At 64.3% G+C, this 57,671-nt stretch carries 48 protein-coding genes and 1 pseudogene (1 of these 49 running past the window's edge); 24 read left to right on the top strand and 25 right to left on the bottom strand.

Annotation, left to right across the window (positions count from 1 at the left end):
• Nucleotides 1–6, top strand: the final stretch of a protein-coding gene (locus AB6724_RS13780) for a LysR substrate-binding domain-containing protein (RefSeq protein WP_369339101.1). The gene continues 978 nt to the left of window position 1, outside the view; only the last 6 of its 984 coding nucleotides appear in the window; the start codon falls outside the window, past its left edge; the stop codon is at nt 4–6.
• 51 nt (nt 7–57) lie between these two features.
• Here AB6724_RS13780 and AB6724_RS13775 read toward each other — a convergent pair whose 3' ends face one another.
• The gene (locus AB6724_RS13775; RefSeq protein WP_369339100.1) at nt 58–888 is read right to left on the bottom strand and encodes an IclR family transcriptional regulator domain-containing protein; all 831 of its coding nucleotides are present in this window, start codon (nt 886–888) and stop codon (nt 58–60) included.
• 89 nt (nt 889–977) lie between these two features.
• On the opposite strand from AB6724_RS13775, the gene AB6724_RS13770 reads away from it, so the two are divergent.
• The 4 genes from AB6724_RS13770 (at nt 978) to AB6724_RS13755 (ending at nt 4,742) form a co-directional block, all read left to right on the top strand.
• The gene (locus AB6724_RS13770) at nt 978–1,679 is read left to right on the top strand and encodes a 3-oxoacid CoA-transferase subunit A (RefSeq protein ID WP_369339099.1); all 702 of its coding nucleotides are present in this window, start codon (nt 978–980) and stop codon (nt 1,677–1,679) included.
• A 19-nt stretch (nt 1,680–1,698) separates the two neighbouring features.
• Nucleotides 1,699–2,355 carry a 3-oxoacid CoA-transferase subunit B gene (locus tag AB6724_RS13765; protein WP_369339098.1) on the top strand — a complete coding sequence of 219 codons (657 nt, stop codon included), beginning with the start codon at nt 1,699–1,701 and terminating at the stop codon, nt 2,353–2,355.
• Between the two features lie 74 nt (nt 2,356–2,429).
• A complete protein-coding gene (pcaF, locus tag AB6724_RS13760; protein ID WP_369339097.1) occupies nt 2,430–3,632 on the top strand; it encodes a 3-oxoadipyl-CoA thiolase in 1,203 nt (400 codons plus the stop codon).
• 93 nt (nt 3,633–3,725) lie between these two features.
• Nucleotides 3,726–4,742: a Bug family tripartite tricarboxylate transporter substrate binding protein gene (locus tag AB6724_RS13755; protein WP_369339096.1), complete on the top strand. Its 1,017-nt coding sequence runs from the start codon at nt 3,726–3,728 to the stop codon at nt 4,740–4,742.
• Between the two features lie 92 nt (nt 4,743–4,834).
• Here the strand turns inward: AB6724_RS13755 and AB6724_RS13750 are convergent, their stop codons facing one another.
• The 4 genes and pseudogenes from AB6724_RS13750 to AB6724_RS13735 form a co-directional block, all read right to left on the bottom strand.
• The gene (locus AB6724_RS13750; RefSeq protein ID WP_439329869.1) at nt 4,835–5,020 is read right to left on the bottom strand and encodes a YciI family protein; all 186 of its coding nucleotides are present in this window, start codon (nt 5,018–5,020) and stop codon (nt 4,835–4,837) included.
• Nucleotides 5,021–5,144: 124 nt separating this feature from the next.
• Nucleotides 5,145–5,389, bottom strand: a pseudogene (locus tag AB6724_RS13745) (transposase); the annotation flags it as partial.
• Nucleotides 5,390–5,452: 63 nt separating this feature from the next.
• Nucleotides 5,453–5,743, bottom strand: a complete 291-nt coding sequence (locus AB6724_RS13740; RefSeq protein ID WP_369339095.1) for an SDR family oxidoreductase — start codon at nt 5,741–5,743, stop codon at nt 5,453–5,455.
• Complete coding sequence (locus tag AB6724_RS13735; protein ID WP_369339094.1) at nt 5,731–6,216, bottom strand: SDR family NAD(P)-dependent oxidoreductase; 486 nt, start codon at nt 6,214–6,216, stop codon at nt 5,731–5,733. The genes AB6724_RS13740 and AB6724_RS13735 overlap by 13 nt, the downstream gene beginning before the upstream one ends.
• Nucleotides 6,217–6,460: 244 nt before the next feature.
• Here AB6724_RS13735 and AB6724_RS13730 point away from each other — a divergent pair, with 244 nt between their 5' ends.
• Entirely contained in the window at nt 6,461–7,231 is a 771-nt protein-coding gene (locus AB6724_RS13730) for an SDR family NAD(P)-dependent oxidoreductase (protein WP_369339093.1), read from the top strand.
• A gap of 210 nt (nt 7,232–7,441) precedes the next feature.
• Here the strand turns inward: AB6724_RS13730 and AB6724_RS13725 are convergent, their stop codons facing one another.
• Complete coding sequence (locus AB6724_RS13725; protein WP_369339092.1) at nt 7,442–9,703, bottom strand: xanthine dehydrogenase family protein molybdopterin-binding subunit; 2,262 nt, start codon at nt 9,701–9,703, stop codon at nt 7,442–7,444.
• A 17-nt stretch (nt 9,704–9,720) separates the two neighbouring features.
• Nucleotides 9,721–10,185, bottom strand: a complete 465-nt coding sequence (locus AB6724_RS13720) for a (2Fe-2S)-binding protein (protein WP_369339091.1) — start codon at nt 10,183–10,185, stop codon at nt 9,721–9,723.
• 51 nt (nt 10,186–10,236) lie between these two features.
• Here AB6724_RS13720 and AB6724_RS13715 point away from each other — a divergent pair, with 51 nt between their 5' ends.
• On the top strand, nt 10,237–11,274 hold the full coding sequence (locus AB6724_RS13715; protein ID WP_369339090.1) for a LysR family transcriptional regulator: 1,038 nt from the start codon (nt 10,237–10,239) through the stop codon (nt 11,272–11,274).
• Nucleotides 11,275–11,495: 221 nt separating this feature from the next.
• Here AB6724_RS13715 and AB6724_RS13710 read toward each other — a convergent pair whose 3' ends face one another.
• Nucleotides 11,496–12,299: an anti-sigma factor gene (locus tag AB6724_RS13710; protein WP_369339089.1), complete on the bottom strand. Its 804-nt coding sequence runs from the start codon at nt 12,297–12,299 to the stop codon at nt 11,496–11,498.
• Nucleotides 12,300–12,317: 18 nt separating this feature from the next.
• Nucleotides 12,318–12,893: an RNA polymerase sigma factor gene (locus tag AB6724_RS13705; protein ID WP_369339088.1), complete on the bottom strand. Its 576-nt coding sequence runs from the start codon at nt 12,891–12,893 to the stop codon at nt 12,318–12,320.
• A gap of 239 nt (nt 12,894–13,132) precedes the next feature.
• On the opposite strand from AB6724_RS13705, the gene AB6724_RS13700 reads away from it, so the two are divergent.
• Nucleotides 13,133–13,726, top strand: coding sequence for a ferritin-like domain-containing protein (locus AB6724_RS13700; RefSeq protein ID WP_369339087.1), 594 nt, complete (start codon nt 13,133–13,135; stop codon nt 13,724–13,726).
• 528 nt (nt 13,727–14,254) lie between these two features.
• Here AB6724_RS13700 and AB6724_RS13695 read toward each other — a convergent pair.
• The 4 genes from AB6724_RS13695 to nosR are packed head-to-tail and all read right to left on the bottom strand — an operon-like array spanning nt 14,255 to nt 19,424.
• The gene (locus AB6724_RS13695) at nt 14,255–16,138 is read right to left on the bottom strand and encodes a DAHL domain-containing sensor histidine kinase (RefSeq protein WP_369339086.1); all 1,884 of its coding nucleotides are present in this window, start codon (nt 16,136–16,138) and stop codon (nt 14,255–14,257) included.
• Entirely contained in the window at nt 16,135–17,544 is a 1,410-nt protein-coding gene (locus AB6724_RS13690) for an ATP-binding protein (protein ID WP_369339085.1), read from the bottom strand. Before AB6724_RS13690 ends, AB6724_RS13695 begins: the two co-directional genes overlap by 4 nt.
• Before the next feature lie 25 nt (nt 17,545–17,569).
• Nucleotides 17,570–18,109: a response regulator gene (locus AB6724_RS13685; RefSeq protein ID WP_369339084.1), complete on the bottom strand. Its 540-nt coding sequence runs from the start codon at nt 18,107–18,109 to the stop codon at nt 17,570–17,572.
• Between the two features lie 7 nt (nt 18,110–18,116).
• Nucleotides 18,117–19,424: a response regulator c-di-GMP phosphodiesterase, NosR family gene (gene nosR / locus AB6724_RS13680; RefSeq protein WP_369339083.1), complete on the bottom strand. Its 1,308-nt coding sequence runs from the start codon at nt 19,422–19,424 to the stop codon at nt 18,117–18,119.
• A 414-nt stretch (nt 19,425–19,838) separates the two neighbouring features.
• Between nosR and AB6724_RS13675 the strand changes: the two genes are divergently transcribed.
• Nucleotides 19,839–20,240, top strand: coding sequence for a DUF2750 domain-containing protein (locus AB6724_RS13675; protein WP_369339082.1), 402 nt, complete (start codon nt 19,839–19,841; stop codon nt 20,238–20,240).
• Between the two features lie 349 nt (nt 20,241–20,589).
• On the opposite strand, the gene AB6724_RS13670 is transcribed toward AB6724_RS13675, so the two are convergent.
• Nucleotides 20,590–21,420, bottom strand: coding sequence for a DNA-binding transcriptional regulator (locus tag AB6724_RS13670; RefSeq protein ID WP_369339081.1), 831 nt, complete (start codon nt 21,418–21,420; stop codon nt 20,590–20,592).
• Nucleotides 21,421–21,626: 206 nt separating this feature from the next.
• On the opposite strand from AB6724_RS13670, the gene AB6724_RS13665 reads away from it, so the two are divergent.
• Genes AB6724_RS13665 through AB6724_RS13635 form a run of 7 tightly spaced genes read left to right on the top strand, consistent with a single transcriptional unit; the run spans nt 21,627 to nt 29,157 of the window.
• Nucleotides 21,627–23,438 (top strand): bifunctional 3-(3-hydroxy-phenyl)propionate/3-hydroxycinnamic acid hydroxylase, encoded by a 1,812-nt coding sequence (locus tag AB6724_RS13665; RefSeq protein WP_369339080.1) that lies wholly within the window; start codon nt 21,627–21,629, stop codon nt 23,436–23,438.
• Nucleotides 23,435–24,406 (top strand): 3-carboxyethylcatechol 2,3-dioxygenase, encoded by a 972-nt coding sequence (locus AB6724_RS13660; RefSeq protein WP_369339079.1) that lies wholly within the window; start codon nt 23,435–23,437, stop codon nt 24,404–24,406. The genes AB6724_RS13665 and AB6724_RS13660 overlap by 4 nt, the downstream gene beginning before the upstream one ends.
• A 16-nt stretch (nt 24,407–24,422) precedes the next feature.
• Nucleotides 24,423–25,208 (top strand): 2-keto-4-pentenoate hydratase, encoded by a 786-nt coding sequence (gene mhpD / locus AB6724_RS13655; RefSeq protein ID WP_369339078.1) that lies wholly within the window; start codon nt 24,423–24,425, stop codon nt 25,206–25,208.
• Nucleotides 25,209–25,252: 44 nt separating this feature from the next.
• The gene (locus AB6724_RS13650; RefSeq protein WP_369339077.1) at nt 25,253–26,230 is read left to right on the top strand and encodes a Bug family tripartite tricarboxylate transporter substrate binding protein; all 978 of its coding nucleotides are present in this window, start codon (nt 25,253–25,255) and stop codon (nt 26,228–26,230) included.
• 20 nt (nt 26,231–26,250) lie between these two features.
• Entirely contained in the window at nt 26,251–27,201 is a 951-nt protein-coding gene (locus AB6724_RS13645; RefSeq protein ID WP_369339076.1) for an acetaldehyde dehydrogenase (acetylating), read from the top strand.
• Between the two features lie 12 nt (nt 27,202–27,213).
• Nucleotides 27,214–28,245 (top strand): 4-hydroxy-2-oxovalerate aldolase, encoded by a 1,032-nt coding sequence (dmpG, locus tag AB6724_RS13640; protein ID WP_369339075.1) that lies wholly within the window; start codon nt 27,214–27,216, stop codon nt 28,243–28,245.
• A gap of 51 nt (nt 28,246–28,296) precedes the next feature.
• A complete protein-coding gene (locus AB6724_RS13635; protein WP_369339074.1) occupies nt 28,297–29,157 on the top strand; it encodes an alpha/beta fold hydrolase in 861 nt (286 codons plus the stop codon).
• An 81-nt stretch (nt 29,158–29,238) separates the two neighbouring features.
• Here the strand turns inward: AB6724_RS13635 and AB6724_RS13630 are convergent, their stop codons facing one another.
• The 5 genes from AB6724_RS13630 to AB6724_RS13610 form a co-directional block, all read right to left on the bottom strand.
• Nucleotides 29,239–30,642, bottom strand: coding sequence for an MBL fold metallo-hydrolase RNA specificity domain-containing protein (locus tag AB6724_RS13630; protein WP_369339073.1), 1,404 nt, complete (start codon nt 30,640–30,642; stop codon nt 29,239–29,241).
• Nucleotides 30,643–30,782: 140 nt separating this feature from the next.
• Nucleotides 30,783–32,249 (bottom strand): efflux transporter outer membrane subunit, encoded by a 1,467-nt coding sequence (locus AB6724_RS13625; protein ID WP_369339072.1) that lies wholly within the window; start codon nt 32,247–32,249, stop codon nt 30,783–30,785.
• A gap of 13 nt (nt 32,250–32,262) precedes the next feature.
• The gene (locus AB6724_RS13620; protein ID WP_369339071.1) at nt 32,263–35,493 is read right to left on the bottom strand and encodes an efflux RND transporter permease subunit; all 3,231 of its coding nucleotides are present in this window, start codon (nt 35,491–35,493) and stop codon (nt 32,263–32,265) included.
• 22 nt (nt 35,494–35,515) lie between these two features.
• On the bottom strand, nt 35,516–36,757 hold the full coding sequence (locus AB6724_RS13615; protein WP_369339070.1) for an efflux RND transporter periplasmic adaptor subunit: 1,242 nt from the start codon (nt 36,755–36,757) through the stop codon (nt 35,516–35,518).
• Between the two features lie 181 nt (nt 36,758–36,938).
• Nucleotides 36,939–37,775: an alpha/beta hydrolase gene (locus AB6724_RS13610; protein WP_369339069.1), complete on the bottom strand. Its 837-nt coding sequence runs from the start codon at nt 37,773–37,775 to the stop codon at nt 36,939–36,941.
• Between the two features lie 176 nt (nt 37,776–37,951).
• Here AB6724_RS13610 and AB6724_RS13605 point away from each other — a divergent pair, with 176 nt between their 5' ends.
• The gene (locus tag AB6724_RS13605; RefSeq protein ID WP_369339068.1) at nt 37,952–38,893 is read left to right on the top strand and encodes a LysR family transcriptional regulator; all 942 of its coding nucleotides are present in this window, start codon (nt 37,952–37,954) and stop codon (nt 38,891–38,893) included.
• A gap of 19 nt (nt 38,894–38,912) precedes the next feature.
• On the opposite strand, the gene hrpA is transcribed toward AB6724_RS13605, so the two are convergent.
• Together hrpA and AB6724_RS13595 are read right to left on the bottom strand one after the other, a co-directional pair.
• Nucleotides 38,913–42,974 (bottom strand): ATP-dependent RNA helicase HrpA, encoded by a 4,062-nt coding sequence (gene hrpA, locus AB6724_RS13600; RefSeq protein ID WP_369339067.1) that lies wholly within the window; start codon nt 42,972–42,974, stop codon nt 38,913–38,915.
• A gap of 66 nt (nt 42,975–43,040) precedes the next feature.
• The gene (locus tag AB6724_RS13595) at nt 43,041–43,424 is read right to left on the bottom strand and encodes a hypothetical protein (protein WP_369339066.1); all 384 of its coding nucleotides are present in this window, start codon (nt 43,422–43,424) and stop codon (nt 43,041–43,043) included.
• A 505-nt stretch (nt 43,425–43,929) separates the two neighbouring features.
• On the opposite strand from AB6724_RS13595, the gene AB6724_RS13590 reads away from it, so the two are divergent.
• From AB6724_RS13590 to AB6724_RS13575, 4 genes are all read left to right on the top strand, one after another.
• Complete coding sequence (locus AB6724_RS13590; protein ID WP_369339065.1) at nt 43,930–44,673, top strand: zinc ribbon domain-containing protein; 744 nt, start codon at nt 43,930–43,932, stop codon at nt 44,671–44,673.
• 5 nt (nt 44,674–44,678) lie between these two features.
• Nucleotides 44,679–45,320 (top strand): hypothetical protein, encoded by a 642-nt coding sequence (locus AB6724_RS13585; RefSeq protein ID WP_369339064.1) that lies wholly within the window; start codon nt 44,679–44,681, stop codon nt 45,318–45,320.
• Between the two features lie 80 nt (nt 45,321–45,400).
• Entirely contained in the window at nt 45,401–46,558 is a 1,158-nt protein-coding gene (locus tag AB6724_RS13580) for a hypothetical protein (protein WP_369339063.1), read from the top strand.
• 197 nt (nt 46,559–46,755) lie between these two features.
• Entirely contained in the window at nt 46,756–47,952 is a 1,197-nt protein-coding gene (locus tag AB6724_RS13575) for an MFS transporter (RefSeq protein ID WP_369339062.1), read from the top strand.
• 52 nt (nt 47,953–48,004) lie between these two features.
• On the opposite strand, the gene AB6724_RS13570 is transcribed toward AB6724_RS13575, so the two are convergent.
• The 4 genes from AB6724_RS13570 to AB6724_RS13555 form a co-directional block, all read right to left on the bottom strand.
• On the bottom strand, nt 48,005–49,093 hold the full coding sequence (locus AB6724_RS13570) for an ABC transporter permease (RefSeq protein ID WP_439329870.1): 1,089 nt from the start codon (nt 49,091–49,093) through the stop codon (nt 48,005–48,007).
• 66 nt (nt 49,094–49,159) lie between these two features.
• Nucleotides 49,160–50,344, bottom strand: a complete 1,185-nt coding sequence (locus AB6724_RS13565; protein ID WP_369339060.1) for an ABC transporter permease — start codon at nt 50,342–50,344, stop codon at nt 49,160–49,162.
• Nucleotides 50,341–51,396, bottom strand: coding sequence for an HlyD family secretion protein (locus AB6724_RS13560; protein ID WP_369339059.1), 1,056 nt, complete (start codon nt 51,394–51,396; stop codon nt 50,341–50,343). Before AB6724_RS13560 ends, AB6724_RS13565 begins: the two co-directional genes overlap by 4 nt.
• Nucleotides 51,393–52,823, bottom strand: a complete 1,431-nt coding sequence (locus AB6724_RS13555) for a TolC family protein (RefSeq protein WP_369339058.1) — start codon at nt 52,821–52,823, stop codon at nt 51,393–51,395. The genes AB6724_RS13560 and AB6724_RS13555 overlap by 4 nt, the downstream gene beginning before the upstream one ends.
• Nucleotides 52,824–53,135: 312 nt before the next feature.
• On the opposite strand from AB6724_RS13555, the gene argA reads away from it, so the two are divergent.
• From argA to AB6724_RS13540, 3 genes are all read left to right on the top strand, one after another.
• Nucleotides 53,136–54,482: an amino-acid N-acetyltransferase gene (argA, locus tag AB6724_RS13550; protein WP_369339057.1), complete on the top strand. Its 1,347-nt coding sequence runs from the start codon at nt 53,136–53,138 to the stop codon at nt 54,480–54,482.
• A gap of 196 nt (nt 54,483–54,678) precedes the next feature.
• Nucleotides 54,679–57,033 (top strand): adenosylcobalamin-dependent ribonucleoside-diphosphate reductase, encoded by a 2,355-nt coding sequence (locus tag AB6724_RS13545; RefSeq protein WP_369339056.1) that lies wholly within the window; start codon nt 54,679–54,681, stop codon nt 57,031–57,033.
• Nucleotides 57,034–57,150: 117 nt separating this feature from the next.
• Nucleotides 57,151–57,570, top strand: coding sequence for a hypothetical protein (locus tag AB6724_RS13540; protein ID WP_369339055.1), 420 nt, complete (start codon nt 57,151–57,153; stop codon nt 57,568–57,570).
• The last annotated feature ends 101 nt before the right edge of the window (nt 57,571–57,671 follow it).

Genomic DNA, 57,671 nt, shown 5'->3' with positions numbered 1-57,671 from the left:
CGATAGCCGTCATAGGGCAATATGCACACTACCGCGCCGGCAGCCATCCACCGCGGATTACAGGTGCAGCCGCCCGGAAGCGCGCAGCAACTGGCTGATCCGCTGCGCAGCCTCGACAAGTTGAGGCAGCAGTTGCTCCTGCATCATCTGCTTGCTGGTACGGTTGGCTTGGCCGCTGATATTGAGTGCTGCCACAACCCGACCGGCCGCATTCTTCACGGGCGCGGCAATCGAGATCAGGCCCTCTTCCAATTCTTGGTCCACGAGCGCCCAGCCCTGAGTGCGTACCTCCAGAATACGCCGCAGCAGTCTCTCGTCGTCCTGCTCGGTCAATGCCGTGAAGCTCCGGCGTTCGCGCGCGTCCAACAGCGCCCGCAAGACCTCATCGCCTTCGCCGGCCAGCAGCACACGACCCATTGAGGTCCAGAAAGCGGGTAGGCGCGAGCCCACGCCGAGGTTGGTGCTCATGATCTTGTGTGTGTGCACGCGCATCACATAGACGATTTCATCGCCGTCGAGCACGGCTGCCGAGCAGGATTCACGCACCTCGTCGGACAGGCTCTCCATGATGGGCTCGGCCAGATTCCACAGCGGCGTGGAGCTTAGATAGGCAAAGCCCAGCTCCATGATGCGCGGCGTGAGCTGATAGAGCTTTCCATCGCTTCTTACATAGCCCAGCGTCTGCAGCGTCAGCAAGATGCGGCGCGCGCTGGCGCGCGTCAGCCCCGTGCTCGCAGCCACCTCGCTGAGCGTTTGCGTGGGCGCCTCGGCGCAGAACGAACGGATCACGCCCAGACCGCGCGCGAACGACTGCACATAGCCGTCACCAGGGCGCGGCAACTCCTCAGCACTCACAGGGTTGGTGGTGATGGCAAGTGTCTTTCTCATATCTATAATAATTCTATATACGAACATTTGTTCTACATGCGAACATTTTAATGCAAGGCCAGCGATTTCGCTAGGAAGGAGATATCAAAGTGATCAACAAAATTGCCGACACCATTGCCGATGCGCTATCGGGCATAGAGGACGGCTCCACCGTGCTGATCGGCGGCTTCGGCACCTCGGGCATTCCCGCCGAACTCATCGACGGTTTGATCGGGCAAGGCGCGCGTGAGCTCACCGTGGTCAACAACAACGCCGGCAACGGTGACACGGGCTTGGCCGCACTGCTCGAAAGCGGCGCAGTGCGCAAGATCATCTGCAGCTTCCCGCGTCAGGCCGACAGCTGGGTATTCGATGCGCTGTACCGCAACGGCAAGATCGAACTGGAACTCGTGCCTCAGGGCAATCTGGCCGAGCGCATGCGCGCTGCCGGCGCTGGCATCGGCGCCTTCTTCTGCCCCACGGGCTACGGCACAGAACTGGCCAAGGGCAAGGAAACGCGCGAAATCAACGGCAGGCACTACGTACTCGAGTACCCCATCCACGGCGACGTGGCGCTGATCAAGGCCGAGACGGGCGACCGCTGGGGCAATCTCAATTACCGCATGGCCGCACGCAATTTCGGCCCGGTCATGGCGGCCGCGGCCAAGCGCACCATCGCCACCGTGCACGAGATTGTGGAGCTGGGCCAGCTCGACCCCGAGGCCGTAGTAACCCCCGGCATCTACGTGAACAAAATCGTGAAGATTGCCCGTGTCGCCACACAGGCCGGCGGTTTCAAAAAATCAGCATAAAAACTTAGGAGACATCAGCGTGACTAGCCACCAAAAACGCAGCAAGCAGGAACTGGCCCAGCGCGTGGCACAGGACATTTTCGACGGTGCCTACGTCAACCTTGGCATTGGCATGCCCACCCAGGTGGCCAACTACATTCCAGAGGGCTGTGAGGTCATCTTGCACAGCGAGAACGGCATTCTGGGCATGGGCCCTGCGCCCACTGAGGGACTGGAAGACTACGACCTGATCAACGCTGGCAAACAGCCCGTGACCTTGCGGCCCGGCGGCTGCTACTTTCACCACGCCGACAGTTTCGCCATGATGCGCGGCGGCCATCTCGACATCTCGGTGCTCGGCGCCTTCCAGGTCTCTGCCACCGGCGACCTCGCCAACTGGAGCACCGGCGAGCCCGGCGCCATTCCCGCCGTGGGCGGCGCCATGGACCTGGCCGTGGGCGCCAAGTCCACCTGGGTGATGATGGACCTGCTGACCAAGACCGGCGAGTGCAAGGTGGTCGATACCTGCAGCTATCCCATCACGGGCCTCTCCTGCGTCAAGCGCATCTACACCGATCTGTGCACGCTGGAGTGCACGCCGCAAGGCCTGCGCCTGATTGATGCCGTGCCCGGCCTCTCGCATGCCGAGCTGGAAGAGATGACCGGCCTGCGCATCCAGCCCGCCATCCAGCAATAAGCATCCAAATGCGGTCCAGCCCTTGACCATCAAGCGCTGGCAGCTATCTTTTCCGGAATTTTTGAGGAGACACCATGACCCAAGCCTTCATCTGCGACGCCGTGCGCACCCCCTTCGGCCGCTACGGCGGCTCCCTTGCTGGCGTGCGCACCGACGACCTCGGCGCCGTGCCCATCAAGGCACTGATGGAACGCAATCCAGATGTCGATTGGAGCGCCGTGGCCGATGTGCTCTACGGCTGCGCCAACCAGGCCGGCGAGGACAACCGCAACGTCGCGCGCATGTCGGCGCTGCTGGCCGGCCTGCCCATCGCCGTACCCGGCGCCACCATCAACCGCCTGTGCGGCTCGGGCCTGGACGCCGTGGGTACAGCTGCGCGCGCCATCAAGGCCGGCGAAGCCCGCCTGATGATCGCCGGCGGCGTGGAGAGCATGAGCCGCGCGCCCTTCGTCATGCCCAAGGCCGAAAGCGCCTTCAGCCGCAGCAACGCGGTGTACGACACCACCATCGGCTGGCGCTTCGTCAACAAGCTGATGAAGGCGCAGTACGGCGTGGATTCCATGCCCGAAACGGCCGAGAACGTGGCCGACGATTTCAAGATCGAGCGCGAAGCCCAGGACCGCATGGCGCTGGCATCGCAGCAAAAGGCTGCCGCCGCCATCGCCGCAGGCTACCTGGCCCAGGAAATCGTACCTGTATCCATTGCCCAGAAAAAGGGCGACCCCATCATGGTGAGCCAGGACGAGCACCCGCGCGCCACCACCATCGAGGCGCTGGCCAAGCTCAAGGGCGTGGTTCGCGAAAATGGCACGGTGACCGCCGGCAATGCCAGCGGCGTGAACGACGGTGCCTGCGCGCTGCTGCTGGCCAATGAGGAGGCCGCCAAGCAGTACGGTCTGGTGCCGCGCGCCCGCGTGGTCGGCATGGCCACGGCCGGCGTGGCGCCACGCATCATGGGCTTCGGCCCGGCGCCCGCAGTGCGCAAGGTGTTGCAGCTCACCGGTCTTTCGCTGGCCCAGATGGACGTAATCGAACTCAACGAAGCCTTTGCCGCACAAGGCCTGGCCGTGATGCGCGACCTCGGCATCGCCGACGACGACCAGCGCGTCAACCAATGGGGTGGCGCCATTGCGCTGGGCCATCCACTCGGCGCCTCGGGCGCACGCCTGGCAACCACCGCAGTGAACCAACTGCACACGCTGGGCGGCCGCTACGCGCTGTGCACCATGTGCATAGGCGTGGGCCAAGGCATCGCCGTGATCCTCGAAAAGGTCTAAGAACGTGTTCACGATCTGAGACTTCCACCGAATAGAAACAGGAGCAGGCTTTGACACGGCAATGCCTGCTCTCCAAAAAATCAGGAGACATTCATGCGCACATCCCGAACCTTCACCCGCCGCCTCAGCCTGCAGGCCATCGCGGCAGCTTCCATGGCTGCACTGGGCGTCATGACCGCGCCTGCCGTCCGGGCACAGACCCAGACACGCGGCGACTTCCCCAACAAGCCCATCAGCATCGTCGTGCCCTTCTCCGCCGGCGGTACGACCGACATCCTGGCGCGCATCATGAGCCAAGGGCTGACGGCCGAGCTGGGCCAGCCCATTGTGGTGGACAACAAGCCCGGCGCCGGTGGCAACATCGGCGCGGCACTGGCCGCCAAGGCGCCAGCCGACGGCTACACCCTGTTCATGGGAACCGTGGGTACGCATGCCATCAACCAGGCACTGTACAAAAAGCTGCCCTACGACCCGGTGCAGGATTTCGTGCCGCTCACACGTGTGGCCACGGTGCCTAATCTGCTGGTGTCCCACCCCAACCAGCCGTTCAAGAGCGTCAAGGAACTGATCGCCTATGCCAAGGCCAATCCGGGCAAAGTGGCCTACGGCTCCCCCGGTGCCGGCGCTTCGCCCCATGTCTCGGGTGAGCTGTTTCGCAGCATGACGGGCACTGACCTGATGCATGTGCCTTACAAGGGCAGCGCGCCCGCCATGACCGACCTGCTGGGCAACCAGATCGCCATCATGTTCGACAACCTGCCCTCGGCCATCCAGCATGTGCGCTCGGGCAAGCTGCGCCCCATCGCCATTACCACGGCCAAGCGCTCGCCCGAACTGCCCGATGTGCCCACCATTGCCGAAGCCGGTGTGCCCGGCTACGAAGCCACCTCGTGGTTTGGCCTGTGGGTGCCGGCCAAGACGCCAGTCGATGTTCAAACCAAGCTTTACGCCGCCATTGTCAAGGTGCTCAAAGACCCTGTGGTGGCCAAGAAAATCACCGATCAGGGCGGCAACGTCGCCATAGACAGTCAGGAAGACTTCGCCAGATTCATTGCAGCCGAATCCAGGAAGTGGGGAAAAGTCGTCAAGGATTCCGGCGCTGAAATGTAGAGCGGCCCTGAACGAGCGCCGATTTTTTGAGGTCATTCCTCGAAACCCGTTGAGTTCCAGTATTCCAAGTATTGGCTTCGGGACTTGACCCCCTACAGACACCAGCGACCGGCCAGCCAGACCTTGCGCCAGCGGACGATGTTGACCCTATCAAAGAGTCCGGCCTGAAAAAATGGGTCGGCCTCGATAAACGCCTGGGCTGCTTCGCGCGTGTCCGGATCGACGAGGTACAGGCCCCCGCCCAGGTCGGAACCGTCGTCGTGCAGCTTGGTTTCCACAAGGCTGCGTCGGCGATAGCCGCTCCGGCTCTTTCCATAGACCAAAGCGCCTGCATGCTGCGATAGCCGCATTGCGGTGCGCAAAGGCATCGCCTTTGCGCACTCGGGCGTTCTTCTCGGGAAACAGAGATTGCACAAAGTCGGTGGTCTGCCGCAAGGCCAAGCCAAACAGGTTCTTGATGGTCAGGCAAAACTCAATGGCTGTATCCGAGAACTGCGGCTACGCCCGCGTTTGCCGCTGGCAGCGGCAAACCAAGACATGGTCTTGCCCAGCCAGATGCTCAAGGAGCCCCGAGCCTTGAGTGCTGCGCTGTACTGCTTCCAGTGGGCGGTGCGGCAGCAGGGCTTGGGCGACGAGGGCTGGCTCATCACCCGAGGCCAACAGGCGATTTATGCAACAATGCCAGTCAAACCAAGGCTGAATAAGGTCTGTTACAGGCCCATGCCCAGCACCGAATTGTCCCCATGCAATTCGCCTCCGCTGATGACGCTGGATTCGTCCGAAGCAAGAAACACGACTAGCTGGGCAATACGTTCAGGCATATATGTACGGCCTGTAGGATTGAGTTTGGGGTGGTGAAGGAGCATTTCCTTGGTCACGCCCTCCGGGTGCGTGGCCTGCAACATGGGCGTATAGATGCCATCCGGGTGCACCGAGTTGACGCGGATGGCATAGCCTCGTTTGCGGCAATGCAGAGCGCTTGCGCGGGTCAAGGCAGCCACGGCAGCCTTGCTGGCACTGTAGGCCGGAATTTATCCATGGGCATCCACGACGCTAGCGATGCGATGTTGATGATCGAGCCGCCGTGCTCCTTCATGGCTAGGATGCCTTGCTGGCAGCCAATGAACACCGATTCGGTATTGACCTGAAGCAGCTTGCGCAAGTCGGCAACCTTGCCGTTCTCGATATCACCGGCCAGCAGTATGCCCGCGTTGTTCACAAGCACATTGAGCTCACCAAAGGTCTTCAGGACGTCAGAAATGACCGTTTGCCAGGACTCTTCGCTGCTCACGTCGTGATGGATGAAGTGCGCGCGCTCGCCCAACTCGGCCACTAGCCTCATGCCCGCATCAACATTGATGTCGCTGATTGCTACCCTGGCGCCTTGCGCGTGCAACAGCCTGACTACTTCCAATCCCACGCCGCTGGCACCACCAGTGACCAGCGCGACATGCTTGGCAAAACGAGAGTTCATCTTGATATCTCCTTGGTCGATATGCGATGCGCAGCGAACTCTAGCCAAGTTGCTCAATGTGTTCATAGTCTGATTGGATGATGGATGCCAAGGCAAAGCTTTCTATGCTTTGGCCATTTGCTGGGACCGGGCACCGAGGGTGGAGCGCATGAGTCCGAAAGACTTGGCCGCTGCTGCTATGGGCGGAAGGTGGTCCCATGCTGCAGCCGTTTGACGGCAATTCCTTTTTTATCGTGAGGTGGTTATGCATCCGCAATTGAATTCTCCACAAACGGGAGTCGTCATCACTGGTGGAGCTTCTGGCATCGGGCTGGCCAGCGCTCGCTCGCTTGCTGTTGTAGGCCGCCCAGTGGCTTTGTTTGACATCGATGGCGCCAAGGCGCAGGCCGCTGCCGACGCCATTCATCGTGAATTCGGTGTGGCTGCGGTGGGGGTGGGTGTCGATCTGCGTGATGCCGCAGCGCTAGCCCCGGCACTCGATCAGGCCCGTGCCGCTTTGCCATGTATCGGGGGACTGGTGCATGCTGCAGGCACGGTGGACATGGGCTCGCTGGACGGCATCACGCCGGAAAACTGGGATGCTGGCATGAATGTGCATCTGCGTCCGCTGGCGTTGTTGACACAGGCCCTGCTACCGGACTTCCGCGCCAACCCAGGCTCGGCAGTGGTTGGTATCGCCTCGATCAATGCAACCTTGGGCAACAGCATCAATCCGATCTATAGCGCCGCCAAAGGAGGAATGCTGTCACTGATTCGTTCGCTGGCTGACCGCTTGGCAATGGACAAGGTGCGTATCAATGCAGTGTCACCTGGCCAGATCCTCACGCCCATGGTGATGCCGACGGTTCAGGCGCTTCCGCCCGGCACCTTCGAGCGCAGGATCTTGTTGGGTCGTCTGGGCATGCCAGAGGAAATTGGCAGGGTTGTGCGATTTCTGCTGTCGGACGAGGCCAGCTACATCACAGCAGCAGAGCTGGTGGTCGATGGGGGAAACATCTCCTCGCAGCGTTCTTGACTGCGGAGGCCTTTGGCTGTTCTTGTCCAAGGTAGGCTCTTAGAGCCGCTTGGACTGCCCCCAGGCAGGTAGACAGCCCCGCTCTATCTTCGCACTGTCCCTCATGCTCAACAATGACCGAGCTGTCTGCCTGTCTAGGAGCAGTCCACCCACCGATCGGCAACAGGCAAGCTGCTTGCCGCCAGTTGCCAACCGGTGTGATCCACTCTCTTACGCTGCCCGGAAGGGAAGTTCGCGCGGCGTATGACCGGTTAGCTTGGCGATGGCATTGGCAAATGCCGGCGCCAGCGGCGGCACACCCGGCTCGCCCATGCCGGTGGGAGCATCGGCACTGGGTACGATATGCACGGCAATCGCGGGCATGTCCGTCAAGCGGGCCACGGTGTAATCGTTGAAGTTGCCCTGCTCCACCTGCCCATCCTTGAATGTGATCGCAGCCCCGGGCAAACACATGCCCAGGCCCATCAAGGCCCCGCCCTGCACCTGAGCCTCGACGCTTCGCGGGTTCACCGCCAGATTGCAATGCACACCGGCTGTAACCGCATGCAGCTTGGGAGCCCCATCTTTCATCGATGCTTCCACCACATAGGCAACCACCGAATCGAAAGACTGATGCACGGCCACGCCCCAGGCCCTGCCTGCGGCCAACTGCCGTTTGCCGTAGCCCGACTTTTCGACAGCCAGCTGCAACGCGGCCTTGTGTCGCGGATGCTGGCTGCCAAACTGTTGCAGCCTATAGGCGACAGGATCCTGTTTGACTGCCCGAGCGATCTCGTCAATCAAGGTCTCCATCACATAAGCCGTGTGTGTAGACCCCACGCTACGCCACCAGAGCACCGGCGCATTGAGCTCGGGGTGATGCACCGAAAGCCGCATCGGCAGGTCGTAGGGCTCCTTCATGCCTTCAACCGTGGTGGTATCCACTCCGTCCTTGAGCATGAAGCCTTCAAACGCCGTGCCTTTGGCAAGCGACTGGCCTACGATCACATGATCCCAGGCGATCACCTTTCCCTTCTCGTCAAGGCCTATCTCGGCGCGATGCACATGCATGGGCCGGTAATAGCCCCCTTTCACATCGTCCTCGCGGCTCCAGATCATGCGCACCGGGGCGTCAATGCCAGATGCCCTAGCGGCCTTGGCAATCTCGCAGGCCTCGGCCACATAGTCGCTGCGCGGGTTGGCACGGCGACCGAAACCACCACCCGCCATCTGCACATTGACGCGGACGCTCTCCGGTGCCACCCCAAGCACGCGTGCAGCCGTCGCCACTTCCCAGCCCGGAGCCTGCGTGCCCAGCCATAGCTCAACCTTGGCGTCCTTGCCTGCACCGGTCACGCGCACCGTGCAGTTCAACGGCTCCATCGGCGTGTGGGCAAGATAGGGGAACACATATTCGGCACTGATTTTGTGAGCCGCAGCGCTCAGTGCCGAAACATCGGCATCGAATTTAAGCGCCCCCGGCTTGCCGGCCAACTCGCGATATTGAGCCAATTGCCGGGCCGAATCGACCTTGCCCACGGCACTGCTGTCCCATTGGATTTTCAGGGCATCGCGTCCCTGCTTGGCGGGCCAGTAACCATCGGCCAGCACCGCGACCAGCTCGCCGCCCCACACGCTGGGCACGCGGAGCACCGCACGCACGCCCTTGACGGCTTTGGCTGCCGCATCGTCCACCGCTTGAATCTTGCTGCCATACACCGGTGGATGCGCCACGACTGCGCTCAACATCCCCGGCAGATGCATGTCAATGCCGTAGGACTGTCTGCCACTGGACTTGGCACGCGCATCCAGCCGCCCCGTGGCATGGCCGATGATGCGAAAGTCTTTGACGTCCTTGAGCTTCACCTGCTGCGGAACAGGCATCTTCATGGCTTCATCTGCCAGCTCGCCGAAGCCCAGCTTCTTGCCCCGCGGCCCGATCACCTGCCCTGCCTGAGTGCGCAGGGACTGCGGGTCGACACCCCAGCGCTTGGCGGCCGTGGCCAACAGCATGGCGCGGGTGCGCGCCCCCAGCTCCCGATACTGAACATAGGAGTTCTTGATGGCAGTGGAGCCGCCCGTCAGGTGCATGCCCATGACCGGATCCACATAAGCGGGATCGGCATTGCCGTGCACACTGTGCACCTTGGACCAATCGGCATCCAGCTCTTCGGCCAGCACCATGGGCAGGCCGGTTTGCACACCCTGACCAAATTCCAGACGGTTGATGGTGACCGTCACCGCACCGTCACGATCAATCCTCACAAACGCCGCTGGCTGCTGGGTAGGCTTGAGTGCGCTGGCTAAAACCTGTTCGTCATTCTTCACCTGCGCCAGTGCAACTGCGGGAAATATGCCCAACGCAAAACCCGAGGCCGTCGCCAACTTGAGAAATTCGCGTCGCTCGAGCTTTGTACCGGCATCCATCGCGTCGGCAGCCAGTGTGCGCAGACCTTTGGGCAGGTCCGCAAGAACGTGGTTGGGTATAGGCATGGGATGTGCTCCTTCTTTTAGGCCGACAGGTTTTTGGCTGCATCGTGGATGGCGGCACGGATGCGTGCATAGGTTCCGCAGCGGCAGATATTGCCCGCCATGGCCGCATCGATATCCGCATCGCTCGGGTGGCGATTGCTTTTGAGCAGCGCCGTCGCGCTCATGATCTGCCCGCTCTGGCAGTAACCGCATTGCGCCACATCGTTGCGCACCCACGCGTCCTCAACGGCCTTACCCACCTTGTCGGCGGCCTGCGCTTCGATGGTGTCGATTTTTTGCCCTTGCGCCGCCGAGATGGGCGTGATGCAAGACCGGATGGCCTGGCCGTTCAGATGCACGGTGCACGCACCGCACATGGCCATGCCACAACCAAATTTGGTTCCGGCCATACCCAGCGTGTCACGCAAGGTCCAGAGAATGGGCGTTGACGGATCCACATCGGCCGATGCGGGCTTGCCGTTGAGAGTGAATTGGACAGGCATGGGAAGTGCTTTCTTGTTTGCTATTCAACGCAGGAGCCACCGCGCAAGCGCATGCATTGCACGAAGCAAACGCAGTGTGCGCCAGGCAATGCAAAAGAAAAAGTCAAGCAATCTATTTACGTTATTAAGCTTTGCTTAAAAATAGACAGTATGAAGCCCGAAATACTCGCCTATCTTGCTGCCTTTGAGCAAGTGGCCCAGCATCGCAGTCTGACCTATGCCGCCCACGCCATAGGGGTCACGCCGGCCGCGCTGTCCCAAACCATCAAAAAGCTGGAAACCCGTCTGGATGTGCGCTTGTTCGATCGAACAACGCGCAGCGTCAATCTGACAGAAGCCGGAAGAATCTATCTGGAGCGCATTTCCCCGGCTCTCGCCAACCTGCGCGAGGCGACAGAGGATCTTCAGCTCAAGGCGGGCGTCGAAGGCGGCACGCTGCGCCTGACCATCTCCCACCCCGCAGGCCAGGTGCTGGTCGAGCCCATGCTCGCCGAGTTCTTTGCACACCATCCACACATTCATGTCGAGCTGGTCTATGACGATGGTTTTGTGGACATCGTGAGAGAAGGGTTTGACATCGGCATACGCAATGGCGAATCGCTGGAGGGCGATATGGTTGCCGTGCCACTCACGCAGGACCTGACCATGTGCTTTGGCGCGTCCCCTGCCTATCTCAGAACGCACGGCATGCCCCAGCACCCCGATGAGTTGCAGCAGCACCTATGCATCAACTACCGCATGAGCAGTAGCGGCGCAGTCTACAAGTGGGAATTCAATATCGACGGCAAGCTCAGCGAACGAGCCGTGAGCGGGCCGCTGACCGTCAACCACGGCAACACGGCCATGCGCGCCGCCCTGGATGGCATCGGCCTGGTCACCGGCTGGCGCGAATCCATGACCGAGGCATTCGATTCCGGCCAGCTGGTTGAGGTGCTGAAACCCTATTGGGCAAGCTTCCCCGGCTTTTATGCCTATTACCCGCACCGCACGCACCTGCCGCTCAAGACCCGGATATTTCTGGATTTTCTGGTCCGGCATGTGCAGCGCAACGGCTTGTCCAAGCTGGCCTATGGGCAGTCCAAAAGATAGACCTGTCGCCTGCCCGGGGGTAGTCCATGTGCGGGTGCTGACCATCCTTGACCTGCGTTCCGCTCAGTGTTGAGCGGCATGCTTTCGTTGCAGTCTTTTGATTTCCGGAGGGAAACGGCTGCTTTGTAGCAATTGCTGCTGCTTGCTACCGACTATGGTGCTCAAGCTCTCTGAGCGAGTCCGTTGGCAGTGCCCAACGAATTTCCTTATTCGATACCCTCTCATAGATCCCGACGAATCAACGCGCCGGTAAACAGCACTGGTCCGGTGGGGCCTGTTTCGCTGGGAACTCCTCCCTTAGGCTCTAAGCTGATGGCCAGGGCTGGTACTGTCTGTACCTCAGCCTCTTGCGCGCTCAGCTGGTCCAGCCGTCCGGAGCCCAGCACCCCCAGTGATCGGGGTGCACCTTGCTGAGGCAAAGCCCACAGTTGCAGAGATTTGTTCGAGGCTTCCTGGTAGCTCCCCACACGTTGCAGCACTAGCCGCTTATGCAAAGGATCGAACGTCACCAGCATGGAGGCATCGGCTTTACCGTCAGCCAGTACCGCCACATATTGAATCTGAGGTACGGCCTGCAAGGCAGTTTGTGTGGTCTGGAGCTGTGTTTGCAGTGAGGACAGTTGCTGCTGCGAGGCCTCCTTCAGTCCTTGGTGCGACCACAACCCCACAGATACCGCGACCACGGTGGCCAGACCGCCCGCCAATGCGGCGCTGCGCCACCAAGCAAGCATGCCCGCAGACGGCTTGGCCGCGGCAGTCTCTCGTTGATGAGCCATCAAAGCGGTAGTTCTATCGGCTTGTAGCTGATTGTTGATGCGAACCCAAACGGCCGGATCTGGCTGTACCGGCGCCTGTACTTCCGCAAACGCTGACCAACGGCCTTGCCAGAGGAGGGCAGCGGCCCGCACCTGGGCATGCTCGCGCGCCTGCTGTTCAAAGCGCCGACGTGCACCACCGCGCAACGAACCCAAGGCATATGCCGCAGCCAGGCGATCTAACAGTTCGGGATTTTGAGTCAGTTTCATGATTGCAACTCCCGGTACTCACACATGGCGGGCCATGCACTTGCGCAGTTGCTCCAGGCTGCGACGCATCCACGTTTTGACCGTACCCAATGGCAGTTTCAGATACTTGGCCAGTTCACTATGGCTAAGGTCGCGCAGGTAGGCTAGGCTCACCATTTGACGCTGTGCATGCTCCAGACGCTCCAGGCACTGATGTAGTGCTGTCGCCTGCTCACTGGCCTCCACCCACTGCATGGGGCCCCGCGCATCGTGGTTCTCCGGTAGAGCGTCCATGTCGTCGATTGGAGCGTTGACATGCAGCCGCTCGGACCGACGTCGGCGTAAAAAATCCAGAGCCCGGCTGCGCACAACCATCCCCATCCAGGCTAGAGGTGGGCTGAGTGAGTCGCGGTATGCTCCCGCGCTGCGCCAGATGCTTAGAAAGCTGTCCTGTAGTACATCCTCGGCCCATTCCTTGTTGCCAACAATGCGCAGCGCCAGACCATACAGCCGCGAAGCGGTCTGGTCGTACAAATGCTTGAGAGCAGCCTCATCACCGACTGCGACACGGTCTAGCAGGCTCATCAGTTCGTCGTCCGGTGTATTGGTGCTCATTCGGCCATTGTGATCAGAACCCTCTCCTTGCGGCGGTGCTGTTGGATTGCTGCCAACGCGTTTGCCTCTCTCGCCTATATCCATATACGCAGCATCGCGCTCTTTGGATGCAGGAACCCTGCGATCCCCCTTCAAGAAATATTTGCTGAAACTTGAATCCAGTTGCTGGCGGGCTGCGTATTCCAAGTGTCAGACACAGCAATGTGCCGACACAGCCCCACATGCAACTAGGAGTCATCATGAGCACCAATTACTTTGAAGGCCGTTCTTCCCCCATGGCCTCGCGTCGCGGATTTCTGGGCACTACCGGCACCTTGTCCGCAGTGGCAGTCGCCATGCTCGCGGGCCGTGAGGCCTTGGCACAGGGAATGGGCAACGATCCGGCCAGGGATGTGTCCATCCTCAATGTGGCCCTGGGCTTGGAGCATGAGGCCATCAATGCATATCAGCTGGGGGCGGGAAGCGGCCTGCTGCAAAAGCCGGTGTTGGACGTAGCACTGCTATTCCAAAGCCATCACAAGGCCCACCGTGATGCCTTAATCGCCACTATCCAAAAACTGGGAGGCAAGCCGGTCGCCGAGGCTTCGATGCAGACCTATGCCGAGTCACTGAGGGCCGGCACCCTCAAGAGCCAAAACGATGTACTGGCACTCGCAGCACGACTGGAGCTCGGAGCGACCAATGCCTACCTGGGCGTCATTACCGCCTTTGAGAGCCGTGACCTGGCCAAGGTCGCTGGACGCCTGGCTGCCGATGAAAGCATGCACTACACTGCATTGACCTCGGCCCTTGGTCGCCCCCTGCCGACCAATGCCTTGTCATTTGGTGGCTGAACGTCGTTCGCAATACCCTGGGCACCGGACACGCCACCAGTGCCTTGTGTCATCAGTTCGCTTGAGTAAATTCTCATTGGGGACTGAACTAGTCGACAGCGGCCTGCATGAGGCAAGACTCCCCTAGTCACAACCAGAAGGGTTGGAATCTGGCCTCATGCACTCGCCCAGAAAGAGGTGTTGACAGGCTGCTTCTGGCCGATTCTGTTGAAAAACTCGAAAGCTGTTGAGCAGCCTACGTCGGTCGGAAAATCGACCTCTCAGATCGCTCTAGGAGCGGCGATCTCACATGCGGGAAGGGGTAAGGCACTCCCAAAAACATGATTCAAGGAGGTGCTAGGGAGTTTTTCAACAGAATCGGCCGGTAGCAGCCGGCGGCCGAGGACTACTGACGACCCGTTGCTGCCTTTCGCAGGCTGCCGCCCTAGGTCTGCTTTGCAGCGGATGGGATCATCCGCCCTACTCTCCACTCTCCAGTTAGTTGCGCCTCTTGGTTCCAGGCCTGCGAATGTGCACGCTCTTGCGCTGCTAGGCGTGAGAGACTCTGCGGGCAGGCAGTTCCAGCGTGAAGCGCGCCCCTTTGTCCGCGCCATCGCTAAACGCAGACAGCGTCCCTCCCATCTCCTGGGCCGCAATGACCGCGCTGTGCAGGCCGAAGCCATGGCCGTCGGGCTTCGTAGTGAAGCCGTGGGCAAAGATACGCTCCATGTGCTGCGTCGTGATGCCGACGCCATTGTCCGCCACACTGATGCGCAGGAGCTCGTCCTTCAACCCGACGGACAGCTTCACAATGTGGGGGCGGTCAGTGATGTCCCTGTAAGCCTGCTTGGCGTTGCTGATCAGGTTGACCAGGATCTGCATGATGCGGCTGCGGTCCAGCAATAGCTCGGGTGTGACGGCATAGTCTTTTTCGACCACGATACGGTGGCGCGAGAGCGAGTCGGCGCTGATGCGCAGCGCGTCCTCCACAAGCTCCTCGGGGTGTAAAGCCACCGTCACGCTGCCGGCGCCTGCGTAGGCCTGCTGCATCGCGATAACGTCCTTGATGTGCTCCACGCCGCGCGCCAGGCCGCCGAGCTCCTTCAGCATGTCCTCGCGCTCCGAGTCCAGCGTGGCGGCGAGTTGCGCCAGGTAGCCGGGCAGCATCTGGCCTCGGGGGTCTTCGCTCATGAAGGTGCCGAGCCTATCTTCGTGTTCCTTGAGCAATTGCGCCGCACGGGCCACGCCAGCCTGTTTGGAGACCCTGGCCTTGTCGATCGTGATCTGGGTCGACACATTGAGGCTGTTGAGTACATTGCCGACGTTATGCAGGACATTGGTGGCGATTTCCGCCATTCCTGCCTGCCTGGCCGAGGCCGCCACGACGACCTGAGCCTCCTCCAGTTCGCGAGTCCGCTCGAGCACCCGCTGTTCCAGCCCCTCGTTCATGGTCTGCAGTGCGCGGTTAACGCGGTTAACCTCGGCATGACTGCGCACCACATGTACGACCGCGTAGATAAAGAGCGCGATCAGCACAGCGGAGAAGCCGAGCATGTACAGGCGGTACTGCTGCACATGCTCGGTGGTGCGCCTTTGTTCTTCGTTCAGCGTGGCCGTGATCTCATCGAAGTACTTGTCGGTGGGGACGGCAGCGATCTGCGCCAGCAGATCGTGCACGGTGATCTGTTCCTGAAGCATGGTATGCACCAGGTCCACAAAGCTGGTCAGCCGTGCGCGCTGCGCAGGTGACAGAAGCCGGGACTCCTCGCTGCTCAGCAGAAAGGTGAACTCAGCACTCAGCGCCAAGGCCTGTGCGGACGATGCGCCCTGGCCGTAGGCCGTGGTGCGGGCGAAGAGCCGGTTGGTTTCCGCCAGCATGCTGGCGGAGGCCGCGACCGGAGCGGCTGCGCGGTCAGACAGCGCCGCCTGCAGTTTCTGCATCGCGATCGGCACGCGTTTCATGGCATCGCGCAGCCGCGTGTGGTGTTCCGTGAATTGCCCGATCAGAGTGGCCTTGCTCTGTACGGCGGCTTGAAGGGCGGTGCTGGAGGCATCCAGCAGGGGTCGGCTGTCCTCGCCCATGAGCGCCAGTTGGGCCTGCAAGGTCTGAAGGTGGTCCTGGACCTTGCGCTGGGCCTCGCCGAAGTTGTGGTAGCCCTGCACAATGCCGATCTGGGTCTTGAGGACTTCCAGTACCCACTCATCGTCTAGCTGCCGGGTCTGGGCCAGGACCGCCGAGCTCTCGAAATAGTGCTCCCCCCCGCCGCTGCGCGTCTGAGCCAGCAGGGCTCCGAAGATAGCCAAGAGCACCAGCGCCAACGCCGCGATACGCCACTGCGGTGAGCGCCAAGCTGCCGCACCGCGCACTGGTGCAGGCCCGGCCCTGCGCGGGGCTGGGAGATCGGAGGCCTGGGGCAGGACCGCGGTATTCATGCGGCCTCCCGGGCAACGGCTTCCTGAGGCTGGCGGATCGGCAGCGTGACGCGGAACGTCGTGCCCTGGTCGATTTCGCTGTGCACATCGATGCGACCATGGTGGCGCTTGACAATGCCGTAGCTGATGGAGAGCCCCAGCCCCGTGCCCTGGCCCACGGGCTTGGTGGTGAAGAAGGGGTCGAAGATGCGGTGAAGCATGTGGGGGGGGATGCCCTTGCCCGTATCGGCCACCTCGAACCATGCCTCGGCATCGCCCGTGCCCGTACGGATGGTCAGCGTGCCGCGCTCGGGCCCCATGGCTTGGGCCGCGTTCACCACGAGGTTCATGACCACCTGGTTGATCTGCGCGGGCAGGCATTGGATCAGGGGGAGCGAGCCGTAGTCCTTGACCACGTCGGCCGTGTACTTGATCTCGGCCGCGGCGATGTTGATGGAGGAGTCGATGCCCTGGTGCAGGTCGGCGTCTATCCAGTCCTGCGTGGACTCGGCCCGGGAGAAGTCCTTGAGGTCCTGCACGATCTGGCGGACGCGTACCGCGCCATCCAGCGATTCCCGCAGCAGGATGGGAATATCCTCGACCAGATAGTCGAGGTCCACGGCCTTCCGCTGCGCGGCCAGATCGGCGGACAAGGTGAGTGAGCCGAGGCTGGACTCCGCCGCCTTGTAGGCATCAATCAGTCTGAGCAGACTATCGGTATAGCGCTGCAGCGTACCGAGGTTCGACATCACGAATCCGATGGGATTGTTGATCTCGTGGGCGATGCCTGCCACGAGCTGGCCCAGCGCGGACATCTTCTCAGTCTGCACCAGTTGCGCTTCGAGCTGCTTGCGCTCCCTGATTTCTGCGTGGAGTGCGTTGTTCGCAGCTTCGAGATCGTGGGTGCGTTCTTGGACCGTGCGTTCCAGCTGTCCGGTGTGGCGGGCCGCCTGCCGGGCCAAGTGCCATTTTTCCGTCAGTGCCGAGGCGAGCTGGCGCACCTCGATGGGGTCGAACGGTTTCTTGAGGATCAGCAGGCGGTCCTTGGTATCGAGCCTCTCCAGGATCTCGGTCCACGAGTGATCCGAATAGGCCGTGCACACCACTACCTGCAGCTGCGGGTCCTGTGCCCAGAGCCGTTCGATGGTCTCGATGCCGTCCCAGCCTGGCGGCATGCGCATGTCGACGAAGGCGAGGGCGTACGGGGCACCGGACTCCTGGGCCCGGATGAGTAGCGCGAGCGCCTCCTGCCCTTGATAAGCGGAGTCCAGCACGAAACTGGACGCGGATGACGAGGCCGTGTCGCCGAACAGCACGGCTTCGGCAGCTTCCAGTTCCGGCGAGGAGCTGTCCCGCTGCAGCACCTTGCGATAGTCTTCGTGGATGGAAGGCATGTCGTCCACAAGCAGAATACGCCGGTTCTTCATGGTGTCGGTTCCTTTGCAGCAGTGCTTACATGCCTCTGGGGGGCAGGACCTCGCCCTGGGGACCTAGTTCGATTTGGGTGATGCCCGGCTCCATCGCCTCCAGGCGTCGACGTTCCGCCTCCGCCCCGCTGATCTCTCCGATCTGCACGCGGGCGATGTCGACCAGATTGCGCTCCTGTTGCGCCGCTTCCGCCTTGCCGAGCGCCTGCCGGAACTGCTGGGCCAGCTCGCTGTCCACCCAGGGCTTGATGAGGTAGCGGAAGACCTCCACCTCGTTGAGCGCATGCACGATGGTGCCGGAATCCGAAGAGGCGCTCAAGATCATGCGGACGGCATGAGGCTGGATAGCGCGTACAAGGCCCAGGAACTCGCTACCCGTCATGAGCGGCATGCGGAAATCGGAGACCACGACGTCGAAAGTGGTCTCGCGCAGCCGGCTCAGCGCAGCTTCGGGATCCACCGTGGTTTCGATGGTGACCCCCGACGGAAGGGATAAACGCAGGGTACGCTGGAGCGCGCTCAGCACGCTGGCATCGTCGTCAAGAAGCAGGATACGCTGTGGCATGGTGTCCTCATGAAGCTCGGATGGGAAGTTGAATCGGCAACTCTTCGTGCGCTGCACGCAGTTGGATGCGTCGGATCAGCTCGGCCGTCAGGACATGCCCGGCCGGCAGGAGCACCACCCCCGCCCCGGACAGGAAGTCCCGGGCGAGGGTCATGCCCGGCCGCAGATCCGTCGGCGAGGTGGGAATCGGAGGGGCCTCAGGGATAGGAGCAGCATCCAGCAGCAACTGCAGAAAGGCATCCACAACCTCGGGATCGAACTGCTTGCCCCGGCCATGCGCAATCATCGTGCGTGCATCCGCGGGGCTGAGGGGGCTGCTGCTCAGGTGCCCGATCTGAAGGTCATCGTAGGTGTCCGCGACGGCCAGAATCCGCGCACCGATCGGAATGGCCACTGCACTGAGCCCATCGGGGTAGCCGCTGCCATCGAAGTGCTCATGGTGGTGGCGCACCAGGGTCGCGACGGCATAGGCGTCGTCAATGGCCAGCAGCAGTTGTTCCCCCTGGCTGGTGTGCTGCCGGTACTTGCCGAGTTCCTCGGGGTTCAACCGCGGCACGGGCCTGGCCAGCATGCCGTCGGGCAGGGTGATATGTCCTATGTCGTGGATCAAGGCGGCAACGAAGGCGTCCTGCTGCTCGGACTCGCTCAGTCCCATGACCTTCGCCGTGCGACGGGTCAGATCCGCCACGCGGTGTGAATGGCCTGCAAGCGGCCCGCCGCGCCATTCGAGCAAGTTAGAGAACATGCGAATGCTGGCCACGTAGCTCTTCTTGAGCTTCTTGTGGGCCTCTGAAAGCTCGGCCGTGCGTTCAAGGACCTTGTGCTCCAGAGTCGCATTCAGCTGGGCCAACTCTTTGTTCTGTGCATGCGCCACCGCTTCGAGCCGTTCCTTTTCGCGCTGAAGGATCTGGTAGTCGGAGATCTGCTGCACCACGGTCAGCAGTTCCCGGTCGTCCCACGGCTTGGTGAGGTAGCGGTAGACATGGGCCGCATTGATCGCCGCGATGGTGGACTGCAGATCGGCGTAGCCGGTCAGCAACACCCGGCCGACTGCCGGCCAGCGTTCGCGTACCCGGGCGAGCAACTGCGCACCATCCATGCCGGGCATACGCATGTCCGAAATGACCAGGTCAATGGATTCGGCCTCGAGCAAGGCCAGCGCCTCCTCGCCGCTGCTCGCCAAGTGCACGGCATGGCCTGCGCCTCGCAGCAGTCTCCGCAGTGCCGCTGCGATATGCGGCTCATCGTCCACACACAGAATACGTGCCGCCGGTGAAGGGAAAACACCTGCGGGCACTGCCTCGGCAAGGTCCATCCGTATCCTCCTTCTGCAGTGAATGGGATTTGGCGGCATCCAGGCCAGCATCTGAACAATGGCTAGCGGATGCCTGTCCAATCCGAGACGCCAATATGATTGATTTTTTCGTTGTCTGATATAGGCAGCACTACCATTCATAAACGGCGTTGTTGCATCAATCAAGTTGAGACGAGTGAATTGACCAGCTTTTCTCGATGACGTGAAGTGCCATGGAATGAAAGCATCAAGCTGCGCGTACGACTGCCATATCGCAGTGATGAGTCGGCTGTGATCTAGGGCGCGACAGGCTGTTGACGATCCATGGCCGTCATATGCATCGGCGCTACCGCCAATTCATCATTTCTGGAGCGAGTAAACCTCCGGCTGTAACCTGGTGACAGAATGCCTCACCGATCCAGCGCCAGTTCCCACATGGAAAATTCTTATTCGCTCAATCGACAGCAGTTCCAAGCAGTATCGGCACTTGCTGGTCATCAGCGTTATCGACATTTCATTGGCCGAGTATCGGACTGGCAATTTGTGTGGGGACTGAGAAATGAAGATGGATGGGTGACAGCCTCAGACAGCAACGGAAACCTTGTGTCTCCCTTTTGGCCACATCCCGATTACGCGATTGTTTGTGCAGATGGCGAATGGGCGGGCAATTCCCCAGCGAGCATCGAGGTTCGCCATTTCTTGAGTCGTTGGCTTCCCGGTATGGAAAAGGATGGCTTGCTTGCGGCCGTATTCCCAACGCCAACAATTCAGGGAGTAGTCGTTTCGCCGCGCCAGTTGAAAAAGGATATTGAAGAAGAACTCTCTCGCTTAGAGTGAATGGAAATATCTCGAAATTCCGCTTCTGGCTGATTCTGTTGAAAAACTCGAAAGCTGTTGAGCAGCCTACGTCGGTCGGAAAATCTACCTTTCAGATCGCTCTAGGAGCGGCGATCTCACATGTGGGAAGGGGTAAGGCACCCCCAAAAACATGATTCAAGGAGGTGCTAGGGAGTTTTTCAACAGAATCGGCCGGACGCCGCCGCTCACAACCAGCGGACTGGTCGGTGATAAAAGCCTGCCAACAAGCAGGCATTTTTGTTTGTGCGCCGACAGCAGCGACTTCCGGAGCATCACGCTCTGGCTCTGAACTGTCCTGAATTCCGCCTGACCCCAGAACTGAAGCGAGCTAATCAGCATTGCTCAGCCATGGCTGCATATCCTTGCCAATGCGTTGAGCGAGACGCTTGAGCCTAGGCAGGTAGCGTTGTTCTATCTCGGCGGTCTGCACTGCGGTCTTGGGGAAGATCAGATTGACCCCGCCAACCAGTCTGCGCCCGCACATGACAGGAACGGCAATCGCTGCGAACGGAGCCTCTCGGTCCCAGTCGCCATCATTGACGGCATAGCCACGGGTGCGGGTTTCGGCAATCAGCTGCTCTATACCTGCCGAATCCCGGGCCATTGCCCCAATGCTGTCGCTGCGTTGACCGAGCAAGGTCAGCAGCCCCTTGCGTTCTGATACCGTGCAGGCCGCAAGATAAGCGCGCCCCATGGCCGTGAAGAACAGCGGCAGCTTTTCACCGATCTTTCCACGGTGCTGAGACAGCATGCTGAAACGGTGGGTGCTTTCACGCACGACCATGAAGCCCCCCTCCAAAGTCCCCAGATCACAGGGCCACATCAGATCAGGCACGGCAGCACGCATCAAGGGCAACGCCACCTTTTCCACCCAGTCGTCATCCACAAAACCTTCGCTCAGGCTGCGCACCACGAAGGTCAGGTAGTACTGCCCTTCTTTTTCACCGCGGCGCACAAATCCCTCGGCGCGCAGAGTCTCGAGAATGCGCTTCACCGTGGTGCGATGCACCCCGCAGACCTCGGCGAGTGCCGTGGTCGTGGCGATTCCCCCGGGGGCCCGGTTCAAGGCCTGCAATAGGGCCAGCCCGCGCGACAGCGAGCGCACTTCCTTGTAGTCGCTGTCCGCTGCCGCTTTCAAAGAATGCGATGAAGATGCCATGACGCAAATCATAGGGTCAGACGGCAGCCTCCGTGCTGCCAGCCCAAGCCACCGCGAGGTGGCTTTTTTACGTCGCCCCTCTGAGCCACAGGGTTAGCCCGATGCTTTATGTGCACCTGGTGCACTCTGTTTTCAGCGTGCAGAGGCTTCTTGAGAATGATCAAAACAGCTTGAATTCCTGCAAATTCGATCACGGAGACGCCCAGATGCTTGAAGAAAATCAACACAACACCGACAGCGATGTGACAGATGTGCTCATCGTCGGCGCCGGCCCGGTGGGACTGACCTTGGCCAACACCCTGGGGCTGGCCGGAGTCGGAGTTCTGGTGATTGAAAAGCTGGATCGCATCATCGACTACCCGCGCGCCATAGGCATTGATGACGAGTCCTTGCGCACCATACAGGCCGCGGGTCTTGCCGGGCAGGTACAAGCCCACATCACGCCCGATCACTGGATGCGCTTCTATACGGCCTCCGGCCAGTGCTTTGCATCCATTGAACCGCGCACCGACGAATTTGGCTGGTCGCGCCGCAACGCTTTTATCCAGCCCCAGGTGGATGCCATTCTTTACGAGGGCCTCAAGCGCTTTCCCAAGGTCCGCGTGTTGCTGGGCCAAGAGCTGCAGCAGTTTGCGCAAACCGATTCCGGCGTAAGCGCCGAAGTCATGGGCGCCGACGGCCGACAGCGCTCGCTGCGTGCCAAATACATGGTGGCCTGTGACGGCGGCAACAGCTTTGTGCGCCGCAGCTTGGACGTGGGTTTTGAAGGCCGCACCAAACCCAATCAGTGGATTGTCGTGGACGTGCGCAACGATCCTCTTGGCACACCGCATATCGGCATGCATTGCGACCCCGAGCGTCCCTATGTTTCCGCGGCCCTGCCCCATGGCATTCGCCGCTTTGAATTCATGGTCATGCCCGGAGAGACGGAAGAGGAGCTCTCCAAACCAGAAAACCTGGCCCAGCTCATGCGCAAAGTCGTGGCAGATCCCGACAAGGTGGACTACATACGCAAGCGCGTTTACACGCACAACGCCCGCCTTGCCGACCGGTTCCGCGTAGACCGCATTCTGCTGGCCGGCGACGCCGCCCACATCATGCCGGTCTGGCAGGGCCAGGGCTACAACAGCGGCATGCGCGATGCGAGCAACCTCGCCTGGAAACTGGCCATGGTGGTCAAAGGCCAAGCCGGGGAAGCCTTGCTCGACAGCTACGAGAAAGAGCGCCGCAGCCATGCGCGCAGCATGATTCACCTGTCCGAAGTCGCAGGCGACATCTTCGCGCCCGAAAGCCACGTCGCGGCCAAGGTGCGCGATACCGTGATGCTGGCACTGAATGCGGTGCCGCCGGTGAAGCAGTACTTCGCCGAGATGCGTTTCAAGCCCATGCCGCGATATGAGCAAGGCGTGGTGCTGCACCAGAGCGCGACAAACAACCAGGGAGCAAGAGCACCATTTGAAGGCCTGCTGGACCGCTCCGGCAATACGCCGCTGAGCCGTCTGCTCGGTCTGATGGCGGAAAAAAAGGACTCGCTGCTCGGCCGTCTGGTCCATGGTCTGGAAGCGCCTCAGCCCAGCCCCGTCGGGCGCATGTTCATCCAGCCGCCAGTTCTCACCTCGCAAGGCCAAACGCTGCGACTTGACGATCTGATCGGCCTGAGCTTTGCCATCATTGCCTGGGGCACGGACCCCTGCCACGGAATGGACGATGCGGCGCTAGCTTTCTGGCAAGGTATCGGAGCACGCTTCATCCGCGTCATGCCGACCGGACAGATGGCCCACCCCTCCCCCGTCCGCGAAAGCGTGCTGACGGTTGGCGATGCCCAGGGCCGCATCAAGGACTGGTTTGGCGCACAGACCAAGTCCATCGTCTTTGTACGCCCCGACCGCTTTGTCGCCGCACTTGCATCGCCTCAAGAAGTTTCAAGCGTCACACACCAGCTAGCCCGCGTGCTGCATGCGCCCCTGCCTTCCGCCAAGTCTGCAGCGCGGTCTCTGCAGCTGGAGGCGCTTGCATGATGCAAGCCACCATTCATACCGCCCGGCGCGCGTTTCTGGGCATGTCGCATTCGCCGCTGCTGGGCCTCAACCCCATCAGCGACGAAGACCAGCAGGCCTTGGACACGGCCGTCGCGCAGGCCAGGGCCGCCGTCCATGCTTTCGCTCCCGAACTCATCATCCTGGTCGGCCCCGATCACTACAACGGCTTCTTCAACGAACTGATGCCGCCGTTCTGTATCGGCAGCGAGGCCACGGCGGTTGGCGACTATCTGTCGCCGGCCGGTCCCCTGCACGTTCCCCATGACGCGGCCATTGCGCTGGCAAGCCATCTGATGGACGCGCATTTTGATATTGCCGTGTCAAGGCGCATGCAGGTGGACCACGGTTTTGCTCAGGCGCTGCAGGTGCTGTGGGGCGATGAGCTCAAAACGCCGCCCGTCATCCCCATTTTTCTGAACGCCGTTGCACAGCCCGGGATTGCACGCCTTGGCCGCTGCGTCGCGCTGGGCCAAGCCATTGGCAACTTCCTCGACAAGCTGCCTCAACGCACTTTGCTGATCGGCTCCGGCGGCCTGTCCCACGAGCCTCCGGTACCCACGCTGGAGCATCCCGACCCAGCGGTCCGCGAGCGCATCACCGTCAAGCAGACGCCAACCCATGCCGAACGCGAGGCCAAGACCGAACGCGTCAAGGCAGCGGGGATGGCGCTGGCCAAAGGCGAGGCCTGGATGAAGCCTCTGAACCCCCGCTGGGATCTGCAATGGATGGAGGCCATGGCCAGCGGCAATCTGGAAGAGCTATGCGCCATGAGCGAGCAATCGATTGCCGATGAGGCCGGCAACTCGGCCCACGAATCCAAGACATGGCTGGTAGCGCGCAGCGCCCTGCCCTTGAACACCGCACTGCCCTGCCCCGTGCGGACCTACCGCGCCATTCCCGCGCTGATCGCCGGCTATGGACTGATGCTGATGCACAGCACCCGATAAGCAAACGAGAGACCCCATGCCTGAATCCCTTCAGAACATCGCCCTCTGGGCCGAGCGCCTGCGCCAGGCCGAAGCTACGGCCACTCCCATTGCCCCGCTGCGCGCTGAAATCCGCGACAGCGACACGGCCTATGCCGTGCAACTGGCCAATGTGCAGCATGCCCAACGCCAGGGCCGGCGCATCGTGGGCCGCAAGATCGGCTTGACGTCCTTGGTCGTGCAACAGCAGCTGGGCGTGGATCAACCCGACTTTGGCACCTTGTTTGCCGACATGGTCTTTGGCGACGATGAAATCATCCCTCTGGCACGCACCTTGCAACCCAAGGTGGAAGCCGAAGTGGCTCTGGTGCTGGAGCGGGACCTCGATCTGGCAGACGCCACCCTGGTCGATGTGATCAACGCCACGGCCTATGCGCTGCCCGCCATCGAGATCGTCGGCAGCCGCATCGAGAACTGGAATATCCGCTTCATCGACACCGTGGCCGATAACGCATCAAGCGGTCTGGTGGTGCTGGGCGCCGTGCCCGCCAAGCTCAATGCTCTGGACCTGAAGCTTTGCGATATGCGCATGACGCGCAATGGCGAAACCGCATCCACCGGCTCGGGCGCTGCCTGCCTGGGCCATCCCTTGAATGCCGCCGCCTGGCTGGCGCGCAAGCTGGCCTCCCTGGGGCAACCGCTGCGCGCAGGCGATCTGGTGCTGACCGGTGCGCTCGGCCCCATGGTGCCGGTACAGGCTGGCGATCGCTTCGAGGCTCACATCAGCCAGCTGGGCAGCGTCCGCGCGCAATTTGGTCAGTAGTTTCGTTCCCGCAGTTGCATTTCAATAAATCAGGAGACAAGCTTATGTGGAACCGTCGCACCGCTATTTCTTCGGCCCTTGCCGCCATCGCCGCACTGGGCGCCCCGCTGGCCATGGCGCAGGGCTTTCCGAATCGCCCGCTCACCATGGTTGTGCCGTTTCCCGCCGGAGGCATCACCGACGCCGTGGCACGCGCGCTGGCCAGCAAGGTGGGTGATCAACTGGGCAAGCCCGTGGTGGTCGACAACCGCCCCGGCGGCGGGGGACAGATTGCCGCCGCCTATGTGCGCCAGCAGGCTGCCGACGGCCATACGCTGTATGTCGGCGCGACAGAGATGTTCGCGATCAACCCCACCTTGTTTCGCCACTTCTCCTATGACCCCATCAAAGACTTCGCGCCGGTAACCTCCTTGATTTCGTCTCCCCTGGTGCTGGTCGTCCCGGCCAACAGCCCCATCAGCAGCGTCAACGACCTGGTGCAGCAGGCCAGGTCGCGCAAAGGCGGGCTGAATTTTGCATCGCAAGGGATAGGCTCCATTGGCCATCTGCTTGGCGAGACCTTCCGCGGCAAAGCCGGCGGCAACTACAACCACGTGGCCTACAAGGGCTCGGCTCCGGCACTGCAAGACGTGATGGGCGGGCAGGTGGATTTCATGTTCGACCCCGTCATCACCACCGCGCCGCTGATCGCCGGCAAAAAGCTCAAGCCGCTGGCCATTGCCGCCGACAAGCGCTCGCCGCAACTGCCCGATGTGCCCACGCTGACTGAACTCGGCATCCCCGGCGTCAATGCCGGCGTGTGGTTTGGTGCGGTCGTCAAGGCTGGCACGACGGCGAGCACTGTGGATCGCCTCAACGAGGCCATCACCAAGGCCATGAAGGACCCCGAGGTGCTCAAGCGTTTTGCCGATCAGGGCATGCAGCCCTTCCCATCGACACCCTCGCAGTTCGGCAGCTATATGCAAGCCGAGCTGGCCCGTTGGGCACCGCTGATCAAGGCCAGCGGCGCATCCATCGATTAAGTTCTCCGAAGACGATTCATATGACGCACAAGCTCAAGGCCGCCATCATAGGCAGCGGCAATATCGGCACGGATCTGATGATCAAGATCCTGCGCCACGGCAAGCACATCGAGATGGGGGCCATGGTCGGCATCGACCCCCACTCCGACGGCCTGGCACGCGCCGCCCGCATGGGCGTGGCCACCACCCACGAGGGCGTGGAAGGCCTGACTCGCATGCCCGGGTTCGCCGATATCGATTTCGTGTTCGATGCGACCTCGGCTTCGGCACACGTGAAGAACGAGGCCTTGCTGCGCTCGCTCAAGCCCGGCATCCGCATGATCGACCTCACGCCGGCGGCCATCGGCCCGTACTGCATTCCCGTGGTCAATGGCGAGCAGCATCTGGGCGCGCCGAATGTGAACATGGTCACCTGCGGCGGCCAGGCCACCATCCCCATGGTGGCCGCAGTCTCGCGCGTGGCCAAGGTGCACTATGGCGAGATCATTGCCTCGATCGCCAGCAAGAGTGCCGGCCCCGGCACCCGCGCCAATATCGACGAGTTCACCGAGACCACGTCCAAGGCGATCGAAGTCGTGGGCGGCGCCACCAAGGGCAAGGCCATCATCATCATGAACCCGGCCGAGCCGCCGCTGATCATGCGCGACACGGTCTACACCCTGAGCGCGCTGGCCGACGAGGCCGCCATTGCCGCATCGGTAGAGCAGATGGCCGCTGCCGTGCAGTCCTATGTGCCGGGCTACCGCTTGAAGCAGAAGGTGCAGTTCGACCGCATCGACACCCCGATCCGCATCCCCGGCGTGGGCGATGCGCTCACCGGGCTCAAGACCTCGATCTTCCTGGAAGTCGAGGGCGCCGCCCACTACCTGCCCGCTTACGCCGGCAACCTCGACATCATGACCAGCGCCGGCCTGCGCACCGCCGAGCACATGGCCGAACGCATGCTGGCAGCTCAAGCCCTGGCCGCCTGAGGAGACAACACCGTGAATCCCAACAAAAAGATCTATATCTCCGACGTCACGCTGCGCGACGGCAGCCATGCGATCCGCCACCAGTACAGCGTGGAGCAGGCCGGGCGGATTGCGCGGGCCCTGGATGAGGCCAGGGTCGACTCGATCGAGGTTGCCCACGGCGACGGCCTGCAAGGCTCCAGCTTCAACTACGGCTTTGGCGCGCATACCGATCTGGAGTGGATAGAGGCCGTGGCCAGCGTGGTCAAGCACGCCAAGATCGCGACCCTGCTGCTGCCCGGCATCGGCACCGTCCATGACCTCAAGGCCGCCTACGAAGCCGGCGTGCGCGTGGTGCGCGTGGCCACCCATTGCACCGAAGCCGATGTGTCCAGGCAGCACATCGAATACGCGCGCCATCTGGGCATGGAGGCCGTGGGCTTTTTGATGATGAGCCATATGCAGACCCCTCAAGGCCTGGCGCAGCAAGCCAAGCTCATGGAGAGCTACGGCGCAACGTGCTGCTATGTGGTGGACTCGGGCGGCGCCTTGGGCATGAACGACGTGCGCGATCGTTTCAGGGCCTTCAAGGACATTCTGAAGCCCGAGACCCAGACCGGCATGCACGCCCACCACAACCTGAGCCTGGGCGTGGCCAACTCCATCGTGGCCGTGGAAGAAGGCTGCGACCGTGTGGATGCCAGCCTAGCGGGCATGGGCGCCGGCGCGGGCAATGCTCCCCTGGAGGTGTTCATCGCAGCCGCCGAGCGCCTGGGCTGGAACCATGGCACGGACCTCTACAAGCTCATGGACGCCGCCGACGACATCGTTCGCCCCTTGCAGGACCGCCCGGTGCGCGTGGACCGCGAGACGCTGGCCCTGGGCTATGCCGGGGTCTACAGCTCCTTCCTGCGCCACTCCGAAGCCGCGGCCGCCAAATATGGACTCAAGGCCGTGGACATTCTGGTGGAGCTGGGCAAGCGCCGCATGGTCGGAGGGCAGGAAGACATGATCGTCGATGTGGCACTGGACCTGCTGCACCAGCGCGCAGCCGCCGCGGCCTGACCACCCGAAACAAGCCGTGCCCAAAGCGGCGCGGCCCACAAGGAGATTCCAATGAATAGCAACATCAGCGAAGAAGCCAGCAGCCGCTTCATCACCATTACCGAAGACGGAAAGCCGCTGCAGCTGCATTACCACGATGTGGGGCGCGGCGACAAGGTCGTCGTCATGCTGCATGGCTCCGGGCCGGGAGCCAGCGGCTGGTCGAACTTCCACCGCAATATCGAACCTCTGGTCGACGCCGGCTATCGCGTCATCCTGCTGGACTGCCCGGGCTGGAGCAAGAGCGATTCCATTCTGAGCACGGGCTCACGCTCGGACCTCAATGCCCGCTGCCTCAAGGCCGTGCTGGATCTGTTGGGCATCGCCAAGGTGCACATCATCGGCAACTCCATGGGCGCGCACAGTGCCGTGGGCTTTGCACTGGCCAACCCCCAAGCCATCGACAAGCTGGTTCTGATGGGCGGAGGCACGGGCGGCCCCAGCCAGTTCGTGCCCATGCCCACGGAAGGCATCAAGCTGATTGGCGCGCTCTACCGCGAACCAACGGTGGAGAACCTCAAACGCATGATGAATGTGTTTGTCTACGACGCCAGCAGCCTGACCGAGGAGCTGTACCAGCAGCGCCTGGCAAATATTCTTGCGCGCCGCGACCACCTCGAGAATTTCGTGAAGAGCCTGCAGATCAACCCCAGGCAGTTCAGCGACTACGGCCACCGCCTGCCGGAAATCAAGGCCAAGACCCTGGTGATCTGGGGGCGCGACGATCGCTTTGTGCCCCTGGACATCGGCCTGCGCGTGATCTGGGGCATCCCCAATGCCGAAATGCACATCTTCAACCAGTGCGGTCACTGGGCCCAATGGGAACATGCGGACACCTTCAATCGCATGGTTCGGGAGTTCCTGGCTCGATAAGTGAACGCAATGCTCCCCAAGGCCGCGCCGGCGTGTAGGCCCATCGGCTGAGGAGCAGATCGCGGCTATTGCCGCGCGGGCTCAGATCTCCATCGTCTGGCCCAGCTCCGGCACGCTCACATTGAAATGCAGCTGCTGCCGCAGTTCCCGGGCCAGGGTCTGGGCCGCATCTTCTTCGCCGTGAACCACAAAGGTCTGGGCCGGCGGCTTGGCGAATGCAGCGGCCCAGTCCAGCAGCGCCTTCTGGTCGGCATGGGCAGAAAAACCGCCCAGCGTATGCACGCTGGCGCGCACCTCGACCTCCTCGCCAAACATGCGCACCTGCTTGACGCCGTCGACCAGGCGCCGACCCAGCGAGCCCCGGGCCTGAAAACCGCAGATCAGGACCGCACATTCGGGCCGGGACAGATTGTTGTGCAGATGGTGCAGCACGCGGCCCGCATCGCACATGCCGCTGGCCGAGATGATCACGGCGCCGTTTCTGATGCGGTTGAGCTTGATCGACTCCTCCACATCGCTGATGAAGTGGATATGGGGCGACTCCTTGAGTTGCCGGGCGCTGGCTAGCAGCTGCTTGGCCTCCTCATCGAACACCGCAAAGTGCTTGAGCGTGATCTCGGTGGCGGCCACGGCCATGGGCGAATCCACAAAGATCTCGACATTGGGCAAGCGTCCCTGCTGGATCAGCTGCACAAAGTGATAGAGCAGCTCCTGGGTGCGGCCCACGGCAAAGGCCGGAATGACCACATTGCCATGGGGCACGGTGCGCGTGACGACCTCTACCAGCTCGTCCAGCGTGTCCTCAGTATTCCGGTGCAGACGGTCGCCATAGGTGGACTCGATGAGCAGCACATCGGCCTGTGCTATCGGTGTCGGGTCGCGCAGGATCACGCGGCCGGGCTGGCCCAGGTCGCCGCTGGCCACCAGCTTTTTCGTGCCGCCTTGGCCATCGGCCAGCCAGATCTCGGCGATCGCCGAGCCCAGAATATGCCCTGCGTCCTGGAAGCAGAGCCTGACCGAGGGATGGGGCTCGAACTGCTTGCCATAGGGCTTGGCCTGGACCAGTTCCATGGCCCTTGCCACATGGGCCAGGGTGTACAGCGGCTGCGCCTGGTAGGCGTCCTTGTCGCTCTTGCGATCGTGGTGGCGCTTGGCATAGCGCTCGGCTTCGATCTGCTGGATATGGGCACTGTCCTTGAGCAGCACATCCAGCAGGTCCCTGGTGGCCGATGTCGTGTAGATCGGACCCTTGAAGCCCCGCGCCGCCAGCTTGGGCAACAGGCCGCTGTGATCGATATGGGCGTGGGTCAGCACCACGAAATCGATGCGCGCAGCATCGAAGGCAAAGGCTTTTTGGTTGTGCTCGTCGGCCTCGCGCCCGCCCTGAGCCATGCCGCAGTCGATCAGAAAGCGGCAGCCATGCGCCTCCACCAGAAAGCAGGAGCCCGTGACCGACTGCGCCGCACCGTGAAATGTGATGTTCATGAAGCACTCATTGACGATCCACATGGACCGTCAATGAATCTAGCACCACTCGTAGCTGCGTCGCCAGACGAGTCGGCCTTGGCTTGACCTGCATCAATGCGGCCCGCTGTCGAGGCGCCTGTGGCCTCGCGGGCCCTGCGTCAGCGGCTGCTCGCCAACTGCTCTGCGCGATCCCAGCCCCCGCCCAGCGCGCGTATCAGTGCCACCGTCGCGGTGTACTGCGCGGTGCGCACCTGCAGGGCCTGACGCCGGTTGCGCAGCTCGTTGCGGCGCGCGTCCAGCAGCTCGAGCTGGCTGACCAGGCCATTGCGGTAACGCACGTCCGACAGGTGGGTGGCGCGCTCGGACGATTGCACGGCCTGCCCCAGCACCTGGGCCTGGCCTGCGAGCAGGCGCAGAGCGCTGAGCTGATCCTCCACCTCGCGGAAGGCTGCCAGCACCTGGCCGCGCTGGGCCGCCACGGCAGCCTCCAGACGCGCGCGCGCGCCCTCCTCCTGCGCGGCGCGCTGGCCGCCGTCGAAGATGGGCAGCGACAGCAGCGCACCGATTCCCCAGGAGCGCGCCGACCACTTGAACAGGTCGCCCAGCTCGGGCGAGGCATAGCCGCCATTGCCCGTGAGCGTGATGGCCGGGAACCATGCGGCCTGGGCCACGCCCACGCGTGCCTGGGCCGCGAGCACCGAGGCCTGGGCCGCGGAAACATCGGGACGGCGCGCCAGCACGGTGGCGGGCACGCCCGGCGGAATCACGGGCAGCGTCGCATCGCCCGACGCTGAAGCCAGCGTGAAGCCGGTGGCGACATCGCCCACCAGCACGGCCAGCGCATGTGTGAGGGCCGACTGCTGGCGCTCCAGTGCCAGCGCCTCGGCCTCGGTGGCCGAAACTTCGGTCTGCATGCGCGCCACATCCAGCTCCGCCGCATCGCCGCCCCGGTAGCGCTTCTCGATCAGCGTCAAAGTCTCACGGTAGGCCGTCAGGCTTTGCTCGACCAGCTGGTGCTCGGTCTGCAGCGAGCGCAGCTGCAGATAGGTCTGGGCCACATCGGCCTGCACCATGAGGCGCGTGCTCTGCAGCAAGGCCTCACGTGCATGGGCGTCTTCGCGCGCAGCCTCGCTGGCACGCGACAACCGGCCGAACAGATCAGCTTCGTACGAGAAGCTAAGACCGGCCGTGACCAGGGTTGCGGGCTGCATGCCGTTGGCGGTATTGGCCCCGGCCTGACGCAGGGCGCCGCCCGAGGCACCGATCTGCGGCTGGCGCTGCGCATCGGCCGAGCGCAGCAGAGCGCGCGCCTCGGCCAGGCGCGCGGCGGCGGTCTGCACATCGGTGTTGGCCTGGCCGGCGCGCTCCACCAGGACGCTGAGCTCGGGGTCGGCAAACGCCAGCCACCAGGCGCCGCGCGGCTGGGCCTCGGCCGGAGCTGCCGTCGTCCAGCCAGCGGCAGCTTGCTTCCCGGTGCTGAAGCTCGCGGGCACGGCCAGGCCCGCATGCTCCGCCACCGCGGGCGGCGCGCTCGCGCAGCCGGCCAGCACCAGGGCCGCCATCAGCGCGCTCAGCGGCAGCGCCAGGGATCGAATGCGTTGCATCGCGTTCATATCGGAATCCATTCTCGAATTGGGTTCATTCTTCGTAGGCACGCGGCGCAGCAGGCATGGGCAAGGCCGATGCACCGTGGCCGGACTCGCTGATCGGCGCGACATGACTGCCGTGCTGCTGCAGCGGCCGGTTGCCGGCAAGGCGGCGCAACAGCACGTAGAACACGGGTGTGAGGAACAGGCCGAAGGCCGTCACGCCAATCATTCCGCTGAACACGGCCACGCCCATGGCGCTGCGCATCTCGGAGCCGGCTCCCGTGGACAGCACCAGCGGCAGCACGCCCATGATGAAGGCCATCGAGGTCATCAGGATGGGCCGCAGGCGCAGTCGGCTGGCTTCGATGGCCGCCTGTACCGGCGTGCGTCCCGCGAACTCCAGCTCGCGCGCGAACTCGACGATCAGGATCGCGTTCTTGGCCGACAGCCCCACCAGCACGATGAGCCCGATCTGCGTGAACACGTTGTTGTCGCCATGCGAGAGCCACACGCCGGTCATCGCGGCCAGCAGGCCCATGGGCACGATCAAGATGATGGCGACGGGCAGCGTGAGGCTTTCGTACTGCGCCGCCAGCACCAGGAACACCAGCAGGATGGCGATGGGGAACACCAGCACGGCCGAATTGCCCGCGAGGATTTCCTGATAGGTCAGCTCCGTCCACTCGAAGCCTATGCCGGGCGGCAGCGTCTCGGCGGCAATGCGTTCGACGGCCGCGCGTGCCTGCCCCGAGGAGAACCCGGGTGCAGGGCCGCCGTTCACGTCGGCCGCGAGAAAGCCGTTGTAGCGCATGGTTCGCTCGGGACCGTAGCTGGGGTCCAGCTTCATCAGCGCGGACAGCGGCACCATCTCGCCCGTCATCGAGCGCACCTTGAGCTGGCCCACGTCCTCGGGCCGCGCGCGGAAGGCCGCGTCGGCCTGCACGCGCACGCTGTAGGTGCGGCCGAACTCGTTGAAGTCGTTCGCATACAGGCTGCCGAGGTAGATCTGCAAGGTCTCGAAGATGTCCGTCACCGGCACGCCCAGCTGGCGCGCCTTGGTGCGATCGATGTCGGCATAGAGCTGCGGCACATTGACCTGCCAGCTCGTGAACAGGCCTGCCAGCTCGGGCGTCTGGTAGGCCTTGACCATGAAGGCCTTCACTGCGGCATCCATGCCGGCGTAGCCTAGCGAGCCCCGGTCCTCGATCTGCAGCTTGAAGCCGCCCGTGGTGCCCAGGCCGGCCACCGGCGGCGGCGGGAACATGGCAATGAAGGCATCCTGGATCTCGCCGAAGGCCTGGTTCAGCTGCCCGGCCACGGCCGCGCCGCTCTGGTCCGCACGCGTGCGCTCGGCAAAGGGCTTGAGCATCACGAACACGATGCCGGCGTTGGAGCTGTTGGTGAAGCCGTTGATCGACAGGCCCGGGAAGGCGATCGCATCCTCCACGTTCGGGTTCTTCTTGACGATCTCGCCCATGCGATGGATCACGCTGTCGGTGCGGTCCAGCGTCGCACCGTCGGGCAGCTGCGCAAAGCCGACCAGGTATTGCTTGTCCTGCATGGGCACGAAGCCGCCCGGCACCAGGTGGAACAGGCTCCAGGTCGCGCCCACCAGGGCCAGGTAGACAACCAGCATGCCGGCCTTGTGCCCGATCACGCGCCGCACGCCGCCGCTATAGGCCTCGGAGCCGCGCTGGAACACCGCGTTGAAGCGCCCGAAGAAGCCGCCCAGCACGCGGTCCATGCCGCGCGTGAGGGCATCCTTGGGCTCATGGTGGCCCTTGAGCAGCAGCGCGCTCAGCGCCGGCGAAAGCGTCAGCGAGTTGATGGCCGAGATCACCGTCGAGATGGCGATGGTCACCGCAAACTGGCGGTAGAACTGCCCCGTCAGGCCGCTGATGAAGGCCAGCGGCACGAACACGGCCACCAGCACCAGCGCAATGGCGATGATGGGGCCCGACACTTCGCGCATGGCGCGGTAGGTGGCCTCGCGCGGCGTGAGCCCGGCCGCGATGTTGCGCTCCACGTTCTCCACCACCACGATGGCGTCGTCCACCACGATGCCGATGGCCAGCACCAGGCCGAACAGCGACAGCGCATTGATCGAGAAGCCCAGCAGGTGCAGCACCGCGAAGGTCCCCACCACCGACACCGGCACCGCCAGCAGCGGAATGATGGAGGCGCGCCAGGTCTGCAGGAACAGGATCACCACGATCACCACCAGCGCAATGGCTTCGAGCAGCGTATGGATCACCGACTCGATGGAGGCGCGCACGAACTGCGTGGGGTCATAGGCAATGCGGTACTCCACGCCCTCGGGCATGTGCTTGGCCAGCTCGGCCATGGTCTTGCGCACGTTCTCGGAAATCTCCAGCGCATTCGAGCCCGGCGCCTGGAACACGCCCATGCCCACGGCCGGATCGTTGTTGAGCAGCGAGCGCAGCGAGTAGTCGGCCGCCCCCAGCTCCAGCCGCGCGATGTCGCGCAGCCGGGTGACGGCACCGTCCGCACCGGTCTTGACGATGATGTCGCCGAACTCCTCGGGGCTGGAGAGCCGCCCCTGGGCGTTGATCGACATCTGCGTGTCCACGCCGGGCAGCCCGGGCGAGGCGCCCACCACGCCGGCCGCGGCCTGCACGTTCTGCTTGCGGATGGCCGCCACCACGTCGCTGGCCGACAGGCCGCGCTGCGCCACCTTCTGCGGATCGAGCCAGGCGCGCATGGAATAGTCGCCGCCGCCGAAGATCTGCACCTGTCCCACGCCGGGAATGCGGGCCAGCCGGTCCTTGACATTGAGCACCGCGTAGTTGCGCAGATAGTCGATGTCATAGCGGCCGTTGGGCGAGACCATGTGCACCACCATGGTCAGGTCGGGCGCGCTCTTGACCGTGGTCACGCCCAGGCGGCGCACTTCCTCGGGCAGGCGCGGCTCGGCCTGCGAAACCCGGTTCTGCACCATTTGCTGGACCTTGTCGGGATCGGTGCCGAGCTTGAAGGTGACGGTGAGCGTCATCACGCCGTCGGTCGTGGCCTGGCTGCCCATGTAGAGCATGCCTTCCACGCCGTTGATGGATTCCTCCAGCGGCGTGGCTACGGTTTCGGCGATCACCTTGGGGCTGGCGCCCGGATACTGCGCGCGCACCACCACCGAGGGCGGAGCGACCTCCGGGTACTCCGAGATCGGCAGCGTCCGCATGGCGATCAGGCCCGCGAGAAAGATGAGCACCGACAGCACGCCCGCGAAGATCGGGCGGTCGATGAAAAATCTGGAAAGGTTCATGGCATCAAGGGATTAAGGGTTCTCAAGCCGCGGGTTGCTTGGCGGCGCTGCGGCCGTCGGCCAGCTCGGCCTTGGCGTCCATGGGCACCTCCTGCGGCGCGACCACCACGCCCGGCCGCACGCGCTGCAGCCCGTTGACGACGATGCGCTCGCCGGCCTTGAGGCCGGAGCTGACCACGCGCAGGCCGTCGACCGGCGCGCCCAGCAGCACCTCGCGGTACTCGGCCTTGTTGCCCTCGCCGATCACCAGCACGAACTTCTTGCTCTGGTCCGTGCCCACGGCGCGCTCTGTGATGAGCACGGCCTGCGCGCTCTGCGGCTGACCCATGCGGATGCGCGCGAACTGCCCGGCCATGAGCGTGCCGTCGGCGTTGCCGAACACCGCACGCACGCGCACCGTGCCGCTTTTCGCATCGACCTGGTTGTCGATCAGCTGCAGATGGCCCGCATAGGGCGTTCCGTCGCCCGTGCCCACGCCCATCTGCACGGGAATGGTCTCGATCAGCGCGCGCGTGCTGCGTCCCTCGCTGGCGGCCTGCAGGCCCTGCAAGGCATTGGCCACGATCTGCTCGTCCACATCGAAGCTGGCATACATCGGGTCCACCGACACCAGGGTGGTCAGCACCGGGGCCCCGGCACCCGAGCTCACCAGGTTGCCGACGGTGACCTCGATGCGGCCCACGCGCCCGTTGACCGGCGCCTTCACCTGCGTGTAGCCCAGGTTCAGCCTGGCGGTCTGCAGTGCTGCCTGGGCAGCACGCAGGTTGGCATCGGCCTCGCGCTGGGCATTCACGCGCTCGTCATATTCCTTCTGTGCGATCGCGCGCTCGTCCCACAGGCGCGCGGCGCGCTCGGATTCGCTTTGCGTATAGGCCATGCGCGCCCGGGCGGCCACGACCTGCGCCTCGGCACGGTCGACTTCCGCCGTGTAAGGGGCCGGATCCACGGTGAACAGCGGGTCGCCGGCCTTCACCAGTGCGCCCTCCTTGAAATGCACGGCCTGCACCGCCCCCGAGACGCGCGGGCGCACGTCCACGCGCTGCACGGCCTCGAGGCGGCCGGAGAATTCGTTCCACAGCGTCACGTCCTGCTGCAGGACCTGGGCCACCGAGACCGGCACGGCCGGCGCGGCAGCTTGCGGCGCGGGCGCCTCGGCATGCGAGGCCTGCAAGCCCAGCATGGTGGCGGTCGTGGCGATCACGGCCGCTGCAACGCCGGCGGCGGCCCACCGGCGACGAATAGAGAGTTTGGAATGGTCGTTCATGGCGAGGTCTTTAGTTCAAAGGTTGAGAGCGGTAAAAGTGCTTCCAGCGGCAGGCAAGACTCATCCCTTCCAGCGCTCGGGCCAGGAATCGAATGAGAGAGAAAAGAAAAAGGCGCAGCTGAGCTCCGTCCGGCCCCTAGGGGCCGGATCAGGCCGGCGGTCTCAGCGAGGCTGGGTCAGCTCAAAGCCGACATCGGGTCATCTCGAAAAACTTGCGCAGCCGCTGCTGCAACTGCACGGCACAGGGGCAGGACTCGGGCGGCTGCTCCAGCAGCGCCTGCGGCCACTCGCCCGCTTCTGCGAATACATGCTGGAACACGGTCAGGCCCGCGGCTTCCAGGCGCGCACCGTAGTTCAGCGCTTCATCGCGCATGGGATCGGACTCGCCCACCGCAATCAGGGTCGGCGGAAGCCCGGCCAGGCGGCGCGCCCGCGCCGGCACCGCATAGGGGTGCTCGGCATCGTGCGAGCCGCCCAGGTATTGGCACCATCCCGCAGCCCACTTGCACTCGACGGACTCGCCCTGCGCGGCACGCTGCGAAGGCGTGGCGGCGCAGGGGTCCAGCATGGGCGAAATGAGTATCTGCCCGGCCAGCGGCGGCTGCAGCTGGTCGCGCGCCATCAGGCACACGCCGGCCGCCAGATTGGCGCCCGCCTCTTCGCCGGCCAGGTACAGCGGCGCGCCCTTGCCGGCCAGTTTGCTGCGCTGCTTGTAGGCCCACTGCAGCACCGCATAGCCCAGCTCCAGCGGGCGCGGAAAAGGATTCTGCGGCGCCAGCGGATAAGCCACCGACACCACGCAGGCCCCGGCCGCCGCCAGCGAGCTGCCCACGGTGCAACCGTTGTCCAGATCGCCGGCCACGAAGGCGCCGCCATGGAAATGCACCACCAGCGGGCACACTTCGCCGCGCTTCTTGCCGCCATACATGCGCACGCTGGCCTCCATGCCGTCCGCCACGGAGATCGTGGCATCGGTATGAGCGGTCAACAGCGATGGAATGGCTTTGGTGTTTGGCATGAAATTTCCGGACGGCACCGGGTGATGGGATAGGAATGTAGCGACAGGCATCAACGGCATAAACCCCGCAAACGCGCCCACACTGTTTCCAATTCTCGAACAATGACGGCCAGACCTCTGTGTGAGAATCCCGCATCCTCGGCGAGTCCGGGATTTCACGAGGACAAGGAGATCCTATGGATCAGATTCAGGCCATGCGTATTTTCGCGCGAGTGGTGGAAGCCGGCACTTTCACGCGGGCCGCCGATTCGCTGCAGATGCCCAAAGCCAGCGTGACCAAGAATGTGCAGGCGCTCGAGGAGCGCCTGCGCGTGAAGCTGCTCAACCGCACCACGCGCCGCGTCACGGTGACCGCCGACGGCGCAGCCTACTACGACCGCGCCGTGCGCCTGCTGGCCGACTTCGACGACCTCGAGGCCAGCGTGAGCCAGGCCCGCACCACGCCGCGCGGCCGGCTGCGCGTGGATGTGGGCACGACCGTGGCACGCCTGCTCATCATTCCCCACCTGACCGAGTTCCAGTCGCGCTACCCCGAGATACAGATCGACCTGGGGGTGAGCGACCGCACGGTGGACCTGATCAGCGACAACGTGGATTGCGTGATCCGCGGCGGCGAACTGGCCGACCAGTCGCTGGTGGCGCGGCGCATAGGCAATCTGGAGTTCATCACCGTCGCCGCCCCCGAATACCTGGAACGCCACGGAATTCCCCAGCACCCGCGCGAGCTCGAGTCCAGCCACCGCAACGTGATCTATTTCTCGCCGGTCTCGGCACGGCGCTATCCGCTGGAGTTCCACCGGGACGGCGCAGTGATCGAGATCGCCAGTCCCGCCCATCTCTGTGTGAACGAGGGCAACGCCTATATCAGCGCCATCCTCGCAGGCCAGGGCATAGGGCAGGCCAGCCGCTTCCAGATTCAGGAACATCTCGAAAACGGCCGGCTGCGCAGGATTCTGGAGGACTGGCATCACCCCCTGCTGCCGATTTACGTGGTCTACCCGCCCAACTCCCACCTCAGCGCCAAGGTGCGGGCCTTTGTGGACTGGGTGGTCGAGCTGTTTTCCAGGAATCCGCTGCTGCAGGGCCAGAGCCAACAGGCCAGTCCCGGACGCCGCTAAACCCCTGCCGCCTCCGGCCTCACTGCTGCAGCTGCGACCATACCTTGTCGAGACGCTTGGCGCTCACCGGATATGGCGTGCGCAGCTCCTGGGCGAAGAAGCTCACGCGCAGCTCCTCCAGCATCCAGCGGTATTCCTGCATGCGCACGTCGATCTGGCCCTTGCGCTCGGCCACCAGGCGCCAGTAGCGCTGCTCCTGCGGTTGCAACTCCTTGAGCTTGGCCGCATCGCGCGCCGGGTCGGCACGGTATTTGTCCAGGCGCGTGGTGATGGCCTTGAGATAGCGCGCGTAATGGCCGAGCTGCGCCCAGGGCGCCACGGCGATGAAGTTCTTGGGCATCAGCTTGTGCAGCTGCTCGCCCGCATCCCTGGTCGCTTCCGGCGCATTTTTCGTGTCCTTGATCTTGCGCGCGGCGGCCGCATACTCGGTCAGGATGACCGCGGACATGCGCGCCACCTCGTTGGCGATCAAGGTCAGCCGCCCGCGGCCGTCCTGCACGCGCTGCTTGAAGTCGGCCTCGTTGGCGGGCAGCGGCTCCTGCAGGAAGGCGCGGTCTATGGCCACGTCGATGATTTGGGCGCGCAGCTCCTCCTGCGTGCCCAGCGGCATATAGGCCACGGCCATTTTCTGCAGCTCGGGGATGTTCTTTTCCAGGTATTTGAGCGCATCGCGGATCTGCAGCGCGAACAAGCGGCGCAGGCCCACGCGGTGGCGCGCGGCCGCCACCTCGGGCTCGTCGAAGACCTCGATGCCTACCGTCTCGCCATGGTCGATCAGCGCCGGAAAGCCGATCAGCGTCTGGCTGCCCTTCTTGATCTCCATGAGCTCGGGCAGCTCACCAAAGCTCCACTCCTTGTAGCGCGCATCGGCCGCGGCAGCTCCGGAGTTCTTCTGGGTCGCGGCAGCGGTCGAGTCCGCTGCGGTTTTGGGAGCTGCCGGCGCCTGCCCCTTCTGCTCTTTGGTGCTCTGCTGCAGTGAATCCTTCTCCGGCTCTGCGCTAGCAGCTATCTTTAATGAGGCCAGCGCCTGGAAGGCACCGCGTGCCTTGGCGCCCAGCTCGGCCTTGAGCGCGCCCAGGTTGCGGCCCTGGCCCAGCTGGCGGCCATGCTCGTCCGTGATGCGGAAGTTCATGAACAGATGCGGGCTGAGCATATCGAGCTTGAAGTCCGCGCGCTTCACATCGAGCGAGGTCTCGTCGCGCACCTGCTTGAGCAGCACATCGATCAGCCCGCTGTGTTTCGTCTGTTCGGCCCAGCGCTCTGGCGTGGTGAGCAGCTCGGCCAGCCGCGCGGCACTCTCGGGCAGCGGCACGAAGCGGCTGCGCGGGCGCTGGGGCAGGCTTTTGAGCAGGGCCTGGATCTTGTCCTTGAGCATGCCCGGCACCAGCCATTCGGCGCGCTCCTCCGATACCTGGTTGAGCACGAACAGCGGCACCGTGACCGTGATGCCGTCGCGTGCATCGCCGGGGCTGTGCAGATAGGCTGCCGTGCAGTCCACGCCGCCCAGCCTCACGGTCTTGGGGAAGTTGTCGGTGGTGATGCCCGCGGCCTCGTGGCGCATCAGTTCGTCGCGCGACAGGCGCAGCAGATCCGGATGGCCTTTGCTCTGCGTGCGGAACCACTGGTCGAAGGTGGCGCCGCTGAACACATCGCGCGGCAGCTGCTGGTCGTAGAAGGCGAAGATCAGCTCGTCGTCCACCAGCACGTCCTGGCGGCGGCTCTTGTGTTCCAGCTCCTCGACCTTGCGCACCATCTTGAGGTTGGCGGGCAGGAAGTGCCACTTGGTCTCCCACTCGCCCTCCACCAGCGCCTGGCGGATGAAGAGATTGCGCGCCCCGTGCGGGTCCACGCGGCCGTAGCTCACGCGCCGGCCGTTGTAGACCACCAGGCCGTAGAGCGTGGCGCGCTCCAGCGCGATCACATCGGCCTGCTTCTTGCTCCAGTGCGGGTCCAGCAGCTGCTTCTTGAGCAGATGGCCGCCGACCTCCTCCAGCCACTGTGGCTCTATGGCCGCAATGCCGCGGCCGTAGAGCCGCGAGGTCTCGACCTGCTCGGCCGCGACGATCCAGCGGCCCGGCTTCTTGGACAGGTGAGCGCCCGGGTGCGGGTGGAACTTGATGCCGTGCGAGCCCAGATAGGCTTCGCTTTCCTCGCCCTTGTAGCCCACATTGCCCAGCAGGCCGGCCAGCATGGACAGGTGCACTGCGTCATAGCCCGCGGCCTCTTTGTTGAGCAGCCATTTCTGCTCCTTGACCACGGTGAGCAGCTGCGAATGGATGTCGCGCCATTCGCGCACGCGGCGGATGTTGATGAAGTTCTGGCGCAGCAGCTGCTCCCACTGGCGGTTGCTGATCTTGTGCGTGGCCTCCTCGGCCTCGGCGGGGTTGAACAGCGCCAGCCGCTCCTCGGCCGTGCCTTCCGCCTGGGCGCCGCTGCTGCGCTGGCTCACGGGCAGAAAGGCCTGGCTGCGCGCACTGGGCTTGGCCGCAGGCCTGTGCTGGGCCGCCATTTCGGTGCGGCTCTTGGCCACCACCTTGCCGCCGCGGGCGTCCGACAGCCATTTCCACAGCCGCAGATAGCCGCTGAACTCGCTCTTTTCGTCGTCGAACTTGGCATGGGCCTGATCGGCCTGCTGCTGGGCCTCGAGCGGCCGGTCGCGCACGTCCTGCACGGACAGGGCCGAGGCGATGATCAGCACCTCGGCCACGGCGCCGCGCGAACGGGCCTCCAGAATCATGCGGCCCACGCGCGGGTCCAGCGGCAGGCGCGCCAGCTCCCGGCCCATGGGCTGCAGCTGGCCGTGGTCGTCCACGGCGCCGAGCTCGGCCAGCAGCTGGTAGCCGTCGGCAATTGCACGGCCCGAGGGCGCTTCGAGGAAGGGGAAGTTCACCACATCGCCCAGGCCCAGCGACTTCATGCGCAGGATCACGCCGGCCAGCGAGGAACGCAGGATTTCGGGATCGGTGAACCTGGGCCGGCTGTTGAAATCGGCCTCGTCGTACAGGCGTATGCAGATGCCGTTGGCCACGCGGCCGCAGCGGCCCGCACGCTGGTTGGCCGCAGCCTGGCTGATGGGCTCGACCAGCAGCTGCTCCACCTTGCTACGGAAGGAATAGCGTTTCACGCGCGCCGTGCCGGCGTCGATCACATAGCGTATGCCCGGCACCGTGAGCGAGGTCTCGGCCACGTTGGTGGCCAAGACGATGCGCCGCCCCGTATGGCCGTCGAAGATGCGGTCCTGCTCGGCCTGCGACAGGCGCGAGAACAGCGGCAGCACCTCGGCGCTGCGCAGCACCGGAGAATGCTGCAGATGCTTGCGCAGATGGTCGGCCGCCTCGCGGATCTCGCGCTCGCCGGGCAGAAAGATCAGGATGTCGCCGCCCCTGCCGCCGGCCCAGAGCTCGTCCACGCCATCGGCAATCGCATCGTTGAGGTCGAAGTCCTTCTTTTCCTCGAAGGGCTTGTAGCGCATCTCCACCGGGTAGGTGCGGCCCGAGACCATGATCACCGGCGCCGGCCCGTTCTTGCTTTCAAAATGCTTGGCAAAGCGCTCGGCATCGATGGTGGCCGAGGTCACGACCACCTTGAGGTCCGGACGCTTGGGCAGGATCTGCCGGATATAGCCCAGCAGAAAATCGATGTTCAGGCTGCGCTCGTGGGCCTCGTCGATGATCAGCGTGTCGTAGGCGCGCAGCAGCGGATCGGTCTGGGTCTCGGCCAGCAGAATGCCGTCCGTCATCAGCTTGACCGAGGCGCCTTTTTGCAGCGTGTCCTGGAAACGCACCTTGTAGCCCACGACCTCGCCCAGCGGCGTCTTGAGCTCCTCGGCAATGCGCTTGGCCACGCTGGAGGCAGCGATCCGCCGCGGCTGGGTATGGCCTATGAGCTGGCCCTTGCTCCCCTCTGGGGCGTTGACCCGGCCCCGGCCCAGCGCCAGCGCGATCTTGGGCAGCTGCGTGGTCTTGCCCGAGCCGGTCTCGCCGCAGACGATGATGACCTGATGGCGGTCCATGGCCTCCATGATCTCGTCACGGCGGCTGGATACGGGAAGTTGCTCGGGGAAGGTGATCTGCAAAGACATAAGGGCTGGGATTATCCCAGCCCTGGCTCATCTGCGCTCAGAACGTGTTTACGGTCTTATGGCGCATCAGCGGCGGCCGTGATCCCAGCCGCCGCGGTGCAGCATCCAGCGGCCATCCGCACCATGCGTCCAGCCCGGCTGCCGATAGCTGAAGCCCGGACGCGGCCGCTCATAGTGGCCGGGCCGCCAGACATGGCGTCCGCCCGACCAGTCCCAGAAGCCGCCAATCCAGATCGCGCCCAGATAGGGAGCCACGGGAACGGTCTCCACGTAAGGAGCGGGCGGCGCCACATCGGCGGTCACCACGCCCTCGTCGTAATAGCCGCTGCTGTAAGCAGGCCCCACGGGAGCCACCACGCAGCCGCCAAGAGCCGCAGCGCCCAGTACCGCAGCTGCGGCCCAGGACAGGGAGCGCCGGCTGGCCCTTGTAAGAATTGCATCACCTTGCATGATCGAACTCCTTGCAGCGCATCGTTGACGCCAAACAGTATCAGCGTCTTCATTGGACACCTGCCAGACTTAGGAAAGACTTAATGTCGGCCCAGCATCACAAAACTTTGACCCGGCTTTACCTGCCAGCCACATTCATGAAATGCGCTCTGCCTAGACTGGCTGCGAAACCCGTACCGGAGACGAGCATGGAGCTCAAGCGCAAAGCACTGTTGTTAGGCCTGGTTTTGCTGAGCCTGCTGCTCAAGGAAGTGGTGATTCCTGCCGAATTCCTCGAAGAGTGGCTAGGCCGCTGGTGGCGGCGCTAGGCCCGGGCCTGCGCACCACCCCATACCGCCAGTCTCTTTCAAGGCCGACGCCGACCCCGGCGGCCGCCGTACGACTTGCAACAGATGCAGGTCGCCCGTCGCTGGCGAACTCAGGAGCGCGGACCTTGCACCGCTAAGATGGGCACAGAATTCGACAGACTTCTCATCGCCCGCAACTCCTATTTCTCCTGCAGACAATGAATTGTTCCCAATGCGGCAATGCGCTGACCGCCCAGGCCAGATTCTGTAATCGCTGCGGCTGCCCACAAACGCCGGCCGAGCCCGCCGCAGCCCAGGACGGCCTCAGCTGCCCGCAATGCCATGCCAGCTGCCAGCCTCGGGCCAGGTTCTGCCCGCAGTGCGGCACCTCGCTCGCCCCGGTGGCCGCCGCCGCTAGGCCCGCGCCGGCGCCCGAGCCGCCCCGCATAGAGCCGTTTCTCGAGTCTGCGGCGCCGCGACCAGCCCGCAACCACAACCCGCCGGCCCTGCCTCGGGAGCCCCTGCCCGGCAACCGCAGCTGGATCAAGTGGGCGGTACTGGCTCTGGTGATCGCGGCCGTGGCGGCGGGCGCCATGATGGCCAGAAACATGGCGGGCCTGAGCAAGTCCCATACCGACGCCGCCCTGCCCGACAAGGATGCGCTCTCGGCACAGGACAAGGCCAGGGCCGATGCGCTCGTGGGCCCCCAAACGGGGGCCGCGGCAGGCTCCGCCGCAACGGCCGCTCCCTCGACCGCCGACGCTGCAGCCCCTGTGCCTCAGGCCGTCCCCGCGCCGACGGCCCTGCCCGCCGCAGCACCTATGCCTGCCCCCGAGCCCGCCCAGGCGGCCACGGCAGGCAATACCGCCGAGCCCTTCACCGCGCCGGCAGCCAAGCCTGCCGCCAAACCGCGGCCCGCACCTAAAAACGGTCCCCCGTCGCTGGACGACCTGCTGGATTGAGCCTCATGCACCACACCCGACTTTCTCTTCTCGCCTGCGTCACGCTGCTGATGAGTGGCTGCGCCACGATACAGGAGGCATCGAACTCCTTGAGCTGCATGCTGTCCCATGTCGGCAGTGCCGGCGACTGCGGCGGCCCGGCCCAGACGGGCGGCTCCCAGGCCGAGCGCTTTGCGCGCCTGCAGGCCGCGTTGAACCAGGAAACCCAGCAGGCGCGCCAGTCCCAGGGCCGCGCGGTACAGGCCATGCGTGGCCTGCCCGCCGGGCAGCGCGCCGTTGCCGGCCCCGTGAAAACCGCTCCGATCCGGATTACCGACGGACAAAGCGGCGGTGCCCGCAGCATGACGGTCTTCTCCTCGCTGAGCGTGGAAATGCCGCTGGCCGCCAAGGGCCGCAGCGAATACACCCAGGCCATGGACACGCTCAAGGGCCTGGCCAACACCTTGGCCGACAACCGCGGCTCATCCAGCATCGTGGTCGAGCAATCCGATGCCGACGTCAGGGCCGAACGCGTCAACACCAGCACCGGCACCACCTATAGCCAGGGCGGCAAGCCGGTGACGGTCATCAAGAGGGTCGACCCCGCTTTGCCCGCGGGGCTGGAGCGCTACACCATAGAAGCCGGCGAGATCCGCGGCAAGCTCTGAAGCGCGGCTTCTTTTCCATACCCCGCCATGCCGGCCTCCGGGCCCTTGGTATACCGATCACTTCTACGACAGGACGGGACATGAGACAAGTTCAAGCATTGGGAGAAATACGCTTCGCCACCCTGGCACGGGCCGCTGAGGGGCTGACGCAGTGGCGTCCGCTGCTCATGGGTTTCCTCACGCTGCTCGCCACCGCGGCCATCATGTTCGTGGGCCAGTTGCTGGCGCTGCGCACCAGCGGGCTGCTGGGGCTGGTCGTGATGCTGGCCGCCCTGGTGGTGCTGCTGGGCGGCTCGTCGGGCGTGGGCATCATGCTCATGGACAAGGCCAGGAACGAGCCCGTGCGCTCGTTTGCCGCCGCCGCGTCCGCAGGCCTGCTGTGCCTGCCCAGGTTTCTGCTCTTTGCGCTGGTGATCTTTTTGACAGCCCTGGCCTATATGGTCGTGGCGGCCCTGGTCTATTTCGTCTGCAAGATTCCCGTGATCGGGGCCCTGCTGGCCTTTGTCGCCCACCCGGTGCTGGTGCTGGTGGCCGCGGCCATTCTGATCTGCCTGATCGGGGTGGTCGGCCCCCTGATGGCGCCGGCCCTGTGGAGCGGCCTGTCCGTCAAGGCCGCGCTGGCCAATGTGCTGAGCATCGCACGTGCCCGCCTGATCGAGGTGGTGCTGATGGAGGTCGTGCTCTACGTCATCCTCTCGCTGATCTGCGTGATGCTGTTTGCGGGCTTCGTGCCCGCCACCTTCTCGCTGACGGCCATGGCGCTCAACATCACGGGCAGCGCGGGCGGCGGCATGGGCGTCTACGGCCCCATGGCCATGTTCATGGGCAATGGCGCGGGCATGGGCCTGGTGGCGGGACTTGGCGTGCTGTACTGCGTGGTCGGCGCGCTGCTCACCCAGGTCATGATCATGGGCATGAACCTCATCTATCTCCAGGCCCGCGAAAGCGTGGACCCGGGCGCCGCCGAAGAAGCTCTCGACGATCTGCTCGGCGACGTGCGCCAGAAGGCCGAGGAGGTCAGGGAGCGCACCATGGCCGCGGCCGAGCGCGCCAAGCAGGCGGCCCAGGAACATGCCGCCAGGGTCCAGGCCGCTGCCACGGCGACCGAGCCGCAGGAGCCGGCCGAAGCCACGCAAAAAACCGGTCAGACATCTGCCCCGCCCAGCTGCCCGGCCTGCCATGCGGCCATCGCTGCGGACGACAGCTTCTGCAGCGCATGCGGGCACCGGCTCAGATAAAACCCGGCGGCCGGCACTGCATAGGCCTGGGCTGAGGTACCGCAGCCCCCCTGGGTCCGGTGCAGCATCGCCCGGATCGCGCAGCGAAGCGGGCCGCAGAGCGTGGCCCGCTTCAGCAACCGCTCTTAATGCAACGCCAATGTGGCTGCGGCAGAATTCCGCCATCTTGCCGCGGGCAAGGGCTTTGGGCGACTTCCATGCATACAGATAACAACACACGCCGCAATATGGGTCTGCTGGTCGCAGCCCAGTCCCTGGGAGGGGCCTCGCCGCCCATCATCATCTCGCTGGGCGGCCTGGTCGGCCAGCAGCTGTCCAGCAATCCCACGGCGTCCACGCTGCCGGTCAGCATCTACCAGCTGGGCCTGGCCCTGTCCACCCTGCCCGCGGCCTGGCTCATGAACCGCCTGGGCCGGCGCCAGGCCTATGTGCTGGGTGCGCTGCTGGGCGTGCTGTCCGGCGTGATCGCGGCCCAGGGCATCGCCCACTCCGACTTCGTGACGTTTTGCATAGGCACAGCCTTGGCGGGCTTTTATGCGGCCTGCGTACAGAGCTACCGCTTTGCGGCCATCGACATCGTCGGCGAGCCTGCGCTGCAGGCCAAGGCCATCTCCCGGGTCATGGTCGGCGGCCTGATCGCGGCCATCATAGGCCCGCAGGTGGTGATCTGGACCCGCGACGCCCTGCCCGCCACGCCGTTTGCGGGCAGCTTCTACAGCCAGGCGGCTCTGGCCCTGCTGGCCCTGCCCCTGCTCATGGGCCTGCGCCTGCCTCCGCCCCTGGCCAAGAATGCGGCCACGGCCAGCGACGCACGGCCTTTGCGTGAAATCATCCGCAGCCCCCAGTTCGTCACGGCCTGCGCGGCCGGCGTGGTCAGCTACGGCCTCATGGCTTTTCTGATGACGGCGGCGCCCATGGCCATGGTGGGCTGCGGCCACAGCGTGGGCGAGGCCGCGCTGGGCATACAGTGGCATGTGCTGGCCATGTTTGCGCCCAGCTTTGTCACGGGCCGCCTGATCGCGCGCTTCGGCAAGCGCCGCATCACGGCCCTGGGGCTGATCATGATCGCCATGGCCGGCGGCCTGGCCCTGCTGGGCCTGGAGCTGCTGCACTTCTGGGGCGCGCTGATCCTGCTGGGCGTGGGCTGGAACTTCGGCTTTATCGGCGCCACGGCCCTGCTGGCCGAGTGCTACCGCCCGGCCGAGCGCGCCAAGGTCCAGGCCTTCAACGACTTTCTGATGTTCGGCACCGTGGCCGTGGCCTCGTTCGGCTCCGGCGAGCTGCTGCATACGGCCGGCTGGAACGGCATCAACTACGGCATGCTGCCCCTGGTCGCCGTGGTGCTGCTGATGCTGGGCCTGCAGGCGCGCCGCCAGAAGTTGGCTTCCGCATAAAATTCATAGCTGCCAGCGCTCGGCCAGAGCGGATCTAATGGTGATTTCGCCCCTATTTCCGCCCTGCCTCCGCTCTAGCACCCAGCCATAGCACGGCCAGCCAGCTGGCCAGTGCCATGCAGGCCAGCCAGGCCAGGTGCGGCAGGGCCGCCACCAGGGGCGCACCCAGCTGGTTGTAGCGCAGCGAGGCCTGTATCCCGGCCGTGCTGGGCGAGAGCCAGCGCAGCCACTGCAGCGGCTCGGGCAAAGCCTCGACGGGCCAGGTGAAGCCCCCCAGAAAAGCCAGCGGGATCGAGGAAAACAACACTACCTGCAAGGCCCGCTCGCGATCGGCCAGCCACCAGCCCAGCAGGCAGGCGCAGCCCACGACGGCCGGCACAAAGCAGGCCAGCAGCGCCAGCGCGCCCCAGGGGTTGCCGCCATGCGGAAAGTCCTGCCAGATGAAGATCCAGCCGAAATAGAACAGCCCGGCCAGCCAGCCCGGCACGCACAGCGCCAAAAGCCGCGCCAGCCATTGCCGGGCTCCGGTACGGTCCACTCCCTGCTCGCGCCAGGTGCCGACCAGCAGCGCACTGCCCATCAGCAGGGTCTGCTGCAGTATGAGCACGGACACGGCCGCCACCACAAAGCTGCCATAGCCCTCGGTGGGGTTGAACAGGGCCACGGCCTGGGCGTTCACGGGCGAGCGGCTCACGGCCGCCTGCGGCGCGCTCTGCCCACCGGCCTGCAGACGCTTGATCTCCACGCCGGCCGAGACGGTGCCGAAAGCCTCGGCAAAACCGTATTGCACCTGCTTGCTGACCAAGGGATAGGCGCCGTTGGCGTAGACCGGAATCACCACATTCGCGCGGCGCAGCACATCGCGCTTGAGATCGCGCGGCAGCAGCGCATAGCCCATGACCTCGCCGCGCAGCACGGCCGCGTGCGCTTCGCCCTCGTCGGCCGTGACCAGCTGCGGATGGATGCGCGGGCTGGCCTGGGCAAAGCGCAACATCTGCCGGGCCAGGCCCGAGTTGTCCTGCACGACCACGGCCACGGGCACGCGCTGCACCACTTCGGAACTGTAGAACCAGGGGTAGAAAAAGCCGTAGAGCGCGGGCGCCCCCAACAGCAGCAGGACCGCACCCTTGTCGCGCAGCATCGCCACCAGGCTGTCCAGCCACAGGCGCAGAAAGCCGGCACTGGGATCAAGGTCAGCGTCCATGGCTCAGCGCCCTCCCCATTTGTCGGGCCGCCTCAGGCCGCGCAGCAGGCCGGCCGAGGCCAGCGCCAGCAGCACCAGCGCCGCCAGCAGCAGTCCGCTCACCACGGGCAGGGTCTGGGCCACGGGCGCGCCCATCTGCCACTGCTCTATCTGCAGCCGTGCGTAATGCGTGTACGGCATGGCCAGGGCCCAGCCGCGCGCGCTGCCCGTCATGGCCAGCAGCGGAAAGCCCACGCCGCTGAACGCGAACGCCGGTGCCGACAGCAGCCCCGTGCCCGACAGCGCCGTGCGCAGCGAAAGCGTGACGCCCGCCAGCGCCGCGCCCGCGGCCAGGCTCAGCACCACCAGGGCCGCCAGGCCCACGCCAATCCAGGCCATGCTGCCGGCCACGCTCCAGCCACGCAGTTGCGCCAGATACAGCAAAGCCGCCATGCCGCTGCCCCAGAGCAGCAGGGCCGGCAGCAGCAGCTTGCCCAGCAGGGCCGCCGCCACTCTGGCCAGACTCGCGGACTGTCCATCCGGGCTCAGCCACTCAACCAAGGTGCGCTCGCGCAGCTCGCGGCCCACGGACCAGGCACCGGCCGTCATGGCCAGGATATGGATCAGCGCGGGCACCAGCGCGGCGGCCAGGAACTGCTCGTAATTGGTGGAGACGTTGAACAGCGCCACCAGCTGAGTCTTGATGGGCTCCATCTGCACGCGCAGCACCTGCTGCGGCGAGCCGCGCTTGGCGGCGGCCTGCATTTCCACGCCGGCCGACAGCGTGCCCACTACCTGCCGCACATCGCGCTGCAGCAGGCTCGATGCGGTGGCCAGTTGCGCGTTGTGCAGCAGCGTGACGGTACCGCCCGCGCCATGCTTCACGTCGCGCGCCAGATCCGGCGGTATGTGCACCACGCCATAGACGTCCATGCGCTGCAGCGCCTCGGCGGCCTCGCCGCGGTTAAGCACCACCTGGCGCACTTCCAGCCCTGGCGTGGCCTCCAGCATGCGCAACAGCTGGCGCGACAGCGAGGAATGGTCTTCATTCCAGACGGCGATAGGCAGCCGGTAAGGCTGGCCGGCCGAGAAAATCCAGCACATCAGGCCCAGGGCCAGTATGGGCACCCAGCTGACCATGGCCCGGTCCCAGGGGCTGGCCCGCAGCCGGCCCCATTCGCGGCGCAGGCTGGCAGCAAAGACGTTCACGTCCCCCCTCCGACACCACCCTCGACGATGACGCTCATGCCGGGGCGCGCGCCTGCTATGGGCTTGGCCGGCCTGGCCCGCACTTCAAAGGTGCGCGCATCGAAGCCCTGGCTGCCGCGCGTGCTGCGCCAGGTGGCGAAATCGGGCAGCACTCCGAGGAAGAACACCTCGAACTCGGCCTGGCGGTTGTCCAGCGCCGGCAGCCGGCCCGTGAAGCGGCTCTTCACGGCAAAGCGCTGCAGCTGGTCCTCGCGCACATTGAGCACCAGCCACTGATCGCTCAGGTCCACCACGGTGACCACCGAAACGCCCTGGGGCGAGAGCTCGCCCTGCTTGGCCAGCACATTCGCTACCTCGCCGCCCACGGGGCTGCGCAGCTGGGTCTCGGCTTCGGCGGCCTTGACCTCGGCCACCACGCCATCGACCTGGCGCGCCTGGGCGGCGGCGGCCGTCTTGTCCTCCACGCGTACACCACTGGCCGCCATGTCGAACTGGGCCCTGGCGGCCCTGGCCTGGGCATCCGAGGCGCGCCAGTTGGTCTGGGCCTCGTCGCGTTTCTGGGCCGAAACCAGGCCTTGATTGAACAGGCTCTGCACGCGCTCGTACGAGGTCTTGGCCAGCTCGGCCGCTGCCTGGGCGCGCTGCCAGCTCAGGCGGGCCATCTGCACCTCCTCAGGGCGGGCACCATTGCTGGCCTTGGCGGCCACGGCCTGGGCCGCATCGCGGGCCGCCTGGGCCTGGGCCAGCTTGGCCTGCACCTCGGGGCTGTCCATTTCCACCAGCAGATCGCCGGGCTGGATGATCTGCCCCTCGCTCACATGCACCTTGGAGATGCGGGCCGTGACCTTGGGCGCGATGTCGGCCTCGCGCGCCTCCATCTGGCCCTGGAAATATGGGGCCGCGGGCTTGGCCGCGCGCCAGAAGCCCCAGACAATGAAGATCAGCACCGCGGCCACGACGATCAGCGCCACCACGGGCGGACGGCGCCCGGCCTGCCTGGGCGCCTCGGGGCTGGGACTGGAAAGCGGTGGGGTCGGTACGGGTGTATTCATGGGGCGTCTGCCTTGATCTGGATATCGGCACGGGCCATGTAGCGGGTGAAGTCGTCGGTCTGTCCCGTGCTTTCAAGCAAGGCGGCCAGGGCCTGCACATACTGGTTGGCGGCGGCGGCGCGTTCGGTCTGCACCTTGGCCAGGTTGAGCTGGGCGTCGATCAGCTCCAGCGCGGTGCTCGTGCCCTCCTTAAGGCCGGCCTTGCGCAGCCGCAGCAGCTCGCGCGCCAGATCCTCCTGGGCCTGGCCCGACAGATACAGGATGCGGGACTGCTCCACGGCCAGCCAGTTCTTCTCCACCAGCAGCGCGATATCGGAGCGCACCTGGGCATCGGTGAGCTCGGCCTGCTCCACCTTGCGCTGGCCCGCGGCCGAAAGCTTGTCGCGGTCTATGCTGTCCCACAGCGTCCAGCGCACGGCCACGCCGGCCACCCAGTTGGGCTTGCCCGAGGTGTTGCCCTCGCGCATGCCAAAAGCCAGCACCTGGGGCTTGCGCAGCGCCTCGGTGGCATCGTGCAGCGACTCGGCTTGGCGGCGCTTGGCCGCCACCTTGCTCAGGCCCGGGTGGCGGCTCTGGGCCGCATCCAGAAACTGCTGCAGCGGCGGCAAGGCCTCGCTGCTGACAAACAAGGGGGAGCTGGGGCGCACGCCGCCCACCCCATTCGCGACATGCACCGTACGCAACAGGGCGCTGCGCGCCAGGCGCGCATCGTCGTCGGCCTTGCGCGCCTGCTGTTGGGCGTCGGCCAGGGCCGCGCTGGCCTGCAGCCGCTCGACCTGGGCGATCACGCCGGCCTTGAGCATGTGCTGGGCCGCGTCGTCATGGGCGCGCACGCCCTCCAGCGCGCGGTGGCGCAGGGTCGCGGCGCGCTCGGCCAGCTGGGTGCCGAAATAGCGCTGCACCAGCAAGGTGTGCAGCTGGCCGGCACTGGTCGCGGCATCGGCAAGGGCCTCGTCGGTCATGGCATCGAGTTCGCCGCGCACGGCATCGCCGAGACCGCCCATATACACCGGCCACACGGCCGACAGGCTGGCCGATGCCACATTGCTCTGGCGCTGCAGGTCGTAATTGGCCGGCAGGCTGGGCAGCTGCGCCACGGCGCCGCCCAGCTGCGGCGGCAGATAGGAGATGCTGTTGCCCAACGCACGGCGCGCGGGGTCGAGGTCCAGGTCGACATTGGCCGAATAGCGATAGCCGATGCCGGTGATGGCCACCGAGGGACCGCCCAGGCCCTGCATGCCTTCGCGGCGCAGGCGGGCGCTGTCCACGGCCTTGGCCGAGGCGGCCAGCTGCTCCGAGCGCTCCATCAAGGCCGCGCGGGCCTGCTCGAAGCTCAGCGCAGTGGCGGTGGCCGGCGACTGGGCCAGGGCGGGCAGCGTGGCCCCGGCCAGCAGGCTCAGCGCCAGGGGAAAGCAGCTGGAATGCATGAATGGAAACAAGCGCTTATAGGTAGTCGGGGGAAAAGTCTGAGGCGGGACGCCCCGGGGGCCTCCGCTGCGCGGCCGCAGCCGGCAAGGCGACGGCCCCGTTTCGACTTTGGATTCTAGCCACGCCCATAGGGGCTGCCCGCGCCGGCCCACGGGTCGTTGCCTTTTTCCACCATGGACATGGGATGCAGCCGCTAAACTATGGCCTGCTTGCCCGCCTGCCCTGTTTGCGGGCTTTTTTTCCAGTCCGGCCGCTCGCCCATGGCAGCGCCCGGGAGCAGCCAGCCCTTGCGGGGCTCTCACCTATCACCCATGTCCACCGTTTTCAACTTCACCTTTGTTCCCTGGTTCCGGTCTGTGGCGCCCTATATCCACAAGTTCCGACATCAGACTTTCGTGGTGGGTCTGACGGGTGAAGCCATCGCTGCCGGCAAGCTCAGCTCCATCGTGCAGGACCTGGCCCTGATCCAGGCCATGGGCGTGAAGATCGTGCTGGTGCACGGCTTCCGTCCCCAGGTCAACGAGCAGCTGCGCCTCAAGGGCCAGGAGCCGCGCTACTACAACGGCGTGCGTGTCACCGACTCCATCGCTCTCGATTGCGCCCAGGAAGCCGCGGGCCAGCTGCGCTACGAGATCGAGGCCGCCTTCAGCCAGGGCCTGCCCAACACCCCCATGGCAGGCGCGCGCGTGCGCGTGATCTCGGGCAACTTCCTCACGGCCCGTCCCGTGGGCATCGTCGATGGCGTGGACTTCAAGCACTCGGGCCTGGTGCGCAAGGTGGACGTGGAAGGCATACGCCGCGCCCTGGATTCCGAAGCCATGGTGCTGATCTCGCCCTTCGGCTTCTCTCCCACGGGCGAGGCCTTCAACCTCAGCATGGAAGAGGTGGCCACGCGCGTGGCCACCGAGCTCAAGGCCGACAAGCTGATTTTTTTGACCGAGATCCCCGGCATCCGCATGAAGCCGCTGGAGGCCGACGGCGAGGACAATCCCATCGATACCGAGCTGCCCGTGGATGCGGCCCGCCGCCTGCTGGCCCAGCTGCCTCCGGCCCAGAGCCCCATGGATGTGGGCTTTTATCTGCAGCACTGCGTGCGCGCCTGCGAGCACGGCGTGGAGCGCAGCCATATCCTGCCCTTCTCCACCGACGGCGCGCTGCTGCTGGAGATCTATGTGCACGACGGCATAGGCACCATGGTCATCGACGAAAAGCTCGAGGAGCTGCGCGAGGCCTCCATCGACGACGTGGGCGGCATCATCCAACTGATCGAACCCTTCGAGCGCGACGGCACCCTGGTCAAGCGCGACCGCACCGAGATCGAGCGCGAAATCGCCAGCTATACGGTGATCGAGCACGACGGCGTGATCTTCGGCTGCGCGGCGCTGCACCCCTACCCCGAGGCCAAGACCGCCGAGATGGCGGCCGTGACCGTCTCCCCCAAGAGCCAGGGCACGGGCGACGGCGAGAAGCTGCTCAAGCGCATCGAGCAGCGCGCACGCGCCCAGGGCTGCGAAACCCTGTTCGTGCTGACCACGCGCACCATGCACTGGTTCATCAAGCGCGGCTTCCAGCCCGTGGACCCCGAGTGGCTGCCCGAGGCGCGCAAGGCCAAGTACAACTGGAGCCGCAAGAGCCAGGTGCTGGTCAAGAAGCTCTAAGCGCCTCCGCCATCAAACATGTTCCAACGCTTGCCAGACAAGCGCTGGCAGCTATGTTTTCAGGTTGCCACGCCGGGATTGAGCTCACGCAAGCTTCGCGCAGCGCCCGGGCTGCCGCAAGGTGTTTGTTGCGCTGCGTCACAGCTATTTCGGCCATCGTGGGTACAACAGGACATTCCTTGTCTCCGGTACACCCATGCCCTCCACCACCGCCCCCATCCTGCCGCCCCAGGCCATCAGCCAGGATGTGCTCGCCGAGAAATACCTGGCGCCCGGCGAGCAGTCCGAGCCAGACCTGTTCCGCCGCGTGGCCAGGGCGCTGGCCGCCGTCGAAAAGGAGGCGCTGCGCGAGCACTGGGAAGCCAGGTTTTTCGACAATATGCGGGCCGGCGCCATAGGCGCGGGCCGCATCATGGCCGCGGCCGGGCTGCAGACCAAGGCCACGCTGATCAACTGCTTTGTCCAGCCCGTGGCCGATGCGACCAACGGCTTTGACGCCCAGGGCAACCCCGGCATCTATACCGCGCTGTCGCAGGCCGCCGAGACCATGCGCCGCGGCGGCGGCGTGGGCTATGACTTCTCCAATCTGCGGCCCAGGGGCGCGATCGTGCGCGGCACCAATTCCTTTGCCTCGGGCCCCTGCTCCTTCATCGACGTGTTCGATGCCTCCTGCACCACGGTGGAGTCTGCGGGCGCGCGGCGCGGCGCGCAAATGGGCGTGCTGCGCATAGATCATCCCGATGTGCAGGAGTTCATCACCGCCAAGCGCCAGAAGGGCCGCTGGAACAATTTCAATGTCTCGGTCGGCGTCAGCAGCATCTTCATGCAGGCCGTCAGGGACGATGGCCCCTGGGATCTGGTCCATGCGGCCGCGCCCAGCGATAGTCAGATCGAGGCCGGCGCCCACCGGCGCGACGACGGCCTCTGGGTGTACCAGAGCGTCCAGGCGCGCGCGCTGTGGGAGACCATCATGCGCTCGGCCTACGACTTTGCCGAGCCCGGCATCCTGTTTCTGGACAATATCAACGCCGACAACAACCTCTGGTATGCCGAGCAGATCGCCGCCACCAACCCCTGCGGCGAGCAGCCGCTGCCGCCCTATGGCTGCTGCGATCTCGGGCCCATCATCCTCACGCGCTTTGTGCGCAGGCCGTTCAGCAGCAAGGCGTATTTCGATCTCGAGAGCTTCCGCACCGCGGTCGCGACCCAGGTCCGCATGCTGGACAATGTGCTGGACGCCACGGTCTGGCCCCTGCCCGAGCAGCAGCGCGAAGCCCAGCAAAAGCGCCGCATAGGCCTGGGGTTCACGGGCCTGGGCGACGCACTGATCCTGCTGGGCCTGCACTATGCGAGCGCCGAGGGCCTGGCTCAGGCCGAAGCCATTGCGCAAGCCATGCGCGACGCGGCCTATCTGGCCTCGGTGGAGCTGGCAAAGGAAAAAGGCGTCTTTCCGCTGTTCAACGCCAAGCAGTATCTGCAAAGCGGCTTCGCCAGACGGCTGCCCAAGGAAATCCGCGCGGCCATCAAGAAGCACGGCCTGCGCAACAGCCATCTGCTGTCCATCGCGCCCACGGGCACGGTATCGCTGGCCTTTGCCGACAATGCCTCCAACGGCATAGAGCCGGCGTTTTCCTGGACCTATACGCGCAAGAAGCGCAGGGCCGACGGCGGTACCGAGCTCTATACCGTGGAAGACCATGCCTGGCGCCTGTACCGCGCCCTGCACGGCGCCGATGCAGCGCTGCCCGACTGCTTCGTGAGCGCGCTGGAGCTCAGCGCCTCCGAGCATGTAGCCATGATGCGCCGCGTCCAGCCCTATATAGACACCTCGATCTCCAAGACCGTCAACATCCCGGCCGACTATCCGTTCGAGGATTTCAAGCATCTCTACATGGAATGCTGGGAAGCCGGCCTCAAGGGCTGCGCCACCTATCGGCCCAACGACACCCTGGGCGCCGTGCTGTCAACGGAGGCGGCGCAGCCGGCCCCGCATCCGGCCATGAATGCCGTGATCGAGCGCCGCCCCGAAGGGCCGCTGAATGCCGTGGTCGACAAGATCGAGTACTTCACCCACGATGGCGCCAGGCGCCTGTATCTGGTGGTGAGCTTCATGGTCGTCAATGGCGTGGAGCGTCCCATCGAGTTTTTCATGCCCGTGGGCCAGACCGGCGAGAGCCAGCAATGGATCACGGCCACCATGCGCAGCCTGAGCCTGGCCGCGCGCGGCGGCTTTCTCGACAAGGCCCTGGCCGATCTGCGCAAGGTCGCCTGGGACCGCGGCCCCGTGCGCTATGGCTACAAGGCACGCGAGGACGGCAGTCGCATCCCGCTATGGCATGACAGCGAGGTGGCGCTGCTGGCCTTTGCCATACAGAGCATCATCGCCAACCGCGGCCAGCCCCAGCCCGCGCCCAGCACCGCGGCCAGCCCGGCGGCCCCGCCCGAGGCGACCGTCGGCAGCAAATGCCCGGAGTGCGGCGCCCATGCCATGATCAAAAAAGATGGCTGCTCGTTCTGCACGGCCTGCGGCTATGTGGGGGCTTGTGGATGAAGGCGCCGGCGGCTTGAGCGACGGAATTCGGCCAAAAGCAGTCATCAAAGTGCTATTTTTATATAAAACGTCACTCCTATAGGATGTCAACGAAACAACTCTGCAATTTTCATTTTTATGCGCACTAATGGCTTTACCGTTGTTCCAACATTTCTAGTTTTAGGCCCGCCGCTGGGTGCATTTGTTTTTTGGTTTTTAACCTTGGGAATCGATTTGCTTATGAGTGGAGCATTCGACCCACAAGCATGGCGTGGTGCCCAGAAATTGTTAAGTATTTACGTAATTAACAGCTATTTTTTAGGACTCTTGCCAGCGGCGGCAGCTAGTGCCTGCTACCTCGTGGGGGTACGTCGAAATTGGTCTTTTCTTATCATTGTTGGTGCAACTAGCCTAACAGGACTCATAGTTGCAAGCCTGGTTCCAATAAGCACTGGAGAGCTTGACGAGGCTGGTTTAAGCATGACTGCGGCAGGTGCTGCATCAGCGCTGCTTGTATCTCTCTGTTTTGAATGCTTCCGAAGCTTGAAAACTCGCTGAAGTAGCTCCTTGAGTGACTGCAAAGGGTCTACAGGGACTTTCCGGCAAGTCAACCGTTGACCTTGCATATTTCTGCCTCCGTCGTTGTTTAATCAGCGATT

The organism is Comamonas guangdongensis (genome assembly GCF_041079535.1).
In the GTDB taxonomy this organism is placed as follows: Bacteria; Pseudomonadota; Gammaproteobacteria; order Burkholderiales; family Burkholderiaceae_C; genus Comamonas; species Comamonas guangdongensis.
This window is presented reverse-complemented; position numbering and strand designations above follow the sequence as displayed.

Bases quoted from the DNA above. Each gene is read 5' to 3' on its own strand.
- AB6724_RS13545 (WP_369339056.1), top strand. From the start codon at position 54,679: ATGCCCTCCACCACCGCCCCCATCCTGCCGCCCCAGGCCATCAGCCAG.
- AB6724_RS13630 (WP_369339073.1), bottom strand. From the start codon at position 30,642: ATGAACATCACATTTCACGGTGCGGCGCAGTCGGTCACGGGCTCCTGC.
- pcaF (WP_369339097.1), top strand. From the start codon at position 2,430: ATGACCCAAGCCTTCATCTGCGACGCCGTGCGCACCCCCTTCGGCCGC.
- AB6724_RS13555 (WP_369339058.1), bottom strand. From the start codon at position 52,823: ATGCATTCCAGCTGCTTTCCCCTGGCGCTGAGCCTGCTGGCCGGGGCC.
- AB6724_RS13615 (WP_369339070.1), bottom strand. From the start codon at position 36,757: ATGAACGACCATTCCAAACTCTCTATTCGTCGCCGGTGGGCCGCCGCC.
- AB6724_RS13685 (WP_369339084.1), bottom strand. From the start codon at position 18,109: ATGCCACAGCGTATCCTGCTTCTTGACGACGATGCCAGCGTGCTGAGC.
- AB6724_RS13540 (WP_369339055.1), top strand. From the start codon at position 57,151: ATGCGCACTAATGGCTTTACCGTTGTTCCAACATTTCTAGTTTTAGGC.
- hrpA (WP_369339067.1), bottom strand. From the start codon at position 42,974: ATGTCTTTGCAGATCACCTTCCCCGAGCAACTTCCCGTATCCAGCCGC.
- mhpD (WP_369339078.1), top strand. From the start codon at position 24,423: ATGCCTGAATCCCTTCAGAACATCGCCCTCTGGGCCGAGCGCCTGCGC.
- AB6724_RS13695 (WP_369339086.1), bottom strand. From the start codon at position 16,138: ATGAATACCGCGGTCCTGCCCCAGGCCTCCGATCTCCCAGCCCCGCGC.
- AB6724_RS13725 (WP_369339092.1), bottom strand. From the start codon at position 9,703: ATGCCTATACCCAACCACGTTCTTGCGGACCTGCCCAAAGGTCTGCGC.
- AB6724_RS13625 (WP_369339072.1), bottom strand. From the start codon at position 32,249: ATGGATTCCGATATGAACGCGATGCAACGCATTCGATCCCTGGCGCTG.
- AB6724_RS13710 (WP_369339089.1), bottom strand. From the start codon at position 12,299: ATGAAACTGACTCAAAATCCCGAACTGTTAGATCGCCTGGCTGCGGCA.
- nosR (WP_369339083.1), bottom strand. From the start codon at position 19,424: ATGGACCTTGCCGAGGCAGTGCCCGCAGGTGTTTTCCCTTCACCGGCG.
- AB6724_RS13580 (WP_369339063.1), top strand. From the start codon at position 45,401: ATGAGACAAGTTCAAGCATTGGGAGAAATACGCTTCGCCACCCTGGCA.
- AB6724_RS13645 (WP_369339076.1), top strand. From the start codon at position 26,251: ATGACGCACAAGCTCAAGGCCGCCATCATAGGCAGCGGCAATATCGGC.
- AB6724_RS13575 (WP_369339062.1), top strand. From the start codon at position 46,756: ATGCATACAGATAACAACACACGCCGCAATATGGGTCTGCTGGTCGCA.
- AB6724_RS13755 (WP_369339096.1), top strand. From the start codon at position 3,726: ATGCGCACATCCCGAACCTTCACCCGCCGCCTCAGCCTGCAGGCCATC.
- AB6724_RS13715 (WP_369339090.1), top strand. From the start codon at position 10,237: ATGCATTGCACGAAGCAAACGCAGTGTGCGCCAGGCAATGCAAAAGAA.
- AB6724_RS13705 (WP_369339088.1), bottom strand. From the start codon at position 12,893: ATGAGCACCAATACACCGGACGACGAACTGATGAGCCTGCTAGACCGT.
- AB6724_RS13590 (WP_369339065.1), top strand. From the start codon at position 43,930: ATGAATTGTTCCCAATGCGGCAATGCGCTGACCGCCCAGGCCAGATTC.
- AB6724_RS13730 (WP_369339093.1), top strand. From the start codon at position 6,461: ATGCATCCGCAATTGAATTCTCCACAAACGGGAGTCGTCATCACTGGT.
- AB6724_RS13735 (WP_369339094.1), bottom strand. From the start codon at position 6,216: ATGAACTCTCGTTTTGCCAAGCATGTCGCGCTGGTCACTGGTGGTGCC.
- AB6724_RS13650 (WP_369339077.1), top strand. From the start codon at position 25,253: ATGTGGAACCGTCGCACCGCTATTTCTTCGGCCCTTGCCGCCATCGCC.
- AB6724_RS13690 (WP_369339085.1), bottom strand. From the start codon at position 17,544: ATGAAGAACCGGCGTATTCTGCTTGTGGACGACATGCCTTCCATCCAC.
- AB6724_RS13675 (WP_369339082.1), top strand. From the start codon at position 19,839: ATGGAAAATTCTTATTCGCTCAATCGACAGCAGTTCCAAGCAGTATCG.
- AB6724_RS13585 (WP_369339064.1), top strand. From the start codon at position 44,679: ATGCACCACACCCGACTTTCTCTTCTCGCCTGCGTCACGCTGCTGATG.
- AB6724_RS13720 (WP_369339091.1), bottom strand. From the start codon at position 10,185: ATGCCTGTCCAATTCACTCTCAACGGCAAGCCCGCATCGGCCGATGTG.
- AB6724_RS13595 (WP_369339066.1), bottom strand. From the start codon at position 43,424: ATGCAAGGTGATGCAATTCTTACAAGGGCCAGCCGGCGCTCCCTGTCC.
- AB6724_RS13560 (WP_369339059.1), bottom strand. From the start codon at position 51,396: ATGAATACACCCGTACCGACCCCACCGCTTTCCAGTCCCAGCCCCGAG.
- AB6724_RS13635 (WP_369339074.1), top strand. From the start codon at position 28,297: ATGAATAGCAACATCAGCGAAGAAGCCAGCAGCCGCTTCATCACCATT.
- AB6724_RS13665 (WP_369339080.1), top strand. From the start codon at position 21,627: ATGCTTGAAGAAAATCAACACAACACCGACAGCGATGTGACAGATGTG.
- AB6724_RS13700 (WP_369339087.1), top strand. From the start codon at position 13,133: ATGAGCACCAATTACTTTGAAGGCCGTTCTTCCCCCATGGCCTCGCGT.
- AB6724_RS13610 (WP_369339069.1), bottom strand. From the start codon at position 37,775: ATGCCAAACACCAAAGCCATTCCATCGCTGTTGACCGCTCATACCGAT.
- AB6724_RS13620 (WP_369339071.1), bottom strand. From the start codon at position 35,493: ATGAACCTTTCCAGATTTTTCATCGACCGCCCGATCTTCGCGGGCGTG.
- argA (WP_369339057.1), top strand. From the start codon at position 53,136: ATGTCCACCGTTTTCAACTTCACCTTTGTTCCCTGGTTCCGGTCTGTG.
- AB6724_RS13605 (WP_369339068.1), top strand. From the start codon at position 37,952: ATGGATCAGATTCAGGCCATGCGTATTTTCGCGCGAGTGGTGGAAGCC.
- AB6724_RS13775 (WP_369339100.1), bottom strand. From the start codon at position 888: ATGAGAAAGACACTTGCCATCACCACCAACCCTGTGAGTGCTGAGGAG.
- AB6724_RS13570 (WP_439329870.1), bottom strand. From the start codon at position 49,093: ATGCTGCGCGACAAGGGTGCGGTCCTGCTGCTGTTGGGGGCGCCCGCG.
- AB6724_RS13670 (WP_369339081.1), bottom strand. From the start codon at position 21,420: ATGGCATCTTCATCGCATTCTTTGAAAGCGGCAGCGGACAGCGACTAC.
- AB6724_RS13660 (WP_369339079.1), top strand. From the start codon at position 23,435: ATGATGCAAGCCACCATTCATACCGCCCGGCGCGCGTTTCTGGGCATG.